The 56,237-nt window shown below is 66.4% G+C and carries 53 protein-coding genes and 1 pseudogene (1 of these 54 running past the window's edge); 26 read left to right on the top strand and 28 right to left on the bottom strand.

Translation table 11 applies throughout. The features are described 5' to 3' along the window. The 21 genes from GVL12_RS11815 to surE all read right to left on the bottom strand — a co-directional run. Positions 1–335: the 5' end (the start) of an adenylosuccinate synthase gene (locus tag GVL12_RS11815; RefSeq protein ID WP_159914117.1), read on the bottom strand. It extends 1,042 nt beyond the left edge of the window; 335 of the gene's 1,377 nt are visible here — the first part of the coding sequence; its start codon is at positions 333–335; its stop codon lies off the left edge, out of view. Positions 336–354: 19 nt separating this feature from the next. Then, positions 355–1,512: an ATP phosphoribosyltransferase regulatory subunit gene (locus GVL12_RS11810; RefSeq protein ID WP_159914115.1), complete on the bottom strand. Its 1,158-nt coding sequence runs from the start codon at positions 1,510–1,512 to the stop codon at positions 355–357. 240 nt (positions 1,513–1,752) lie between these two features. After that, positions 1,753–2,640, bottom strand: coding sequence for a protease modulator HflC (gene hflC / locus GVL12_RS11805; protein ID WP_159914113.1), 888 nt, complete (start codon positions 2,638–2,640; stop codon positions 1,753–1,755). 9 nt (positions 2,641–2,649) lie between these two features. Then, on the bottom strand, positions 2,650–4,029 hold the full coding sequence (gene hflK, locus GVL12_RS11800; protein WP_159914111.1) for an FtsH protease activity modulator HflK: 1,380 nt from the start codon (positions 4,027–4,029) through the stop codon (positions 2,650–2,652). Between the two features lie 72 nt (positions 4,030–4,101). Continuing rightward, positions 4,102–5,265 carry a GTPase HflX gene (gene hflX / locus GVL12_RS11795; protein WP_159914109.1) on the bottom strand — a complete coding sequence of 388 codons (1,164 nt, stop codon included), beginning with the start codon at positions 5,263–5,265 and terminating at the stop codon, positions 4,102–4,104. Positions 5,266–5,325: 60 nt separating this feature from the next. Continuing rightward, positions 5,326–5,583 carry an RNA chaperone Hfq gene (gene hfq / locus GVL12_RS11790; protein WP_159914107.1) on the bottom strand — a complete coding sequence of 86 codons (258 nt, stop codon included), beginning with the start codon at positions 5,581–5,583 and terminating at the stop codon, positions 5,326–5,328. A gap of 195 nt (positions 5,584–5,778) precedes the next feature. Beyond that, on the bottom strand, positions 5,779–7,122 hold the full coding sequence (der, locus tag GVL12_RS11785; RefSeq protein ID WP_159914105.1) for a ribosome biogenesis GTPase Der: 1,344 nt from the start codon (positions 7,120–7,122) through the stop codon (positions 5,779–5,781). 13 nt (positions 7,123–7,135) lie between these two features. After that, entirely contained in the window at positions 7,136–8,278 is a 1,143-nt protein-coding gene (bamB, locus tag GVL12_RS11780) for an outer membrane protein assembly factor BamB (RefSeq protein ID WP_159914103.1), read from the bottom strand. Beyond that, positions 8,275–8,949: a tetratricopeptide repeat protein gene (locus tag GVL12_RS11775; RefSeq protein WP_159914094.1), complete on the bottom strand. Its 675-nt coding sequence runs from the start codon at positions 8,947–8,949 to the stop codon at positions 8,275–8,277. The genes bamB and GVL12_RS11775 overlap by 4 nt, the downstream gene beginning before the upstream one ends. A 17-nt stretch (positions 8,950–8,966) precedes the next feature. Further along, positions 8,967–10,232 (bottom strand): histidine--tRNA ligase, encoded by a 1,266-nt coding sequence (gene hisS / locus GVL12_RS11770; RefSeq protein WP_159914092.1) that lies wholly within the window; start codon positions 10,230–10,232, stop codon positions 8,967–8,969. A gap of 125 nt (positions 10,233–10,357) precedes the next feature. After that, on the bottom strand, positions 10,358–11,626 hold the full coding sequence (ispG, locus tag GVL12_RS11765; RefSeq protein WP_200843696.1) for a flavodoxin-dependent (E)-4-hydroxy-3-methylbut-2-enyl-diphosphate synthase: 1,269 nt from the start codon (positions 11,624–11,626) through the stop codon (positions 10,358–10,360). Next, a complete protein-coding gene (locus tag GVL12_RS11760) occupies positions 11,623–12,576 on the bottom strand; it encodes a helix-turn-helix domain-containing protein (RefSeq protein ID WP_159914090.1) in 954 nt (317 codons plus the stop codon). The genes ispG and GVL12_RS11760 overlap by 4 nt, the downstream gene beginning before the upstream one ends. A gap of 13 nt (positions 12,577–12,589) precedes the next feature. Next, positions 12,590–13,420, bottom strand: coding sequence for a type IV pilus biogenesis/stability protein PilW (pilW, locus tag GVL12_RS11755; RefSeq protein WP_159914088.1), 831 nt, complete (start codon positions 13,418–13,420; stop codon positions 12,590–12,592). Positions 13,421–13,441: 21 nt separating this feature from the next. After that, positions 13,442–14,563 carry a 23S rRNA (adenine(2503)-C(2))-methyltransferase RlmN gene (rlmN, locus tag GVL12_RS11750; RefSeq protein WP_159914086.1) on the bottom strand — a complete coding sequence of 374 codons (1,122 nt, stop codon included), beginning with the start codon at positions 14,561–14,563 and terminating at the stop codon, positions 13,442–13,444. A gap of 81 nt (positions 14,564–14,644) precedes the next feature. Further along, positions 14,645–15,070: a nucleoside-diphosphate kinase gene (gene ndk, locus GVL12_RS11745; protein ID WP_159914084.1), complete on the bottom strand. Its 426-nt coding sequence runs from the start codon at positions 15,068–15,070 to the stop codon at positions 14,645–14,647. Between the two features lie 111 nt (positions 15,071–15,181). Next, complete coding sequence (locus tag GVL12_RS11740) at positions 15,182–16,528, bottom strand: pseudouridine synthase (RefSeq protein ID WP_159914082.1); 1,347 nt, start codon at positions 16,526–16,528, stop codon at positions 15,182–15,184. Positions 16,529–16,568: 40 nt separating this feature from the next. Further along, positions 16,569–17,285: an SMC-Scp complex subunit ScpB gene (gene scpB, locus GVL12_RS11735; RefSeq protein ID WP_159914080.1), complete on the bottom strand. Its 717-nt coding sequence runs from the start codon at positions 17,283–17,285 to the stop codon at positions 16,569–16,571. Positions 17,286–17,431: 146 nt separating this feature from the next. Further along, the gene (locus tag GVL12_RS11730; protein ID WP_159914078.1) at positions 17,432–18,430 is read right to left on the bottom strand and encodes an RluA family pseudouridine synthase; all 999 of its coding nucleotides are present in this window, start codon (positions 18,428–18,430) and stop codon (positions 17,432–17,434) included. Positions 18,431–18,490: 60 nt separating this feature from the next. Beyond that, positions 18,491–19,228, bottom strand: a complete 738-nt coding sequence (locus tag GVL12_RS11725; RefSeq protein ID WP_200843695.1) for a peptidoglycan DD-metalloendopeptidase family protein — start codon at positions 19,226–19,228, stop codon at positions 18,491–18,493. A 144-nt stretch (positions 19,229–19,372) separates the two neighbouring features. Then, positions 19,373–20,176: a protein-L-isoaspartate(D-aspartate) O-methyltransferase gene (locus tag GVL12_RS11720; protein ID WP_159914074.1), complete on the bottom strand. Its 804-nt coding sequence runs from the start codon at positions 20,174–20,176 to the stop codon at positions 19,373–19,375. Further along, complete coding sequence (surE, locus tag GVL12_RS11715) at positions 20,173–20,955, bottom strand: 5'/3'-nucleotidase SurE (RefSeq protein ID WP_159914072.1); 783 nt, start codon at positions 20,953–20,955, stop codon at positions 20,173–20,175. The genes GVL12_RS11720 and surE overlap by 4 nt, the downstream gene beginning before the upstream one ends. Positions 20,956–21,070: 115 nt before the next feature. Between surE and GVL12_RS11710 the strand changes: the two genes are divergently transcribed. The 9 genes from GVL12_RS11710 to rpoD all read left to right on the top strand — a co-directional run bounded on the left by GVL12_RS11710 (position 21,071) and on the right by rpoD (position 33,800). Further along, positions 21,071–22,045: an NADPH:quinone oxidoreductase family protein gene (locus tag GVL12_RS11710; protein ID WP_159914070.1), complete on the top strand. Its 975-nt coding sequence runs from the start codon at positions 21,071–21,073 to the stop codon at positions 22,043–22,045. Positions 22,046–22,259: 214 nt separating this feature from the next. Further along, positions 22,260–23,468 (top strand): sodium/glutamate symporter, encoded by a 1,209-nt coding sequence (gltS, locus tag GVL12_RS11705; RefSeq protein ID WP_159914068.1) that lies wholly within the window; start codon positions 22,260–22,262, stop codon positions 23,466–23,468. A gap of 9 nt (positions 23,469–23,477) precedes the next feature. Next, entirely contained in the window at positions 23,478–25,361 is a 1,884-nt protein-coding gene (locus tag GVL12_RS11700; protein WP_159914066.1) for a gamma-glutamyltransferase family protein, read from the top strand. A gap of 3 nt (positions 25,362–25,364) precedes the next feature. Then, the gene (locus GVL12_RS11695; protein WP_159914064.1) at positions 25,365–26,930 is read left to right on the top strand and encodes a phospholipase D family protein; all 1,566 of its coding nucleotides are present in this window, start codon (positions 25,365–25,367) and stop codon (positions 26,928–26,930) included. Positions 26,931–26,979: 49 nt separating this feature from the next. Further along, positions 26,980–27,231 carry a ParD-like family protein gene (locus tag GVL12_RS11690; protein ID WP_159914062.1) on the top strand — a complete coding sequence of 84 codons (252 nt, stop codon included), beginning with the start codon at positions 26,980–26,982 and terminating at the stop codon, positions 27,229–27,231. Continuing rightward, positions 27,228–28,025: a type I methionyl aminopeptidase gene (gene map, locus GVL12_RS11685; protein ID WP_159914060.1), complete on the top strand. Its 798-nt coding sequence runs from the start codon at positions 27,228–27,230 to the stop codon at positions 28,023–28,025. The genes GVL12_RS11690 and map overlap by 4 nt, the downstream gene beginning before the upstream one ends. A gap of 152 nt (positions 28,026–28,177) precedes the next feature. Further along, positions 28,178–28,507: an SMR family transporter gene (locus GVL12_RS11680; protein WP_306770598.1), complete on the top strand. Its 330-nt coding sequence runs from the start codon at positions 28,178–28,180 to the stop codon at positions 28,505–28,507. 590 nt (positions 28,508–29,097) lie between these two features. Next, entirely contained in the window at positions 29,098–31,116 is a 2,019-nt protein-coding gene (dnaG, locus tag GVL12_RS11675; protein ID WP_159914056.1) for a DNA primase, read from the top strand. A gap of 449 nt (positions 31,117–31,565) precedes the next feature. Continuing rightward, positions 31,566–33,800, top strand: a complete 2,235-nt coding sequence (gene rpoD / locus GVL12_RS11670; RefSeq protein WP_306770596.1) for an RNA polymerase sigma factor RpoD — start codon at positions 31,566–31,568, stop codon at positions 33,798–33,800. Between the two features lie 138 nt (positions 33,801–33,938). Here rpoD and GVL12_RS11665 read toward each other — a convergent pair whose 3' ends face one another. Continuing rightward, positions 33,939–34,409, bottom strand: a complete 471-nt coding sequence (locus tag GVL12_RS11665) for a MaoC family dehydratase (protein WP_159914052.1) — start codon at positions 34,407–34,409, stop codon at positions 33,939–33,941. After that, on the bottom strand, positions 34,396–34,959 hold the full coding sequence (locus tag GVL12_RS11660; protein WP_200843694.1) for a PaaI family thioesterase: 564 nt from the start codon (positions 34,957–34,959) through the stop codon (positions 34,396–34,398). The genes GVL12_RS11665 and GVL12_RS11660 overlap by 14 nt, the downstream gene beginning before the upstream one ends. 56 nt (positions 34,960–35,015) lie before the next feature. Here GVL12_RS11660 and GVL12_RS11655 point away from each other — a divergent pair, with 56 nt between their 5' ends. Both GVL12_RS11655 and GVL12_RS11650 read left to right on the top strand, forming a co-directional pair. Continuing rightward, positions 35,016–35,453 carry a MarR family winged helix-turn-helix transcriptional regulator gene (locus tag GVL12_RS11655; protein WP_159914050.1) on the top strand — a complete coding sequence of 146 codons (438 nt, stop codon included), beginning with the start codon at positions 35,016–35,018 and terminating at the stop codon, positions 35,451–35,453. Between the two features lie 73 nt (positions 35,454–35,526). Continuing rightward, positions 35,527–36,621 (top strand): alkene reductase, encoded by a 1,095-nt coding sequence (locus GVL12_RS11650; RefSeq protein ID WP_159914048.1) that lies wholly within the window; start codon positions 35,527–35,529, stop codon positions 36,619–36,621. Positions 36,622–36,651: 30 nt separating this feature from the next. Here the strand turns inward: GVL12_RS11650 and GVL12_RS11645 are convergent, their stop codons facing one another. After that, entirely contained in the window at positions 36,652–37,644 is a 993-nt protein-coding gene (locus GVL12_RS11645) for an isopenicillin N synthase family oxygenase (RefSeq protein ID WP_159914046.1), read from the bottom strand. 290 nt (positions 37,645–37,934) lie between these two features. Here GVL12_RS11645 and GVL12_RS11640 point away from each other — a divergent pair, with 290 nt between their 5' ends. From GVL12_RS11640 to GVL12_RS11590, 11 genes and pseudogenes are all read left to right on the top strand, one after another. Then, entirely contained in the window at positions 37,935–38,462 is a 528-nt protein-coding gene (locus tag GVL12_RS11640) for a nucleoside deaminase (protein ID WP_159914044.1), read from the top strand. A 41-nt stretch (positions 38,463–38,503) separates the two neighbouring features. After that, positions 38,504–39,160, top strand: a complete 657-nt coding sequence (locus tag GVL12_RS11635; protein ID WP_159914042.1) for a TetR/AcrR family transcriptional regulator — start codon at positions 38,504–38,506, stop codon at positions 39,158–39,160. Positions 39,161–39,277: 117 nt separating this feature from the next. Next, positions 39,278–39,580, top strand: a complete 303-nt coding sequence (locus GVL12_RS11630; protein WP_159914040.1) for a 2Fe-2S iron-sulfur cluster binding domain-containing protein — start codon at positions 39,278–39,280, stop codon at positions 39,578–39,580. Positions 39,581–39,589: 9 nt separating this feature from the next. Further along, complete coding sequence (locus GVL12_RS11625; protein WP_159914029.1) at positions 39,590–40,177, top strand: NAD(P)H-dependent oxidoreductase; 588 nt, start codon at positions 39,590–39,592, stop codon at positions 40,175–40,177. Positions 40,178–40,195: 18 nt separating this feature from the next. After that, positions 40,196–41,509: an amidohydrolase family protein gene (locus GVL12_RS11620; RefSeq protein WP_159914027.1), complete on the top strand. Its 1,314-nt coding sequence runs from the start codon at positions 40,196–40,198 to the stop codon at positions 41,507–41,509. Further along, positions 41,506–41,967, top strand: coding sequence for a RidA family protein (locus GVL12_RS11615; RefSeq protein WP_159914025.1), 462 nt, complete (start codon positions 41,506–41,508; stop codon positions 41,965–41,967). The genes GVL12_RS11620 and GVL12_RS11615 overlap by 4 nt, the downstream gene beginning before the upstream one ends. Before the next feature lie 29 nt (positions 41,968–41,996). After that, positions 41,997–42,860, top strand: a complete 864-nt coding sequence (locus GVL12_RS11610) for a creatininase family protein (RefSeq protein ID WP_159914023.1) — start codon at positions 41,997–41,999, stop codon at positions 42,858–42,860. A 56-nt stretch (positions 42,861–42,916) separates the two neighbouring features. Then, positions 42,917–43,909: an ABC transporter substrate-binding protein gene (locus tag GVL12_RS11605; RefSeq protein ID WP_159914021.1), complete on the top strand. Its 993-nt coding sequence runs from the start codon at positions 42,917–42,919 to the stop codon at positions 43,907–43,909. A gap of 95 nt (positions 43,910–44,004) precedes the next feature. After that, positions 44,005–44,784: pseudogene (locus tag GVL12_RS11600) on the top strand (ABC transporter ATP-binding protein); the annotation flags it as partial. Then, positions 44,781–45,668 (top strand): ABC transporter permease, encoded by an 888-nt coding sequence (locus GVL12_RS11595; RefSeq protein ID WP_200843693.1) that lies wholly within the window; start codon positions 44,781–44,783, stop codon positions 45,666–45,668. The pseudogene GVL12_RS11600 and the gene GVL12_RS11595, both read left to right, overlap by 4 nt. Positions 45,669–45,802: 134 nt before the next feature. Then, complete coding sequence (locus GVL12_RS11590; protein ID WP_200843692.1) at positions 45,803–47,170, top strand: FAD-binding oxidoreductase; 1,368 nt, start codon at positions 45,803–45,805, stop codon at positions 47,168–47,170. Positions 47,171–47,184: 14 nt separating this feature from the next. On the opposite strand, the gene GVL12_RS11585 is transcribed toward GVL12_RS11590, so the two are convergent. Genes GVL12_RS11585 through GVL12_RS11575 form a run of 3 tightly spaced genes read right to left on the bottom strand, consistent with a single transcriptional unit; the run spans position 47,185 to position 50,441 of the window. Beyond that, the gene (locus GVL12_RS11585; protein ID WP_159914017.1) at positions 47,185–48,159 is read right to left on the bottom strand and encodes a tripartite tricarboxylate transporter substrate binding protein; all 975 of its coding nucleotides are present in this window, start codon (positions 48,157–48,159) and stop codon (positions 47,185–47,187) included. Positions 48,160–48,219: 60 nt separating this feature from the next. Beyond that, a complete protein-coding gene (locus GVL12_RS11580; RefSeq protein WP_159914015.1) occupies positions 48,220–49,431 on the bottom strand; it encodes a CaiB/BaiF CoA-transferase family protein in 1,212 nt (403 codons plus the stop codon). Beyond that, positions 49,428–50,441, bottom strand: a complete 1,014-nt coding sequence (locus GVL12_RS11575; protein ID WP_200843691.1) for a hydroxymethylglutaryl-CoA lyase — start codon at positions 50,439–50,441, stop codon at positions 49,428–49,430. Before GVL12_RS11575 ends, GVL12_RS11580 begins: the two co-directional genes overlap by 4 nt. Positions 50,442–50,563: 122 nt before the next feature. On the opposite strand from GVL12_RS11575, the gene GVL12_RS11570 reads away from it, so the two are divergent. The 3 genes from GVL12_RS11570 (at position 50,564) to GVL12_RS11560 (ending at position 52,434) form a co-directional block, all read left to right on the top strand. Next, positions 50,564–51,490, top strand: a complete 927-nt coding sequence (locus tag GVL12_RS11570) for a LysR family transcriptional regulator (protein ID WP_159914013.1) — start codon at positions 50,564–50,566, stop codon at positions 51,488–51,490. Positions 51,491–51,683: 193 nt separating this feature from the next. Beyond that, a complete protein-coding gene (locus GVL12_RS11565) occupies positions 51,684–51,989 on the top strand; it encodes a helix-turn-helix domain-containing protein (RefSeq protein ID WP_159914011.1) in 306 nt (101 codons plus the stop codon). A gap of 91 nt (positions 51,990–52,080) precedes the next feature. Continuing rightward, complete coding sequence (locus tag GVL12_RS11560; protein ID WP_159914009.1) at positions 52,081–52,434, top strand: FKBP-type peptidyl-prolyl cis-trans isomerase; 354 nt, start codon at positions 52,081–52,083, stop codon at positions 52,432–52,434. Between the two features lie 135 nt (positions 52,435–52,569). Here GVL12_RS11560 and ppsA read toward each other — a convergent pair whose 3' ends face one another. Continuing rightward, positions 52,570–54,963 carry a phosphoenolpyruvate synthase gene (ppsA, locus tag GVL12_RS11555; protein ID WP_159914007.1) on the bottom strand — a complete coding sequence of 798 codons (2,394 nt, stop codon included), beginning with the start codon at positions 54,961–54,963 and terminating at the stop codon, positions 52,570–52,572. 211 nt (positions 54,964–55,174) lie between these two features. Here ppsA and GVL12_RS11550 point away from each other — a divergent pair, with 211 nt between their 5' ends. Continuing rightward, positions 55,175–55,996, top strand: a complete 822-nt coding sequence (locus tag GVL12_RS11550) for a pyruvate, water dikinase regulatory protein (RefSeq protein WP_159914005.1) — start codon at positions 55,175–55,177, stop codon at positions 55,994–55,996. The last annotated feature ends 241 nt before the right edge of the window (positions 55,997–56,237 follow it).

Genomic DNA, 56,237 nt, shown 5'->3' with positions numbered 1-56,237 from the left:
AGGATCAGCGGGCAGGCTTCGCTCACGCGCAGGCGGTCACGCACCTGCACGCCGGCCTTTTCCAGGCCTTCGATTTCCTCGAACAGCTTGGCCGCGGACAGCACCACACCGTTGCCGATGTAGCACTTCACGCCAGGGCGCATGATGCCGCTGGGAATCAGGTGCAGCGCGGTCTTGACGCCGTTGATGACCAAGGTGTGACCCGCATTGTGGCCGCCCTGGAAGCGCACCACGCCTTGCGCGCTTTCCGTGAGCCAATCCACCAGCTTGCCCTTGCCTTCGTCACCCCACTGGGTGCCGACCACGACCACATTGCGACCTTTGGTTGCTTTCATATTCAAATCCGATGAATTGTCAAATGCCTGGAATGGCTTGTACGACCCATTGACCGGCGACTTGCACCAGTTCTCGGTCGCAGTGAAATTCGTCCACTTCGCTTTCGTGGCCCGGCAGCACGCAGACCACCGTTTCGCCCTGCTGTCGCAAAGTGGCAATGGCGGCGCTCACGTCCTGCGCATCGCCCCAGGGCGCGCGGATCGCGGCCTTGAGGGCGCGCGTGGGCACCACGCTCACCAGTTGCTTGATGTCCAGGCTGAAGCCGGCCGCGGGCCGGTTGCGGCCGAACACCGCACCGACTTCGTCATAACGGCCGCCGCGCACCAGCGCGTCGCTGGCGCCGGGCACATACATCGCAAAGCGCGTGCCGCTGTAGTAGCCGTAGCCGCTCAGGTCGGCCAGGTCGAAGGTCACGTTCACGCCCTCGAGCCGCGCGGCCAGCCAGTTCAGATGCGCCAGCACCTCGGACACGCCGGGCACGCCGGCCAGGGCCTTCTCGGCTTCACCCAGCACCTGCACGTCGCCGTACAGCTGCAGCAAGGCCATCAGGCCATTGCGTGAAGCTGCGGGAAAGCTTCGGGTCAGACGCGCGAGTTCGCTGGCATCCTTGGTCGCCAAGGCGCCGTGCACGGCATGCAGCACCTGGGCATCCAGGTCGACGCCGGCGAGCAGGCTGCGCACCACGCGCACATCGGCCATGTCGACGCTGACGCCGCTGACCTGGGCGCTGCGCAGGCAGGCCAGCGCGAGCAGCAAGGCCTCGAGGTCGGCCTCCAGGCCTGCGTGACCATAGATTTCCGCGCCGAACTGCAACGGCTCGCGCGTGGCGCGCGGACGGTCAGGTCGGGTATGGAGCACCGGGCCGCAATAGCACAGGCGTGTGACGCCCCGGCGATTGAGCAGATGGGCGTCGATACGGGCCACCTGCTGGGTGGTATCGGCGCGCAGGCCCAGCGAACGCCCGGAAAGCTGGTCAACCAGCTTGAACGTTTGCAGGTCCAGGGCTTCACCGGTACCCGTCAGCAGGGACTCCAGATGCTCCAGAAGGGGAGGCATGACCAGCTCATACCCGTAGCTACGCGCCGTATCGAGCAATCCTCGACGCAATTCTTCGATGTGCCGTGCCTCGGAAGGCAATACATCGGCGATGTGATCCGGCAGGACCCAAGCAGACATGGAAAAAAGGGGAGGCTGTTAAAAACGCGATTCTACGGGATAGCCGTGCCATCCCACCCTTTCTTGCCCCATGGCCTAGCCCTGGCACACAGTATTGCTTGCGCAATCACCGGTATTGGCATGCGAAACCAGGCTGCGCCCTGCCTCGGTCATCAAAGGCATGCACCAATGCAAAGAGGGGCCTGGGCCCCTCTTGGTGATGCGCGCGCCCGGCACAGGCCGGGCGCTGGTCGGCCGTGCCTACCTGGCCGGCGCGCCGCCGCGCATGGCCTTGAAGAATTCCGACGACGACGGGTCGAGCACCATCACGTCGCTCTTCTTGCTGAAGCTCGTCTTGTAGGCTTCGAGGCTGCGATAGAACTGCGCGAACTGCGCATCGCGGCCAAACGCTTCGGCGTAGATACGTGCGGCTTCGGCATCGCCTTCACCCTTGATCTTCTGTGCTTCGCGGTAGGCGTTGGCCACGGTGATTTCACGTTGGCGATCGGCATCGGCACGAATCTTCTCGCCTTCGGCCGCACCGGTCGAGCGCTGCTCGTTGGCCACGCGCTTGCGCTCGGCTTCCATGCGGCGGTAGACCGACTCGGTGATCGCTTCAGCGTAGTCGACGCGCGTGATGCGCACATCGACCACATCCATGCCCCAGGGCTTGGCGCCGCGCACCGATTCAAGCACTTCGCGCTTGACGTCGGCCATCAGCGCTTCGCGCTTGTCGGCCAGCAGGTCCTTGACGGTGCGCTTGTTGATTTCCTCCTGGAAAGCATTGCGCACCACGCGGTTGAGCTGCTGCGTGCCCGCGTTTTCGTCCAGGCCGACATTGCGGATGTACTCCGACGGCTCGGAAATGCGCCAGCGCACATACCAGTCGATCACCACGCGCTGCTTTTCAGCCGTCAGCATGGGCTCGGTATCGGTGCTGTCGAGCGTCAGCAGACGCTTGTCGAGGTAGCGCACGTTCTGGAACGGCGGGGGCATCTTGACATGCAGGCCCGGCTCGGTGATCACTTCCTTGATCTGGCCGAGCGCATAGACCACGCCGAACTGCCGCTGGTCGACGACAAACAGCATGGAACTGAGCAAGGCCAGCACAACCAGCAGGGTGGAGACAATAAATCCGACTCTGTTCACAAGAATCTCCTAGCGGACATCGCGCTCGCGGGCGCGATTGAGGTCGCGCGCACGGGCATCATTCGAGGTGGAGGAAGGCACGGTCAACGTGCCTGCGGCCGGGGCGCCAGCGGCACCCGCTGCGGAGGCATCGGTCGAAGCCCCTTGGCCCGTGGCCTGCATGATCTTGTCCAGCGGCAGGTACAGCAGGTTCGAGCCCTTGCTCGAATCAATCAGCACCTTGGTCACGTTGCCGTAGATCTGCTGCATGCTCTCGAGATACAGCCGGTCACGCGTGACCTGGGGCGCCTTCTGGTACTCGGCCAGCAGCGAGTTGAAGCGCTGACCGTCACCCTGGGCCTGGGCCACGATGCGTTCCTTGTAACCCGCAGCTTCCTCCTGCATGCGCGAGGCGACACCGACCGCGCGCGGCACGACGTCGTTCGCATAGGCCTGGGCTTCGTTCTTCGCGCGCTCGCGCTCCTGCACGGCCTTGAGCACATCATCGAACGATGCCTGCACCTGCTCGGGCGGACGCACACCGCTTTGCTGCAGATTGATGCCGACGACTTCAACGCCCACCTTGTAGCGGTCGAGAATGATCTGCATCAGATCGCGCACGCGCGGCGCGATCTGGTCGCGCTCATCCTGCATCGCTGCATCCATGGACATCTTGCCGACCACTTCACGCACCGAGGTTTCGGCCGCCTGGACCACGGCCTCGGCCGGGTTCTTGCTCTCGAACAGCCAGGCACGCGCATCGTTGAGGCGGTACTGCACGGCGAACTTGATCTCGACGATGTTCTCGTCGCGGGTCAGCATCGCCGACTCACGCAGTCCCGTGCTCTTGATCACGTTGTCGCGGCCGACATCGGCCGAGCGGATCTGCGTCACGGTCACCAGTTCATGGCGCTGGACAGGATAGGGCAGGCGCCAGTTGAAACCCGCGTTGACCGTACTTTGGTACTTGCCGAACTGGGTGATCACGGCCTGCTGGCCTTCCTGCACGATGAAGAAGCCCGTGCCCAGCCAGATCAGCACGGCCACGCCGGCGATCACGCCTATGCCCGCGCCCGCATTCTTCATCTCGGGCAGGCCTGGGCCATTGCCACCGGGCGGCTGTCCATTGCCACCGTTCTTGCCGCGGAACAGTCCCGCCAGCTTGCGGTTGAGCTCACCCCAGAGTTCATCCAGATCGGGGGGAGTACCCTGCCCCTGACCTTGCGGTCTGCGGTCACGTCCATTCGCCGGCGGCGGAATCGGCCGGTCGCCGTCGGGCCGGGGGCCTTGCCCCGCGCCTTCCGTGTCCTTGTCATCGCCCCGCCCCCAGCGAGGATCGTTCAGGTTGAACATCCCCCGGAGGCGCGTGGGCAGCAGCGCCCAACGGGACGCTCGGTGTGAAAAATTCATGCGAAAAGTCTCAAGTATTTTGCAAAAAGACAGGGATCCCTTCGGCATTTTGCCCAAACAGGGCTTGGCGCCTCATAAATCAGCGGGTATTTCGGGGATCTTATCCGCCCCCTTCGCTGCCAGAACGCTCTCGGTGAGCGACTGGCGCAATGCAGTCAAGCCTTCAGCCGAGCGTGCGCTGACGAACAGCCGCGGCACGGGTTGACCGTCCCACTCGTACGTGTCCTGCAGCAGCGCCGGGCGCTGCCCGGCGGGCACGGCATCGAGCTTGTTGAAAATCAGCAACTGGGGAATTGCGTCGGCACCGATTTCGGCAAGCACTTTCTGCACTTCGGCGATCTGCTCGGGAAACGCGGGATTCGAGGCATCGACCACATGCAGCAGCAGATCGGCATCGACGGCCTCCTGCAGCGTGGCCTGGAACGCATCGACCAGGCCGTGTGGCAGATCACGGATGAAGCCCACCGTATCCGACAAGGATACAGATTGGCGCGCATCGCTCAAATACAACTGGCGCGTTGTCGTGTCGAGCGTCGCGAACAGCTGATCGGCCGCATAGGCGCCGGCCTTGACCAGCGCATTGAACAGCGTCGACTTGCCGGCATTGGTGTAGCCGACCAGCGACACGTTGAACACGTCCCGGCGCTCGCGCTGGCGGCGCTGCGTGGCGCGCTGCTTCTTGACCTTGGCAAGCCGCTCGCGCGTGCTCTTGATCGACTTGTCGATCATTCGGCGGTCGAGCTCGATCTGGGTTTCACCCGGGCCGCCGCGCCCGCCGATACCGCCGCGCTGGCGCTCCAGATGGGACCAGCGGCGCACGAGGCGTGTGCTCAGGTATTGCAGGCGCGCAAGCTCCACCTGGAGCTTGCCTTCATGGCTGCGCGCGCGCTGGCCAAAAATCTCGAGAATCAGCAAGGTGCGGTCAGTGACCGGCATGTCCAGATGGCGCTCGAGGTTGCGCTGCTGGGCCGGGCTCAGGGCCTGGTCGAACAGCACTTCCTGCGCGCCATGCATCTGCGCGAGCATGCGGATCTCGTCGGCCTTGCCGCTGCCGACAAACAGCGCCGCATCGGGCACCTTGCGCTTGCAGGACAGGCGCGCCACAGGCTTGAGGCCTGCGGTTTCGGCGAGCAGGCCGAGCTCTTCGAGTTCGGCATCAAAATGGGGAAGCCCGAAATCCACACCGACCAGAAGGACCGGCGTGGCGGGGCCGTTGGGAGTATCAGGAGAGCCCATGCAGGCTCCCCGTCGGCGTGCGACTCCCGGACGCAAGGAAAAAGACTGGGTGGTGCAATCTCAAGTGCCAGCGGCTTCGTTGTCCACAGCGGTTTCGGCCGTGGAGAAGTTCACGGCACGGCCGGGAACAATGGTGGAAATGGCGTGCTTGTACACCATTTGGGTGACGGTATTGCGCAAGAGCACAACGTACTGGTCAAAAGACTCAATCTGGCCTTGAAGCTTGATGCCGTTGACCAAATAAATGGACACCGGAACATGCTCGCGACGCAGCGCATTGAGAAACGGGTCTTGGAGGAGTTGGCCTTTATTGCTCACGATATTCTCCGTGTTCAAGGAGTGTTGTTGTAAACCGACACCTTACCACAGTGCCTTGAGTGTTACGGATCACCGGGGTGCACCGGGGTCTTTTGCCGCCGGGCCGCCCCAAGGCAAAAGAGGCCCCCTCGGGGGGCAGTGAGCCACACGCAGTGGGCGAACGTGGGGGCCACATTCGTCAAGGCCTTGCGGGGATTATTTGTCCTTATCGGAATAAGGATTGTGCGAGGTTTTCATCTCGATGCGCAGCGGCGTGCCCACGAGGTTGAACTCCTTGCGGAAGCGCCCTTCGAGGAAGCGCTTGTACACATCCGTCACATGCTCGAGCGAATTGCCGTGCACGATGATCACCGGCGGGTTCATGCCGCCCTGGTGGGCGTAACGCATCTTCGGCCGGAACATGCCCGCGCGCTTGGGCGCCTGGAACTGCACGGCCTCGAGCAGCAGGCGCGTGAGCACGGGCGTGGACATCTTGCAGGTCGCGGCCTTGTGCGCCTGGGCAATCGACGCCCAGACCGGGCCCAGGCCCTGGCGCTTGCGCGCCGAGATGAAGTGCATGGACGCGAACTTGAGGAACGACAGGCGCGACTCGATCGAGCGCTGCAGCAGCTCGCGCTGGTACTCGTCGACCGCATCCCATTTGTTCACGGCCAGCACCACGGCGCGGCCGCTCTCCAGGATGAAGCCCGCGATGTGCGAGTCCTGCTCGGTCACGCCCTGCGTGGCGTCGATCAGCAGCAGCACGACATTGGCCGATTCGATGGCCTGCAGCGTCTTGACCACGGAGAACTTCTCGATGGCTTCGAACACCTTGCCCTTGCGGCGCAGGCCGGCGGTGTCGATCAGCTCGAACTTCTGGCCATTGCGCTCGAACGGCACGGAAATCGCGTCGCGCGTGGTGCCCGGCATGTCGAACGCGACAAGGCGCTCTTCACCCAGCCAGGTGTTGATCAGCGTCGACTTGCCCGCATTGGGCCGGCCGGCGACGGCCAGCTTGATCGGGCCGAGCTCGCCGTCTTCCAGCGCGTCCTCTTCGGGATCGGGCAGTTGCAGCGGCTCGAGCGCGAGCTCGACCAGGCCGCGCATGCCCTGGCCGTGGGCCGCCGACACCGGGTGCACCGTGCCCAGGCCGAGTTCGTAGAACTCGGTGAGCTGCACGCCTTCGAGCATGCCTTCAGCCTTGTTGGCGATCAGCAGGCAGGGCTTGCCCAGCCGGCGCAGGTACTTGGCGATGTCATGGTCCTGCGCCGACACGCCGGCCCGCGCGTCGACCACGAAAATGACCACGTCGGCTTCGGCCACGGCCTGCTGCGTCTGCTTGGCCATCTCCTTGAAAATGCCGCTGGATGCATCGGGTTCGAAGCCGCCGGTGTCAATCACGATGTACTCGTACTTGCCCTGCTTGCCCTGGCCGTAATGACGGTCCCGCGTCAACCCGGCAAAGTCGGCGACGATCGCATCTCTCGACTTTGTAAGCCGATTGAACAGCGTCGATTTGCCCACATTCGGGCGCCCTACAAGGGCAATAACTGGCTTCATCCCAGAATACCTATCAATCCGGCCGGAAGCCGTACACGCCACCATTGCGCGTCACGACCACCAGCGTATCCGCTGCCACCACCGGTGCTGCAGCAATCCCGGAGTCATCGGTTGTCAGGCGGTTCAGCGGGGAACCGTCCTCTTTGGACAACAAATGAACCAGACCATCGTCATCGCCCACCACCACCGAGCGCCCCAACAGCAAAGGAGCTGTCAGCTTGCGCAGTTGCAGGCGATCCGTTGACCACAGGCGGCTGCCATCGGCACGCCGCCATGCGATCACTGTTCCATTGCCTTCGGAGCCGACAATGCGCTCGGCGTCACCGCCCACGCCTTGCGCGCCCCGGGCCGGCTGGGCCCATTGCAGGCGGGCACTGCCCGCGTCCACGCAGGCCACCGAGGCCTGGAAGGTGCGCGCGCACAGCTGCCCCCCTTCGCGGCTCATCGGGCCCACCAGATCGACCAGGCGCTCGACATCGTTGGTGCCGCGCGGGCTGGCCAGCGCGGCCTCCCAGAGCACCGCGCCGTTGTCGGGGTTCAGGCCCACGAGCCGGCCCGACAGGCCCGCCAGCAGCGTGTCGCCCACGGCTGTGAGCACCCCCGCCTGGCGCAGCACCAGCGATTCGCCGGTGCGCTGCTGGACCCACAGCTGGCGTCCGTCCTCGGCGTCGAAGGCCGTGAGCGCACGGTCGGCAGACAGCACGAACACGCGGCCACCGGCGACCAGCGGCGGCGTGTAGGACGCCGCGGGCAGGCGCTTGCGCCAGACTTCGCGGCCCTGCTCGAGCACCACCACTTCATTGGCGCGCGTGACCACGGCCTGCAGGCGTTCGTTGCCGCCCACGCCGGCCGTCAGCGGCTGGCCCACCTTGGCCTGCCACAGCGAGGCGCCCGAGCTGGCGTCCAGCGCCTGCAGGCTGCCGTCGATGCTTGCCAGGACCACGGTCGCGCCGTGCACATGCGGCACCAGCGGCAACTGACCAAGGGGCGCGATTTTAGCCGTCCAGGCTTTCTGCACCGGCAGCAGGGCCACGTTGGGGCCCAGATCCGCGGGTTTGACCTTGCTGGAGTTCCAGAAGGCGCAGCCACCCAGGCTCACGATCAGGCCCAGGGTACAGAGGCTGCGCACCAGGCGCGTTGGCAGGCTGCGGGTCATAGTTTGGCTTCCGTTGGGCTGGCCTGGGCCTGGACTTGCACGCCCAGCGCATTGAGCTTGAATTCGACCAGACGGCGGTAGTCGACCTGGCTGTCGAACGCCTTGTAGGCTTTTTCGTATTCGGCCACGGCTTCGGCCTTCTTGTCCTGCAGCGCATAGGCGTCGCCACGGCGGTCAGCGGCCACGGCCGTGAACTCTGCGGGGAACGCGGCCGACAGCTGCTGCAGCGCGGCATCGGGCTGCTTTTGCTCGAGCAGCACCGCGGCCAGGCGCAGGCGCGCGAGCGACTGCAGGCCGTTGTCGCTGCCCTTGTCGGCCACCCAGGCCAGCGCGTCCCTGGCCTGGTCCCACTGGCCCGCATCGGCATATGCCTTCGCGGCCAGCAGGCCCGACTGCGCGGCCTGATGGGTGCTGGCGTAGCCGCTCTTCAGATCGGTCAGGGCCTGGCCGATGCGGTCGAGCTGCTGGCCTTCGACGGCCTGCGTCACCGCGTCGGCGAGCGCCGCCGCCTGCGTGGCCTGGCGGGCCTGCCAGTATTGGTAGCCATTCCAGGCTGCGAAGCTGCCGAACACGACAATCAGGGCACCCGTGATCGGGGTGCCCCATTTGTTCCAGAAATGCTTGAGCTGGTCAAGTTGCTCTTGTTCTTCAAGATCGAAATGTTGGGCCATGGCTATGCTGGGTGTTTTTAGTCTGTCGATTGTAGAAGGGTCGCCCACTGCGCCACGGCGCTGAGGGATTGCGTGGTCTGGGCGCCGCTGCCGTCGCGCAGCGATTTGACCGTAACCACGCCCTGCGCGAGCTCGTCCGCGCCGAACACCAGCGCAAAGCGCGCGCCGCTCGCATCGGCTTTCTTGAACTGCGACTTCATGCTGCCCATGCCTTCGGCAGCGCCCGACGGGCTGTGCAGCTGCACGCTGACACCGGCGCCGCGCAGCGCCTGGAGCACCTGGCTGACCTGGGGCAGCGAGGCCGCATCGGGCACCACCGCATAGGCATCGGGCACGGGCGTGGCGGTTGCCAGGCCGGCTTCCTTGATCAGCTCGAGCACGCGTTCCACGCCCAGCGCCCAGCCCACGGCCGGCGCGGCCTTGCCGCCGATCTGCGCGATCAGGTCGTCATAGCGGCCGCCCGCGCAGATCGTGCCCTGCGAGCCGAGCTGGTCGGTGATGAACTCGAACACCGTGAGGTTGTAGTAGTCCATGCCGCGCACCAGGCGCGGGTTGATGCTCCAGACCACGCCGTTGGCGTCGAGGATGGCAGTGACCGCGTTCAGGTGGGCCAGCGAGGCTTCGCCCAGGAAATCCAGCAGCCGCGGCGCGGCCTGGACCATGGCCTGCATGGCCGGGTTCTTGGTGTCGAGAATGCGCAGCGGATTGCTGTAGAGGCGCCGCCTGGCGTCTTCGTCCAGCAGGTCCTGGTGCTGCTCCAGGTAGGCGATCAGCGCCGCGCGGTGCGCGCGGCGCTCCTCGGGCTGGCCCAGGCTGTTGAGTTCCAGGCGCACCTGCTGCAGGCCCAGTTCCTTCCAGAGCGCGTCGGCCAGCAGGATCAGTTCGGCGTCGAGTTCGGGGCCGTGAAAACCCAGGGCCTCGGCGCCGATCTGGTGGAACTGGCGGTAGCGGCCGCGCTGCGGGCGCTCGTGGCGGAACATCGGGCCCATGTAGTACAGGCGCTTGCCGCCGTCATACAGCAGATTGCTTTCGACGACCGCGCGCACCACGCCGGCCGTGGCTTCGGGGCGCAGCGTGAGCTGCTCGCCGTTGAGCCGGTCCTCGAAGGAATACATTTCCTTCTCGACGATGTCGGTGACTTCGCCCAGGCCGCGCACGAACAGCGGCGTGGGCTCGACGATGGGCGTGCGGATGTTGCGGTAGGCATAGCGCTGCATCAGGCTGCGCACCTTGTCCTCCAGCCATTCCCAGCGCGCGGAATCGGGGGGCAGGATATCGTTCATGCCTTTGACGGCAACAATCTTTCCCGGCTTGGGAGAGTTTTTGGTTTCAGTGGTCACGGCAAAAATGGGTGAGATCAAGATTCAGGCGCTGCGCAAACCACGCAGCGTGTCGGGCGCCGGCCTGGCTACGGCGATGGGGCGCCGTAGCGGCGGCGTACGTAGTTGTCGACCAGCGCGTGGAATTCCTCGGCGATGTTGTCACCGCGCAGTGTCAAGGCCTTTTCGCCATCGATGAACACCGGCGCGGCCGGTGCCTCGCCGTTGCCCGGCAGGCTGATGCCGATGTCGGCGTGCTTGCTTTCGCCCGGACCGTTGACGATGCAACCCATGACGGCCACGCGCATGGCTTCGACGCCCGGATAGCTCAGGCGCCAGACCGGCATCTGCGCGCGCAGATGGTCATCGATGCGCTTGGCCAGTTCCTGGAACGTGGTGCTGGTGGTGCGCCCGCACCCCGGGCAGGCCGTGACGCTGGGCACGAACATGCGCAGCCCCAAGGACTGCAGGATTTCCGCGGCGACCACCACTTCCTGGGTGCGCGCTTCGCCCGGCTGGGGCGTGAGCGACACGCGAATGGTATCGCCAATGCCTTCTTGCAGCAGTACCGACAGCGCGGCCGCCGAGGCCACCGTGCCCTTGGTGCCCATGCCGGCTTCGGTCAGGCCCAGGTGCAGCGCGTAGTTGCAGCGCTGCGAGAGTTCGCGGTAGACCGAGATCAGGTCCTGCACACCGCTGACCTTGCACGACAGAATCACCTGGTCGCCGGCGAGGCCCATGCTTTCGGCCAGGCGCGCCGAGTCGATGGCCGAGGTGATCAGCGCTTCGTACATCACCTGGCGCGGGTCCCAGGGCTGGGCGCGGCGGCTGTTCTCGTCCATCAGGCTGGCGAGCAGCTCCTGGTCGAGGCTGCCCCAGTTGACGCCTATGCGCACCGCCTTGTCATAGCGCGCCGCGGCCTCGATCATCTGACCGAACTGCTTGTCGCGCTTGTCGCCCTTGCCGACGTTGCCGGGGTTGATGCGGTACTTGGACAGCGCCTTCGCGCATTCCGGGTAGTCGGTCAGCAGGCGGTGGCCGTTGTAGTGGAAGTCGCCGACCAGCGGCACGTTCTCGCCCATGCGGTCGAGCTGCTCGCGGATATAGGGCACGGCCGCGGCCGCCTCGGGCGTGTTCACGGTGATGCGCACCATCTCCGAGCCGGCCTGGGCCAGTTCACGGACCTGGATCGCGGTTTCGATCGCGTCGACCGTGTCGGTATTGGTCATCGACTGGATGCGCACCGGCGCATCGCCACCGACCGTCACGACGCGGTCCCCCCAGACCACGCGGGCCTGGCGCGAGCGCCGCGCGGCGGGCGCGGACATCAGGATCGCCACCTGTTCTTTGCTGTTCACTGTTTCACCTCAAACCGTGCTACGTTGTCGCGGGACACCGCCGCGAGGTCGAAGGCCTGGCCCTGCACCTGCAGCGTGGTCACGTCGACACGGCCGACGACCACCTGCACCGGCAGGGCCGCGGCGACCTGCGCCGACTCGCCGGCAGTCAGATTCTTCTGCAGCACCACCGTGCCGCGCGTGTCCTTGACCTGGATCCAGGAGGGCGCCGTGGCGCCGAACACCAGCATCGCCTGCCCCGGCGACGCGACCGGCGCCGATGGCGCGGACGCGACTGCCGCAGGCGTGCCCGCGGCCTCGGCTGCGGGCGCTGGCGTTTCGGCCGCGGGAGCAGCCGCAGCAGCCGGCATGTCTGCGGGTTCGGCCGGCAGCGCTGCTGCGGCAGGCGTATCGGGCGCGGGCATGCCGACAGCGGCGGCAGCGGCTGCCGCGGCATCGGTCGCCCCCATATCCGCCGGCTGGCTCAGCATGGCCGGCGTGCTTTCGCCGCTGTCGTCGCGGTCGAGAAAGCCGCTGGGCAGGAAATAGACGGCCGCGGCACCGATCAGCAGCACGACCACCGCGCCTATGGCCTTGCGCGACACCCCGCTGTTGCTGGCCGCCATGCCGCCACCGCTCTTGCCCGCGCGCTCCTTGATCGGTGCGTTCAAATGCGTGCGCTGCGCGTCGAAGCCCTTGGGCGCGCTGCGGGGCAACTGGTCGAGCACCGGCTGCGCATCCAGGCCCAGGCTGCGGCAGATGCTCGAAGCCAGGGCCCGCATGAACACGGTATCGGGGAAGGCCGCGTAATCGTCGGCCTCGAGGGCCTCGAGCTTGTGCACGGGCACCTTGAGCGCGCCCGCGAGCGCCGCCACATGCAGCCCCGCGGCTTCGCGCGCGCGGCGCAGCTGCTGGCCCGCGCTCACCCGCGCTGCCGCCTCGCCCTGTTGCGTCTCCAAAACACCGGACATCTGCAACTCTCTCTCACTCATTGAATGCACCCCGTTGATAGGCCAACCACTCGCGCGATTCCGGATAACGCCTGCCCAGCGGGCCGGCCAGCTGCGCCATCGCCAGCTGGTCCCCCTGCGCACGCTCCACCTTGATGCCCAGCCACAGCGACTCGGCATTGGCCTGCTCGCTGTTGTTCAGCCGGCGGATATAGAACCGGGCACGCGTCACATCTCCCTGAACATACAGCACGTTGGCCAGGTTGTAGGCGACAACCGGATTGCCCGCGTCCATTTCATAGGCCTTGAACAGAGCCTCCTCGGACGCCTTGAGCTGGCCCGCGCTGTGCAGGCACAGCCCCTTGGCCATCCAGGTCTTGGCCTTGGCCTGGTAGCGCGGTTGCTCGAGCGCATCGTCGAACAGCCGGTCGGCTTCGGCATAGCGCTTTTGCTGGCACAGCAGCCAGCCATAGTTGTGCAGCACGTTCGCATCGCGCGGCGCAAGCGTCAGCGCCCGGCGAAAGCCGTCCTCGGCCAGCACGGCATCGCCGAGCTGCATGTAGATCAGGCCGCGCAGCTGGTGGGCTTCGGCATAGCTGGGATCGGTTGCCAGCGACTGCTTGATTTCGTCCAGCGCGACTTCGGTCCTGCCGAGCTGGAAATAACTCGCCGCCAGCTCCATGCGTATGCGTGCACGGCGGCGGGTTTCGGATTCATCGGAAGGCGTGACGAAGTCGGCATGCGCGCCGCCTTGGCCGCCGCGCGGGCCGCCCGCACAGCCGGTGAGCAGCACCAGGCCCAGACAGGCTGCGAGCCCCCAGCCCCAGTATGAACTTCCTTGCCGTCCGATTTTTCCAGGATTCATGCAGTACGCCTTGTGGCTCCTTCAGGGCGAAGGAGTAATCGTGATTGTGCGACGTTTTGCCATGCGCTCCGCGGCGCGCGTGCGGTCCTTGACGTCGCCGGCGAGTTGGCCACAGGCCGCGTCGATGTCGTCACCGCGCGTCTTGCGCACGGTGGTCACTATGCCCGCCTGGCTCAGGATGCGCGCGAACTCGGTCACCTGGGCCGAGGGCGAGCGCAGCAGGCCCGAGGCAGGGAAAGGGTTGAACGGAATCAGGTTGAGCTTGCACCATGGGCGTCCGTTGCCATGGCTGCGCACCAGGTCGACAAGCTGCTGGGCATGCTGGGGCTGGTCGTTGACGCCGTCGAGCATGCAGTATTCGAAGGTGATGAAGTCGCGCGGCGCGTGCTCGAGGTAGCGCTGGCAGGCCTGCATCAGTTCGCTGATCGGGTATTTGCGGTTCAGCGGCACGAGATCGTCGCGCAGCACGTCGATGGGCGCGTGCAGCGAGACGGCCAGGGCCACGGGGCAGTCGAGCCCCAGGCGGTCCATCATAGGCACGACGCCCGAAGTCGAGACGGTCACGCGCCGACGCGACATGCCGTAGCCATGGTCGTCGAGCATCACGCGCAGCGCGGGCACGAGGGCCGAATAGTTTTGCAGCGGCTCGCCCATGCCCATCATCACCACGTTGGAGATCACGCGCTCGCTCACACCCAGGCGCTTGCGCAGCGCATGCTCGGCGAACCACAGCTGGGCGAGGATCTCGCCCGTGGTCAGGTTGCGGCTGAAGCCCTGGTGGCCCGTGGAGCAGAAACGGCAGCCCACGGCGCAACCGGCCTGGGACGAGATGCACAGCGTGCCACGGTCGTCCTCGGGGATGAACACGGCTTCGACCGCATTGCCATCGCCCACGTCAAACAGCCATTTGACGGTGCCGTCCTGGGACACATGCTCGGTGATGACCGGCAGCGCCGTGACATGGGCACGCGCCTTGAGCTTCTCGCGCAGGGACTTGGCGAGATCGCTCATTTGTTCAAAGTCGCTCGCACCGCGCTGGTGTATCCAGCGAAACAGCTGCGTCGCCCTGAAACGCTTCTCCCCGAGCTGTTCGCAATAGGCGCACAGTCCGTCGAGATCAAATTCAAGTAGGTTGGTAGTCATATCGGCATGCGGGTCCACGCCGGCCGCAAGGCGCTGGCAACAAAAGACCCGAAGGCCTTTCGCTGCGCAGCGTCCACGCGATCAACGCGAGTAGATGTTCAGGCCGGGGAAGAAGAAAGCAACTTCCACTGCCGCGGTTTCGGCAGCATCCGAGCCGTGCACTGCGTTGGCATCGATGCTGTCGGCGAAGTCGGCGCGGATCGTGCCGGCTTCCGCCTTTTTCGGGTCCGTAGCGCCCATCAGTTCGCGGTTCGTCAGAATCGCGTTTTCGCCTTCCAGGGCCGTGACCATCACGGGGCCGGAGATCATGAAGTCGACCAGGTCCTTGAAGAAAGGACGTGCGGCGTGCACAGCGTAGAACTGTTCAGCTTCCAGGCGCGACAGGTGCATCATGCGGGCGGCCACGACCTTCAGGCCAGCGGCTTCGAAGCGGGCGTAGATTTGGCCGATCACGTTCTTGGCAACGGCGTCGGGCTTGATGATGGAGAGAGTGCGTTCGATAGTCATTTGGTTTTCCTTGAAGGTTTTAAAGATTTTTGTCGATTACAACAAAACCTCTTATTCTAGCGATCTCGGACATACACCTGACTCTCCACCGGAGACTGTCGGCGCTCCCGCTCAGCGGCGACCGCGCCGCTGGGCCGTGGCGCGCTTGGCTTCCTTGCGGGCGCGCGACAGGCTGTCCTGGCCGATGAAGCCGGGTTCCGTCTTCAGCGGATCGGCCTGCACCTCGCTCGCCTGCGTGGGCTTGCGGCCCGGGCGAGGCGCCGCGGTGCGGGCGGCAAAAATGCCACCGCCCTTGCGCGCCGGAGCCGGCGCACGGCCGCCCCCCCCCGTACCCCGGGGGTTGGCCGGACGCCCCGCGCCGCGCGGCGCGCGCTCTGCGTCTTCGCCTTCCGGCGTCTCGGCCGGAATGCGGGCCGCCTGGCGCAGCGCCTGGATGTCCTTCTCGTCGAGTTCCATGAACGCGCCGCGCTTGAGACCGCGCGGCAGCAGCATCGCGCCGTAGCGGATGCGGATCAGGCGGCTCACGGCATGGCCCACGGCCTCGAACATACGCCGCACTTCGCGGTTGCGGCCTTCGGAAATCGTCACGCGGTACCAGCAGTTCGCGCCTTCGCCGCCGCCGTCTTCGATGGAGCCGAACGAGGCTTCGCCGTCCTCGAGCTTGACGCCGTCGAGCAGCCGCTGCTTTTCTTCCTTGTTGAGCGCGCCGAGCACGCGCACCGCGTACTCGCGCTCCAGGCCGAAGCGCGGGTGCATCAGGTTGTTGGCCAGGTCACCCGAATTGGTGAACAGCAGCAGGCCTTCGGTGTTCAGGTCGAGACGACCGATGGACTGCCACTTTCCCTGGTGCAGGCGCGGCAGGCGGCGAAACACCGTCGGGCGGTTCTGCGGGTCGTCGTGGCTCACGACTTCGCCCGCGGGCTTGTGGTAGGCGAGCACGCGCGCTTCAGGCGCTTCGATGCGAAAGCGGATCGGCTTGCCGTTGACCGTGATCTGGTCGCCGTACTGCACGCGCTGGCCCACGTGGGCCAGTTCCTTGTTGACCGAAATCTTGCCTTCGAGGATCAGCTTTTCCATTTCGAGGCGCGAACCCATGCCGGCCTGGGCCAGCACCTTGTGCAGCTTGGGCGACTCGGCCTGGGGCGTGAGCACGCGCTTGGGCAGCGCGGCGTCCTCGATCTGCTCCTGGGCGTCGAGTTCGCCGGCAACCACGTCGGCAAAGTCAAAACCGTCCAGCGGCGCGGCCGCGGGTGCGGCTGGCGCGACAGGCGCAACCGCGGTCGCGCGGCGCGGGCCCTTGCCGAACGCGCCCTTGACCTGCTGGGGCCGTGGGCGTGGCTGGGGCCGTGGGCGTGGCTGGGGGCGCTGGCGTGCTGCAGGGCGCGCTGGCTCGTCTGCATCGGGCACTGCAGGCACCGGGTTGGGGTTGCCGTCTTTATCCGCCGTCGAATCATTCATCATTTTTTCCTGTGTCGCATCACTGCGAGACCCTGTTCATTCAAACCTGGGGCAAAAGCGAAGCCTGCCCATCGAGGCCCGTGGTGTCCTGCACCGCGGCCGTCTGCGGCGCGCCACCGCCGTCCAATTCCTCTGCCGTCACCACCGCCGTTTCGGGCCCGGCTGCGGGCGCTGTGCCCTCTTCGCCCGCCGCTGCATCGTTGCTGGCCGGCTCATCCAGCGCCTTGAAAAGGTCTGGCTGCGGCACACCTGCCTGCATCGCGGGCAACTGGTCCAGGGACTGCAATCCCAGGTCGTCCAGAAACTGCCGCGTGGTCGCCAGCAGCGCGGGCCGACCTACGGTCTCGCGATGGCCTATGACCTCGACCCAGCCGCGGTCCTCGAACTGCTTGATCAGCAGGCTGTTCACGGTGACGCCGCGGATATCCTCGATGTCGCCGCGCGTGACCGGCTGCTTGTAGGCAATGATCGCCAGCGTCTCGAGGGCCGCACGCGTATAGCGTGGCGGTTTCTCCGGATGCAGGCGATCGAGATAGACACGCATCTCCGGACGGCTTTGGAAACGCCATCCAGAGGCGACCTGCACCAGCTCCACGCCCCGCAGCGCCCAGTCGTCCCGCAGCTCCAGCAGCAGGCCTTTGACAGTGTCGGTTCCAAGTGCATCGTCAAACAGCGCCCGCAGGTCTCGCACGGAGACCGGTAAAGGCGCGCATATCAGAGCAGTTTCCAGAACCCGTTTGGCATCGACCGTATTCATCGTGCAGCGACTCGGGGTAACGCGCCCCGGTGGCGGGGCTTCGGGGATAGGCGAAAACGCAGTTGCGTCAGCGTGATCCGGGCGTGGCGCTCTCGCGGCGCACACCGGAACCTGGGGCGGATTGTAGCCCAGGCCGCGCCAAACGCTCAGTCGCCGTGCGCTAAGCCCCAGGAATCGCAGGCCGCCCGCATGTCGGCCGGCAGCGGCGCGCGGAACTCCAGCGGCTCGCCGGTCATGGGGTGGACGAAGGCCAGGCGGAACGCATGCAGTGCCTGGCGCTGCATGCCCGCGGCCGCATGGCCGCCATAGGTGCTATCGGCGACCAGCGGGTGGCCGATGGATGCCATGTGCACGCGGATCTGGTGGGTGCGGCCGGTGTGCAGCGTGCAGTGCACCAGCGCGCCTTCGGTGCAGCCCGCGCGCAGCGCGAAATCGGTCTGCGCGGTCTTGCCCGCGTGCAGCCCCAGATCGACCACGGCCATTTTCAGGCGGTTGCGCGGATCGCGGCCTATGGCGCGGTTCACCGTGCAGGTCTTCGCGCCCAGCCAGGGCTTGTGCGCCAGCGCGAGATACTGGCGGCTCACGTTGCGCTCGGCGATCAACGCCACCAGCGCATCCATGGTCAGGCGGTCGCGCGCGACCACCATCAGGCCGCTGGTGTCCTTGTCCAGCCGGTGGACGATGCCCGCGCGCGGCACGACGGCGGCACGCGGATCGCGCGCCAGCAGCGCATTGAGCAGGGTGCCGCTCCAGTTGCCGGGTGCCGGATGCACGACCATGCCCGGGGCCTTGTTGACGACCAGCAGATGCGCGTCCTCATAGACGACGTCGATGGGCAGATCTTCGGGCTGGAAGGCCTGGCTTTGCAGCGTGGGGCGCATTTCGACCAGCAACTGGTCGCCGGCCTTGACCTTGAGCGCGGCCTTCTCGGCCACGCGCTGGTTGACCTGGACCGCGCCCAGCGCCAGCAGTTGCTGCAGGTAGCTGCGGGAAAATTCGGGGACCAGCGCGCACAGCGCCTTGTCCAGGCGTATGCCGTGCTGGGCCAGGCTGACCGGGGCCTGGCGCGTCTCGAGAACTTCTTCCTCCAGCGCGCCAGACTCCTCACCGAGAGACGGATCCGGCTCGAGAGATGGAGAGTTCATGATGTAAGGGACAGCGCGGCACAGCGCCGCCCGCGGAGGGCGGCCGCTGCGCGCAGCGCATTAACGGGCAGGCAGGTAGCGCGACGGATCGACAGGCTTGCCCTGGCGACGCACTTCGAAGTGCAGCTTCACGCGATCGGCATCGGTGCTGCCCATTTCGGCGATCTTCTGGCCCTTGCGCACGCTCTGGTCTTCCTTGACGAGCAAGGTCTGGTTGTGCGCGTAGGCCGTCAGGTAGGTGTTGTTGTGCTTGAGAATGACCAGATTGCCGTAGCCGCGCAGGCCTGCGCCCGCATAGACCACGCGACCGTCGGCCGCGGCGAGCACCGGATCACCGGCCTTGCCGGCGATGTCGTAGCCCTTGTTGCGCACTTCGTCGAAGCCCGCGATCAGGCTGCCCGATGCGGGCCAGATGAAGCCCAGATCATCATCGGAGCCGGTTTGCGCCGAAGCCGCAGGCCGGGTCGGCGTGGCGGGAGCGGGCGTGGCCGTCGCCGGGGCAGCGGTGTCGCCACCGGCAACCACGACAGGCGCGACCGAACGGCCGCTGCCGGAGTCGCTCTGGGCCGACTGGGTCATGCCCGTCGACGACGAAGCAGGTGGCACCACGCGCAGCACCTGCCCGACCTCGATCAGGTTGGGGTTTTCAAGATTGCTCCAGCGGGAAATGTCCTTCCAGCTCTGGCCGGTTTCCAATCCGATGCGGATCAGCGTGTCCCCGGGACGGACGGTGTAATACCCGGGCTTGCCCGCATTCTCTGCGCCCGGCAAGGGCTTGGGCGCAGCTGACGACGACATCGAGCCCCCTGACGAGGCAGCCGTGCCCCGATCTTCCACTGGAGCCCTGTTCACTTGCGAACCACAGCCGGCGAGCACAAACCCCGCCAGCAGCACAGATCCCCAAGCCCCAAGACTTCGCGATACCAACATAAGCAATCCCTTTTAGGCAATACCAGATTTTAAAGGGACAAAGTTCACTGCCTCGAGAACCGTCCTTTTGAGCCCATAGGGCGTCTTGTCAATGACCAGCAAACTCTGCCCGCCGGCGCCGTTGCCCATGGGCGCGACCAGCCGGCCGCCAACGGCCAGTTGCTCGCACCAGGCATCGGGAATGGCGTCGCCACCCGCGGCCGCGAGAATTCCCGCATAGGGCGCACCCTGGGCATAGCCAAGCATACCGTCGCCAAACAGCAGATGCACATGCGCGAGCCGCAGCGGGCGCAGGTTTGTACGGGCTTTCTCGTGCAGGCCGCGCAGGCGCTCGATGGAATAGACCTCCTGTGCGACGCGACCGAGCACCGCCGCCTGGTAGCCGCAGCCGGTGCCGATCTCGAGCACCCGGCCCAGGCCGGCGCGCGCGCATTCGGCGCCCAGCAGCAGCGCGGTCATGCGCGCCACGACGCTGGGCTTGGAAATCGTCTGGCCCAGGCCGATAGGCAGGCTCGTGTCCTCATAGGCCTGGTTGACCAGCGCGCTGTCGACGAAATGGTGGCGCTCGACGCTGGACATGGCCTGCAGCACCGGCTGCGAGCTCACGCCGCCCTGCGCCAGGCGCTGCACCATGCGGCTGCGCACCGCGATCGAATCGAGGCCCACGCCCAGCGGCGTGGGCATGGGCTGGGGTGCGCGCGCGACCGGCCCGACACCGGGCTTGGCGCCGGTTTTGCTGCCGGGCTTGGCGGCACTGGCCGAAGGACTGGCCGACGAGGCAATCCAGTTGGGGAAACCGGGGCGACGCTGCGTCACGGCGCCGGCGCCTTCTCGACCGGCTCGCGCATGCGCGCCGCGGTCTGTGCCCAGTAGCGCAGATTGTCATGGTCGGTCAGATCGACCTTGAGCGGCGTCATGGCCACATGGCCCTGCGCCGTCGCATGGAAATCCGTGCCGTCGGCGTCGTCCTTTGCCGCGCCTGCGCTGCCAATCCAGTACATGACTTCTCCTCGAGGACTTTCCTGGGTGATGACCCGCTCGGCCGCGTGCCTGCGCCCGAGCCGGCACAGCTTGAGCGAGCGCATTGCCGCCAGCGGCATGTTGGGGATGTTGACATTGAGCAGCCAGGGCGCCTCGCCCACGAGCTGCTGTGCCTGCATCTGCTGCACGATTTCGCGCGCCTTGCTGGCAGCAGCTTCGATCTCGGTCCAGCCTTTGTCAACCTGTGAAAACGCGATGGCGGGCACGCCGAACAGATAGCCTTCCATGGCCGCGCCCACGGTGCCCGAATAAATCGTGTCGTCGCCCATGTTGGCGCCGTTGTTGATTCCCGACACCACCAGGTCCGGGCGGTAGCCGAGCAGGCCGGTCAGCGCGATGTGCACGCAGTCAGCCGGCGTGCCATTGACATAGCGAAAGCCGTTGGGGGCCTGGTGCACGTACAAAGGCGAGTGCAGCGTCAGGGCATTGGATTTGGCACTGTTGTTGTGCTCAGGAGCGACCACCTCCACATCGGCAATGGTCTTCAGCGATTCATAAAGCGCCACCAGACCGGGCGCTTGATAACCGTCATCGTTGGAAATGAGGATTTTCATGGGTTCTCGACACAATGAAGCGGATTGTAGGCGCCCGCCGACCCGTCGCCACAGGGACAAGCCACGGCAGGCACTCGCTTCTATCATTCACGCAACAAAACGACAGGAGACCTGCATGCATGCTTGGCTGTGTACCACGCCCACGGGCGTCGATTCCCTGCAATGGACGGAGCTGCCGACGCCGGCGCCCCAGGCCGGTGAAGTGCTGATAGAAATCAAGGCCGCGAGCCTGAACTTCCCCGACATCCTGATCGTGCAGAACAAATACCAGATCAAGCCGCCGCTGCCCTTCGTGCCCGGCTCGGAGTACGCGGGCGTGGTGCGCGCCGTGGGTGCGGGCGTCGAGCACCTGGCCGTGGGGCAGAGCGTTGCCTGCCTCACGGGCACGGGCGGCTTCGGCAGCCATGTGATTGCGCCGGCCGCTGCCTGCCTGCCGCTGCCCGGCGATTTCCCGCTGGTCGACGCGGCGGCCTTCATCATGACCTACGCCACCTCCCACCATGCGCTGATCGACCGCGCGCAGCTGCGCGCCGGCGAGACCGTGCTGGTGCTGGGCGCGGCCGGCGGCGTGGGCACGGCCGCGATACAGATCGCCAAGGCCGCGGGCGCGCGCGTCATCGCCGCGGCCTCGAGCGACGAGAAATGCGCGCTGTGCACCACGCTGGGCGCCGACGCGACCATCAACTACAGCACGACCGACCTGCGCGAGGCGCTCAAGGCCGCGACCGGCGGCAAGGGCCCGGACGTGGTCTACGACCCGGTGGGCGGCGACCTGGCCGAGCCCGCGTTCCGCTCCATCGCCTGGCGCGGCCGCTATCTCGTCGTCGGCTTCGCGGCCGGACCCATCCCGGCCCTGCCCTGGAATCTCGCGCTGCTCAAGGGCGCATCGCTGGTCGGCGTCTTCTGGGGCGAATTCCAGCGGCGCGAACCCCAGGCCAATGCCGCGATGATGGCCGAGCTGCTCGACTGGTACCGCGAAGGCAGGATCAAGCCGGTGATCGACACCACCATGCCGCTGTCCGAACTGCACGCAGCCTACGCGCGCATGGGCTCGCGCGCCGTGATGGGCAAGCTCGTGCTCACCCGATAAGCCCCCGGAGAGGCTTTCGACCCTGGCCGCGCCGGGGTCGGATTTGGAATGGGGCGCAAAAGCAGTGCTAGACTGCGCGCCCTTCGCGCTTGCACGCCTTGCCACGCAAGGCCGTCGCCCCTCATACCTTGGCGCCCGAGGGCGCACGCTCCGGCGTGCCGCCAGCGGCCCCCTGTTGCGCATTCCCTTTCCCTGTCCCCTCCCCCGAACGCGCATGCAACTGAATTTCAGTACCTACTACACCCTCATCTGCGCAGCCATGGTGCTGCTGGCCGGCAAATACCTGGTCCACAGAATCCGTTTCCTGCGCGACTTCAATATTCCCGAGCCCGTGGCCGGCGGCCTGCTCGCGGCGGCGGTGATTTTCACCCTCCACCAGTTCACCGGCTATTCCTTCGCTTTCAGCAGCGACCTGCAGACCGGCTTCATGCTGCTGTTCTTCGCCTCTATCGGCCTGAGCGCCAACTTCGCCAAGCTGCGCGAAGGCGGCTCGGCCCTGGTGCTGTTCCTGGTCATCATCAGCGTCTTCATCGTGGTGCAGAACGCCGTGGGCGTCGGCCTGGCGACGGCCATGGGGCTGGACCCGCTGATCGGCCTGATCGCGGGTTCGATCACGCTGGTCGGCGGCCACGGCACGGCCGGCGCCTGGGGCGTGGTGCTCGAAAGCGAGCACGGCGTGCAAGGCGCGGTCACGCTGGGCATTGCCTGCGCGACTTTCGGCCTGGTCATCGGCGGACTGATCGGCGGACCGCTGGCCAAGGGCCTGGTCACGCGCTACCGCTTCACCAGCGTTGACCAGCACGCCGCGCCGTCCACGGCCAGCGACGCGAACTTCGAGAACCCGGAAAAGATCCGGCTGATCACCACCGGCGCCGCGATCGAGACGCTGGCGCTGTTCGCCGCCTGCCTGGGCTTCGCGGAGTTCATGACGGGCTTTTCCCAGGGCACGTTCTTCCAGTTGCCGACCTTTGTCTGGGCGCTGGGCGGCGGCGTCATCCTGCGCAACGGGCTCGACTACCTGTTCAACTTCCAGGTCTTCGACCGGGCCATCGACCTGTTCGGCAATGTCGCGCTGTCGATCTATCTGGCCATCGCGCTGCTGTCGCTCAAGCTCTGGGAGCTCAGCGGCCTGGCCGCTCCCTTGATGGTCATCCTGCTGGCACAGACGCTGACCATGGCGCTGTACGCGGTATTCGTGACCTTCCGCGTGATGGGAAAAAACTACGACGCCGCCGTGCTGGCCGCGGGCCATTGCGGCTTCGGCATGGGCGCGACGCCCACGGCCATCGCCAATATGCAGGCCATCACCAACCGGTACGGCCCCTCGCACAAGTCATTCTTGATCGTGCCGATGGTAGGGGCGTTTTTCATCGACATCGTGAATGCTGCGATGATTCAGATGTTCATCAAAATCCTTCCATGAGGTGAATCCATGCTGCCGCACGCGCCCAAATCCCCCCGATTGATTTTCTGGCAGCGCGCGGCATTGGCGAGCAGCCTGGCCGCTGCCGCGCTGCTGTCGGCCTGCGGCCACCTGCCCGCGCACGACAGCGCCGCCGCACCCGAGGCCGCCTCGGGCTGGAGCGACAAACCCGGCTGGGCGACGCAGGACTTCGCCGTCGCCTCGGGCCACCCGCTGGCCACCCAGGCCGGCTACGACATGCTGCGCGCGGGCGGTTCGGCGCTCGATGCGGCGATTGCGGTGCAGATGGTGCTGACCTTGGTCGAGCCGCAATCGAGCGGCATAGGCGGCGGCGCTTTCCTGCTGCATGCCAACGGCGCCAATGTGCAGGCCTATGACGGCCGCGAAACGGCACCGGCCGCGGTCGATGAGACGCTTTTCCTGCAGGCCGACGGCAAGCCGCTGGCCTTCAACGACGCCATGGCCAGCGGGCGCTCGGTCGGCGTGCCGGGTGCGGTGCGCATGCTCGAGCTGGCCCACCGCGCGCACGGCAAGCTGCCCTGGGCCCGATTGTTCCAGCCCGCGATCGACCTGGCCGAGAACGGCTTCCCCGTAAGCCACCGCCTGCATACGCTGCTGGGCAACGACAAGCTGCTGGCGCGCGACCCCGTGGCACGCGCCTACTTCTACGACGCCGCGGGCAAGCCCTGGCCCATCGACCACCTGCTCAAGAACCCCGAGCTCGCCGAGGTGCTGCGCGGCATCGCCGCCCAGGGTTCGCGCGGCCTGCACGAAGGCCCCACGGCCCAGGCCATCGTCGACGCCGTGCGCACCCATCCGGGCGCGCCGGGCCGCCTGAGCCTGGCCGATCTTGCCGGCTACCAGCCGCGCGAGCGCCAGGCGCTGTGCCATGACTACCGGGTGCAGATTCCCGCCAGCCAGCACAGCTACCGCCTTTGCGGCTTTCCGCCACCGAGCTCCGGAGCGATCGCCATAGGCCAGATCCTGGGCATGCTCGGGCAGACACCCGCCAACGGCCTGCCCCTGGGCGAGGACGGCCTGCCCAGCGCCGAATGGCTGCATTACTACAGCGAAGCCGCGCGCCTGGCCTATGCCGACCGCGCGCTCTATCTCGCCGACCCGGATTTCGTCCAGCCCCCGGCCGGCAGCTGGCGCAGCCTGCTGGCGCCCGACTACCTCGCCCGGCGCGCGCAGCTGATAGGCCCGCGCCACATGCCCACGGCCACCGCCGGCACGCCCGCGCCGCAGCCCGAACGCGTGTCGTTCGCGCCCATGGCGCACCAGCCCGAATACGGCACCAGCCACATCAGCATCGTCGACGCCAACGGCAATGCGCTGGCGCTCACCACCACCATAGAAGCCCAGTTCGGCGCCCGCCGCATGGTCAACACCAGCGCGCGCAGCGCCCAGCCACGCAACGGCGGCTTCCTGCTCAACAACCAGTTGACCGATTTCAGCTTCAGCCCACGCGGCGCGAACGGCGAGCCCATCGCCAACCGCGTGCAGGCCGGCAAGCGCCCACGCTCGTCGATGTCGCCCACACTGGTGTTCGACAAGGCCACGGGCCAGCTGCTGGCCAGCGCCGGCAGCCCGGGCGGCGCGCAAATCATCCACTACACGGCCAAGGCGCTCTACGCCACGCTGCACTGGGGGCTGATGCCCCAGCAGGCCATAGACCTGCCGAACTTCGGCAATACCAGCGGACCGACCCAGCTCGAGCAGCAGCGTTTCCCGGCCGCCACTGTGCAGGCGCTGCAGGCGCGCGGCGGCCCCGTCCAGCAGATCGAGATGACCAGCGGCCTGCAGGTGATCGTGCGCGGCAGCGCGCACGGCCAGCCGCTGTGGTTCAGCGGCTCCGACGCGCGCCGCGAAGGCGTCGTCATGGGCGACTGACGCATGCCGCTGCGCCTTGCACGCAAAGGCTGGCGCCTGCGCTGGCGCTTGCTGCTGCTGGCCGCATGCGGCTGGCTGAGCGCCTGTGGCCTGCCGCCGCTCGATGACCGCACGACCAGCACCGCGCTGGCGGCCAGTGACGCCCTGCAGACCCGGCTGGGCCAGGCGCTCGCGCCCCAGACAGCCGCCCACCCCGGGCTCACCGGCATTTACGCGCTGTCCGATCCCCTCGAAGCGTTTACCACGCGCGCGCTGCTGATGCGCGCCGCGCAGCGCACGCTCGACGTGCAGTACTACATCTGGCACGACGACACCACCAGCGCGCTGCTGGTCCAGGAACTGCTGGCCGCGGCCGGGCGCGGCGTGCGTGTGCGCCTGCTGCTCGACGACGTCGGCACTTCGGGGCTGGACGCGCAGTGGAGCGCGCTCGACCAGCACCCCCGCATCGAAGTGCGCCTGTTCAACCCCATGGCGGTGCGCCGCCCCAAGGCCCTGGGCTACCTCACCGATTTCGCGCGTGCCAACCGGCGCATGCACAACAAGTCGCTGACCGCCGACAACCAGGCGACGGTGATCGGCGGGCGCAACATAGGCGACGAATATTTCGGCGCAACCGAAGGCGTGCTGTTCGCCGACCTCGACGTGCTGGCCGTGGGCGCCATCGTGCCCGAGGTCTCGCACGACTTCGACCGCTACTGGGCCAGCGACTCGTCCCATCCGGTCGCGCCCTTGCTTTCACCCCACCCTGCGCAGCGCCAGCGCCTGGATGCCAAGCTCGCGCAAGCGGCGGCATCACCGGCCACCCAGCAGTACCAGCGCGCCGTGGTCCAGGCGCCGTTTCTGCAGCAACTGCTGCAAGGCGTGCTGCCGCTCGAATGGGCACAGGTGCGCATGGTCAGCGACGACCCGGCCAAGGGCCTGGGCCGCGCCCTGCCCGCCGGGCTGCTGCTGACGCAGCTCGCCCCCATCATCGGCGAGCCGCAACGCACGCTGGACCTGGTCTCGCCCTATTTCGTGCCCACGCAGGCCGGTGTCGCGGCATTCGCGCAACTGCGCCAGCGCGGCATCGCCGTGCGCGTGCTGACCAACTCGCTGCAGGCCACCGACGTGGCCGTGGTGCACGCCGGCTATGCGCGCTGGCGCCGCGCGCTGCTGGCCGAAGGCGTGGAGCTCTATGAAATGCGCCCCGGCCCCGACACCGCCAGCGGGGAGCACGGACCGGGCCCGTTCGGCAGCTCCGGCGCAAGCCTGCACGCCAAGACGTTCGCGATCGACGCCCGGCGCGTCTTCGTCGGCTCGTTCAACTTCGACCCGCGCTCGGCCCACCTCAATACCGAGCTGGGCTTCGTGATCGACAGCCCGCGGCTTGCCAGCCAGGTGTCCCAAGCCTTTGCGCAGCAGATCCCGCAGCGCAGCTACCGCGTGCGGCTCGACGCGCAAGGGCAGATCGAATGGCATGCGGGCGCCGGCAACCCGCCACCGGTCTACCGCACGGAGCCCGGCAGCCACTGGTTAGAACGCGTCTGGCTGCGCCTGCTGACCTGGCTGCCCATCGAATGGCTGCTGTGATTTTCGCAGCGCAGTATACGAAACGTAATGGAACGTATAATCGCGCCGCATGGGAATTGTCAAAATATCAGACGCACTGCATGACAGCGTGCGCACCGCCAGCACGGCCCTGAGCCGTTCCATCAACGCACAGGCCGAACATTGGCTGCGGGTCGGCATGATGGCCGAGCTGCATCCGCAGCTGACCTACTCCGATATCTGCCAGCTGCTGATCCAGCACGCCACGCCCGCATCGTTTGCGCTGCCCGTGCCGCCGCGCGCCAAGGCCAGGCCGCAGCAGACACCCGGAGCCGCGCAATGAGGCGCTCCAGCTCCACCCCGATCCACACCGTTTCCGACATCGCGCAATCGCGCCAGGCCGGCCATCTCGCCGCCGATGTGCTGCGCATGCTCGTGCCGCATGTGCGCGCCGGCGTGAGCACCAACGATCTCGACAAGCTGTGCCACGACTACATCGTCGGCACGCTGGGCTGCATTCCGGCCAACATCGGCTACCACGGCTATACCAAGACCGTCTGCGCGTCGGTCAACCATGTGGTGTGCCACGGCATTCCTTCGGACCGCGACATCCTCAAGGACGGCGACATCGTCAACATCGACGTGGCGCTGATCAAGGACGGCTGGTTCGGCGACACCAGCCGCATGTACATCGTCGGCGAGCCGCGGGCCCAGGCCAGGCGCCTGGTGCGCACGGCCTATGAGGCGATGCGCGCAGGCGTGCAGGCCGTGCGCCCCGGCGCGACGCTGGGCGACGTCGGCCATGCGATCGAAAGCGTCGCCAGGCGCGAGCGCTTCACCGTGGTGCAGGAGTATTGCGGCCACGGCATAGGCCAGATCTACCACGACACACCCGACGTGCTCAACTACGGCGTGCCCGGCCAGGGCCTCAGGCTCGAGCCCGGCATGATCTTCACCATCGAGCCCATGCTCAACGCCGGCAAGGCCGCGACGCGCGAACTCAGCGATGGCTGGACCGTGATCACCAACGACAAATCGCTGTCGGCCCAATGGGAGCACATGGTCTGCGTGACCGAGACCGGCTACGAAGTGCTCACGCCCTGGCCCGAAGGCACGGGCGACTACGCGGAACTGTGATCCCCCCTGAGCGGCTTCCGCCGCTTCCCCCCAGGGGGACGACGCCGTCGGTGCGGGGCGGCCCTTCCTCGGCGTCCCTGACCTGGGGCATGCCAATTCATGGACTGCGTGAGCGCCATGGATAACTAAAACTGACGCCATTACCTATGTCCTTGAGCTATCTGTATCTGGCGCTGGCCATCGTCTGCGAAGTCATCGCGACTTCCTTTCTCAAGAGCGCCGAAGGCTTCACGCGGCTGTGGCCTTCGCTGATCACGGCCGTGGGCTATGCGCTGGCCTTTTTCTTCCTGTCGCTGACGCTGCGCACCGTGCCCACGGGCGTGGCCTACGCAATCTGGTCGGGCGCGGGCATCGTGCTGGTCTCGGCCATCGCCTGGTTCTGGCAGGGCCAGACGCTGGACGCCGCGGCGCTGATCGGCATGGGCTTGATTGTCGCGGGGGTGCTGGTGATCCAGCTGTTTTCCACCTCCGCGGGGCATTGAGGTCTGCGCCGCAGGGGCGCGCACGGCATTCGACGGATGCAAGGGCCGCGCCCGGGCCCATGCCTCGATTACCCCTTTTTCACACATATTGCCCTCTTGAGTTTCTCAGGAATTCAGAGAAATTCATTTAGTTCAAGCATTTCTGCATTTTCTGAAAATAGGAAATCACCTGATAAAACAAGCACTTGAACGGATGAATAAATAAGACGTCCGCAACCCAAGACCATGCAAGTCTCATGTCTTATATAAAACATCATTTATTAAAATAAAAGGCTGGCAGCGTTGCCGCGGGCTTCCTACAATGGCATCCGTTCCTGCATGACGCCCTGCCGCAGCCGCTTTTCGCCGGCCCTGGCCACGGCGAGACCATCTGCACGGAATCAACAGACAACAGAGGACCACCCCGGCATGTACCGGGGCGGAGGAGACCGGCCCGCATCGCAAGGTGCGGGCCATTTTTATTTCGCCCGCCATCAAGCCATGCGCCGTCTGCCGGCCATCCATGGCGCAGGCGCCTGGAACCCGGAAATGAATGCCGCGCCTTGCCCCTGAACAGCCAGGCCGGCGCCGGATAGTTCAAAATACGCCCGGTGTCCATCCCCCAATCGTTTATCCAAGAGCTGCTGTCCCGCGTGGACGTGGTCGACATCGTCGGCCGCTATGTGCAGCTGCGCAAAGGCGGCGCGAACTTCATGGGGCTGTGCCCCTTCCATGGCGAGAAGTCGCCGTCGTTCAGCGTCAGCCCCTCCAAACAGTTCTATCACTGCTTCGGCTGCGGCAAGAACGGCAACGCCATCGGCTTTCTGATGGAGCATGCCGGCATGGGCTTTGTCGAAGCCGTGCAGGACCTGGCCGGCCAGGTCGGCCTGGTCGTTCCGCAGGACGACATCAGTCCCCAGGAACGCCAGCGCCAGGCCGCGCAGAAGGAAAGGCAGGCCACGCTCAGCGACGTGCTGGAAAAAGCCGGCGAAGCCTACCGCCGCCACCTCAAGGACTCGCCGCACGCCATCGCCTACCTCAAGGGCCGCGGCGTCTCGGGCGCCACGGCCGCCCGCTTCGGCCTGGGCTACGCGCCCGAAGGCTGGCGCAGCCTGGCCAGCGTGTTTGCCCAATATGACGACCCCCTGCTGCACGAAAGCGGCCTGGTGATCGTCAACGAGGAAGACAACAAGCGCTACGACCGCTTCCGCGACCGGCTGATGTTCCCCATCCGCAACGTCAAGGGCGAGTGCATAGGCTTTGGCGGGCGGGTGTTCGGCGACGAAAAGCCCAAGTACCTGAACTCGCCCGAAACCCCGGTATTCCACAAGGGGCGCGAGCTCTACGGCCTGTTCGAGGCGCGCAACGCGCTGCGCGAAATGGGCTATGCGCTGGTGACCGAAGGCTATATGGACGTGGTCGCGCTGGCCCAGCTGGGCTTTGCAAACGCCGTCGCCACGCTGGGCACGGCCTGCACGCCCGACCATGTGCAAAAGCTGTTCCGTTTCACCGACGCCGTGGTGTTCAGCTTCGATGGCGACAGCGCGGGCCGGCGCGCCGCGCACAAGGCGCTCGAAGCCGCCCTGCCCTATGCGACCGATACGCGCAGCCTCAAATTCCTGTTCCTGCCGGCCGAGCACGACCCCGACAGCTTCATCCGCGAATTCGGCACCGATGCATTTGCGCGCCAGGTCGGCGATGCCAAGCCGCTGAGCCGTTTCCTGATCGACGCCGCCAGCGAAGGCTGCGACCTGGGTCTGGCCGAAGGCCGGGCGCACATGGCCAGCAATGCCCGGCCGCTGTGGACGCTGCTGCCCGATGGCGTGCTCAAGCGCCAGCTGATCGCCGAAATCGCCGAGCTCGCCCAGCTGCAGTTGCAGGATTTGAGCGAGCTGTGGAGCAAGGAACCGGCGCGTCCGGGCATGCGCAGCGCTGCCGCGCCCGGCCATGACGCCGGCGGCCGCGGCGCGGGCGCCCCGCCCGACATGGACTGGGGCCACGACATGCCGCCGGGCGCGGGCAGCTACAGCGGCGGCCAGGCCGGCGGCTACGACGCCGCCAGCCAGAGCGGCGCCTGGAGCCCCCCGCAGGGCAAAGGCAAGAAATGGGAAAAAGGCAGCTGGGGGCGCGACCGCCAGCCCGCGAACCGCTTCGACGCCGGTTCACGCGGGCCGCGCAGCGCACCAGCGACCAAGACCGACCAGGCCGCGCGGCTGCTGATGGCCCACATGGAGTTCATGGAAGAACTCACGCACGAGGATTTCGACGCGCTCGCGCGCTGCGGCGCGCCGCATGGCGGCTTGTTTTCGTGGCTCGAGGCCCAATTTCAGGAGTATGGCGCCCAACCCTGGGCCGTGCTGCGCGAGCGCTTGCAGGAATGCATGGATGCGGGTGTGGCGCCATTGGCCGAACGCCTGATGACGGGGCCGCATGCGCAGCCCGAAGGCGAGCTGCCCGAACTGCGCCGCGAGTTGCGCGGTGTACTCAACCGCGTGTTGATCGACCACCTCAAGCAGCAGACCCACACGGTCGCCATGGCGATCTCCACCGACCCGCACGCTGCGCAGCAACTGCGAGATATATACACTCGCTTACAATTTTTAGAAAATGAAACGCGCAACCCCTCTTGAAATCGCTGGACAAAGATATAATTAAAGGCTAGCGGCAAGAGCGACAGCAGCACCTCCGGGCCGGGTCAACGTGAAAAACACGTAAGTAGCAGCAACTGCACGGACCCAAATCACCGCAAGGACTGCACCCCAAATGTTCGCCCAGACATCTTGCCCGGGAGATCTTTCTCCGGATGCCGAACCTGCCTATGGCGGGATTGCATCTATTGCGCCGGAATCTTAGGCGCTTGTGTTTTCTTTGTGTGTTCGATTTTGCATCAGAGGTGTTCATGCCCGCTTCAAAGTCCCCGAAGTTGCCCAAGTCTGCCGTTGGCCCCGCTGCAAAAACCGAAAAATCCGTGTCTGCAACCGCAGCTGCCAAGCCCGTGCCCCAAGCACTGGGCAAGACCGTAACATCTGCGACCCCAACAGCGACTGAGCCCCCAGCCGCTGCCAAGAAAGTCAAATCCGTGGCCACCAAGACCTCTGCTGAACTCATCGCCGCCGCTGACGCCCTGCTCGCGGCCGCCGCCCCCGCCAAGCGCGGCCGCAAGCCCAAGGCTGCAGCCGAAGACGGCGCCGAACCCGCCGTGAAGAAAGCCCCTGCGGCCAAGAAGGCGGCTGCGGCAGACAAGACGCCCGCCAAGCGTGGCCGCAAGCCCAAGTCCAAGGAAGACGGCGACGACATGGACGATACCGACCTGTCGGACATCGAGTCGGACCTCGAAGGCGAAGTCGAGACCGTCGAAACGACGACCACGGCCACGGCCACGACCGAAAAGGTCAAGCCGCTGCGCATGAAGATCAGCAAGGCCAAGGAACGCGCCTTGATGAAGGAATTCGGCCTGGACGAAACCGTGCTGACCGAAGAGGAAATGCTGACCCGCCGCCAGCGCCTGAAGGCGCTGATCAAGCTGGGCAAGACCCGCGGCTACCTCACGCACGGCGAAATCAACGATCACCTGCCCGACAAGCTGGTCGATGCCGAAACGCTGGAAGTCGTGATCTCCATGCTCAACGACATGGGTGTGGCCGTCTATGAACAGACGCCCGACGCCGAGACGCTGCTGCTGAACAACACCGGCCAGTCGGCAACGACCGAAGAGGAAGCCGAGGAAGAAGCCGAAGCCGCGCTGTCGACGGTCGACTCCGAGTTCGGCCGCACGACCGACCCGGTGCGCATGTACATGCGTGAAATGGGCACCGTGGAGCTGCTGACGCGCGAAGGCGAAATCGAAATCGCCAAGCGCATCGAAGGCGGCCTGCAGGACATGATGCAGGCGATCAGCGCATCGCCCGCGACCATTGCCGAAATCCTCAACATGTCCGAGGAAATCCGCAACGGCAAGGTTGTCATTTCAACCATCGTCGACGGCTTCTCCAACCCCAACGAAGCCGACGATTACGTGGCCGAGGAAGACTTCGACGAATTCGACGAGGAAGACGACGACGACGGCAAGGGCGGCTCCAAGGCGCTGACCAAGAAGCTCGAAGAACTCAAGAACGACGCACTGTCGCGCTTCGACAAGATGCGCGAGCTGTTCGAGCGCATGCACAAGATCTACGACAAGGAAGGCTACGGCACGCCTGCGTACATGAAGGTGCAGGCCGCGCTGACCGAAGAGCTGATGACCATCCGCTTCACGGCCAAGACCATCGAGAAGCTCTGCGACCTGGTGCGTGCCCAGGTGGATGACGTGCGCAAGAAGGAGCGCGAGCTGCGCCGCATCATCGTCGACAAGTGCGGCATGCCCCAGGAAACCTTCATCAAGGAATTCCCGGCCAACCTGCTGAACCTCGAATGGGTGGTCAAGCAGGCCCATTCGAACAAGTCGTGGAGCACCATCCTCGAGCGCAACATTCCGCCCGTGCAGGAACTGCAGCAGAACCTGATCGACCTGCAGACCCGCGTTGTCGTGCCCCTGCCAGGCCTCAAGGACATCAACAAGCGCATGAACGACGGTGAACGTGCGTCGCGCGATGCCAAGAAGGAAATGATCGAGGCCAACCTGCGCCTGGTGATTTCGATCGCGAAGAAGTACACCAACCGCGGCCTGCAGTTCCTCGACCTGATCCAGGAAGGCAACATCGGCCTGATGAAGGCGGTGGACAAGTTCGAATACCGTCGCGGCTACAAGTTCTCGACCTATGCCACGTGGTGGATCCGCCAGGCCATCACGCGCTCGATCGCCGACCAGGCGCGCACCATCCGGATTCCGGTGCACATGATCGAGACCATCAACAAGATGAACCGCATCAGCCGCCAGCATCTGCAGGAGTTCGGCTTCGAGCCCGATGCGTCCATCCTGGCCGCGAAGATGGAAATCCCCGAGGACAAGATCCGCAAGATCATGAAGATCGCCAAGGAGCCGATCTCCATGGAAACGCCGATCGGCGACGACGACGACAGCCACCTGGGCGACTTCATCGAGGACGGTGCCAACACCGCCCCCATCGATGCCGCGATGCAGGCCGGTCTGCGCGACGTGGTCAAGGACATCCTCGACGGCCTGACGCCGCGCGAAGCCAAGGTGCTGCGCATGCGCTTCGGCATCGAAATGTCCACCGACCACACGCTGGAAGAAGTGGGCAAGCAGTTCGACGTGACGCGTGAACGCATACGCCAGATCGAAGCCAAGGCCTTGCGCAAGCTCAAGCACCCTTCGCGTTCGGACAAGCTGCGCAGCTTTATCGACTCGCTGTAAGCCTCGCGCTTTTACGGCACAAAGCCATCCTTCGGGATGGCTTTTTTTATGGGGGCGCGAGCACTCGCATGCCGATTGCCCTGAAACGCCCTTCGACAAGCTCAGGGCGAACGGAAGTGCGGAGTTTGCCTTTCCTGCTCAGGGCCCGCGCCGCGGCACCACCAGATTGCCCACGGAAATCTGCACCGCCTGGTCGTGCTGGTTGAACGTCGTGGTGCGCAGCTTGACCAGGCCCTGCCCGGGCCGCGACTTCGAAGGCCGCACTTCGAGCACTTCGCATTCCACGCGCAGCGTGTCGCCAGGGCGCACGGGCAGCGGCCAGCGCAGATCGTCAAAGCCTGCGCCTATGATGCCGCCCGCGAGCTGGAACTCGTTGTCCACGAGCAGCCGCATGGTCACGGCAGCCGTATGCCAGCCGCTTGCGGCCAGGCCCCGAAACAGCGTCGCGCGCGCGGCGTCGTCGTCCAGATGAAAGGGCTGGGGATCGAACTCGGCGGCAAAGGATTGGATGCGCTCGGCGTCCACGCGCAAGCGCGTGCTGCCGACAAAGCGCTGGCCGGGCACGAGGTCATCAAGGTAGGAAAGCGAGAGGGCGTCAGTGGCGGACATGGGAAGACTCCTGGGCGCTGGGTGGAAGATCGAAGATCAGGCAGGTCGTGGTCGCATGCGCGTAGAGCTTGCCGTCGGGGCCGACGATGCGCCCTTCGGCCGTCGCGACCTGGCGGCCCTGGTGTATCACCTTGCCTTCGGCGCGCACCAGGGGCACGCGGTCGTTCAGGGCGCGCACCATGTTGACCTTGAGCTCCAGCGTGGTGAAACCCTTGCCCGCGGGCAGCAGCGTGTGCACGGCGCAGCCCACGGCCGAGTCGAGCAGCGTGGCGAACCAGCCGCCATGCACGCTGCCCAGCGGGTTGTAGTGCCTGCGCTGCGGCCGGCCCTGGAAGACCGCGGCGCCCGGCTCCATGTGAATCGGCACGAAGTCCAGCGTGAGACCTATCGGCGCGGGCGGAATTTCGCCTGCAAAGATCGCCTCGAACAGCTCCATGCCCGTGAGGCCGGCGAGCGACACGGGCGGCGCGGCGTCGACGTTCAGGCGGGAACGCACTTCGGCTTCCTGCGCGCTCCAGCGGGCCACAACGGGGTCCATTTCCATCTCCATCAGTTGCTCCTTGTCAGATAATTGTATATACAAGTATTGCAAGTACAATATAGCAGATGAACACACCCCAAGGCTGTACCAATCTGAAGCTGCGCCAGTTGACCCGGCTGGTGACACGCCACTACGACCACTACACCGCAGCGGCCGGGCTCAAGACCACGCAGTACTCGCTGCTGTCCCATGTGGAAAAGTTCGGCCCCATACGCCCCAGCGATCTCGCCAAGCGCATGCAGATGGACGCGTCCACACTCACGCGCAACATGCAGCCGCTGGTCGCCCAGGGCTGGCTCAGGATAGGTGCGGGCGAGGATGCGCGCAGCCGCCTGGTGGAGATCACCGAAGACGGACGCGCCAAGCGCGTCGAAGGCCAGCGCGCCTGGAAGCTCGCGCAGCTGGCGCTCAATGAACGCCTGGGCGTGGACCGCGTTGCCGCGCTGCATGAGCTGCTCGACGACGCCATCGCGTGCTTCGACGACGACGCCGCCACCGAATAAAGACTGCCTGCCCCCTGCGGCGCGCGGCCCGGACCGCGCGCCACTGCCTGTTACCCACCCCAAGGAAAATGCCATGACCGACAGCCGTTTGTTCCAGCCCTATTCCCTCGGAGCCCTGACGCTCGCCAACCGCATCGTGCTCGCGCCGCTGACGCGCAACCGCGCGGAAGCAGGCTTTGTGCCCGGTGACCTGGCGGCCACCTATTACAGCCAGCGCGCATCCGCCGGCCTGCAGATTTCCGAGGCCGCGCAGATTTCGCAGCAGGGCCAGGGCTACCAGGACACGCCCGGCATCTACACGCCCGCGCAGATCGCGGGCTGGCGCAAGGTGACCGATGCCGTGCACGCCAAGGGCGGCCATATCTTCCTGCAGCTGTGGCATGTGGGGCGCATCTCGCATGTCGATCTGCAGGCCGATGGCGCCGCGCCCGTGGCGCCGTCGGCGATCCGCGCCAAGTCCAAGACCTTCGTCAACAATCGCTTCGAGGAAGTCTCGGAACCGCGCGCGCTCGAGCTGCGTGAACTGCCGGGCATCGTCAACGATTTTCGCAATGCCGCGGCCAATGCGATTGCCGCGGGCTTCGACGGCGTCGAGATCCACGCGGCCAACGGCTACCTGCTCGACCAGTTCGCCAAGGACGGCGCCAACCAGCGCACCGATGAATACGGCGGCTCGATAGAGAACCGCGCGCGCCTGATGCTCGAAGTCGCGACGGCCGTGGTCGGCGAGATCGGCGCCAAGCGCACGGGCATACGCATCTCGCCGGTCTCGCCCGCCAACGGCATCACCGGCAGCGATGCCCAGGCCCAGTTCGAGTACATCGTCGACGGGCTGGACGCGCTGGACCTGGTCTACCTGCATGTGGTCGAAGGCGCGACCGGCGGGCCGCGCGATACCGCGCCGTTCGACTACGACAGCCTGCGCAAGCGCTTTCGCAACACCTATATCGCCAACAACGGCTATGACCGGGAGCTGGCATCGGCGCGGCTCGCGCAGGACAAGGCCGACCTGTTCGCGTTTGGCCGGCCGTTCATTGCCAATCCCGACCTGGTCGAACGGCTGAAGATCGGCGCGCCGCTCGCGGCGCTCGAGCCCAAGACGCTTTACGGCGGCGGTGCGGCAGGCTACATCGACTACCCGACGCTGGCCGAGACCAGCGCGGCGTAGGCGGCTGCGCTCCGGCCGTACGGCCGGCGTTCAATAGGCCTTGAAGTTCGCGGCCACGCGCTGGTTCAGGTAGTCCCCGGCGGCAATCGCCGGGTACTTGCGGCCCGGGCCTTCGATGATGGCGTCGCGGTTGGCCTGGGCGAAGAAGGCCATGCTGTAGCGCGGCCCCATGTATTCGCCGGGCAGCGGGTTCTTCACGCGGTGGAAGTTCGACGGCAGCTGGTCGTCGCTCCAGCGCATCAGCATGTCGCCGATATTGCAGGTGATCGCCTTTTCATCGGGCTCGACCGAGGTCCACTCCTGGCTCTCCATCTCCTTGCCCGGGCAGACCTGCAGCCCGCCCTGGCCCTGGCGCTGGAACAACAGGCTCAGGCAGTCGAAGTCGGTGTGCGCGCCCGCACGCCACAGACCCAGGCTGGCCTGCTGCTCTGGCGGCGTCGCGAAGTAATGCAGCAGGCGCAAGGTGCTCTGGTAGCTGCCTTGCGCCGGATCGTGGGCGCGCAGGAAGAAGCCGTCGTCGAAGCCCAGCTTCCAGGCAAAGCACGACAGCACCTGCATCGCCACCTGCCAGCATTGGCCTTCAAAGGCCAGCATGGTTGCCTGGAAACCCGCGAGCTCTTGCTCGCTGGGCCACAGGCCCAGCATGTGCGGGCGCGTGATCTGATAGGACTCCTTCTGGTCGGGCGTTCCCGTTGACGGCCGCACCTGGGCGCGACTTTCCCAGCCGACGTTGAGCGCCTTCTTCAACGGGTAGCGGGCCTTGACGGCATCGGGCAGCGCGAAGAAGCGCTCGGTCATGGCAAACGCGTGGTGGACATCATCGAGGGCAATGCCATGGTTGACGACCTGGAAGAAGCCGACATCGACGGCCGCGTCCCAGAGTTGCTCGGCGATTTCGGTTTTGCGCAACGCGAAGTCGCAAAGGTCGATGCGGCGGATTTCGCGGTGGCTGATTTCCGAGCCCATCGCGCCCATGCGCGTTTCTTTCTGCAGTTCGGTCAGGTCGTAGGTGGCGGCAGTCATGCGGTTCTCCAGAAGATGGAAGTGAAACAAAGGTCTTCCCACTCCAGGCTTCAGCAATCCGGGCGTTCTCGGGCACGGCCCGGTGGTTCCTGAAGCCATGGTGCGCACAGGCGCACCGTGTGGTGAGGCTTCAGGAGCAATTTCCGGCTGGCCAGGTCCCGTGGACTGCACAGTGAACGCTTCTACTCCTGCCACAGGCCAAGCAAGAAGAGTGCCCGCCTGGCATGCAAAGTGCATGGCGCAGACATCCGCAGCGACAGCCTGCGATCCCCCAACCGACGGAAACCGCCATGCCCGCCCTGATGTTTGCGACCCCTGCCCCGCTCGAAGAACCCATGCCCGTCGGCGACACCGATGGCCGCTATCTGCGCCAGGCCATAGGCCTGTCCAACACGGCGCGTGCGCGCGGCAACCGCCCATTTGGCGCGGTGGTGGTCGACGCCGACGGCACGCTGCTGGCCGAGGCCTATTGCAATACCACCGAGACCGGCGACTGCACGGGCCACGCCGAAACCAATGCCGTGCGCCAGCTGAGCCCGCGCGTTGCGCGCGAGGTGCTGGCCCAGGCCACGCTGTACTCGTCGGCCGAGCCCTGCGTGATGTGCGCGGGCGCGATCTTCTGGTCGGGCATAGGGCGCGTGGTGTTCGGCATCGATGCCCAGCGCCTGCGCGTCTTTCGCGGCGAGCGGCCCGAGCAGCGCGATGCCGAGCTGTCCTGCCGCGATGTGTTCGCGGCCTCGCCGCATGAGATCGAGTGCATTGGCCCGACCATGATCGAGGAAGCCAGCCTTCCCCATATCGGCTTCTGGAAAGCCTGATGCAGGCAGAATCGGCGGCGTCGCTCTCCATTGCTCCGCCCATGACCGAACCCGAAGACAGTGCGCCCGCCGGTGCACTCACCAGCCGCACCAAACAAGGCCGTGAACGCATCCTGGGCGCGATCCGCGAGGCCGCGATCGCCGAGTTCAGCCGCCATGGCTTCAAGGGCGCATCGACCAAGGCGATCGCCGAGCGCGCGGGGCTGACCAAGCCCCATCTGCACTACTACATCAGCAGCAAGGAAGAGCTCTACGAGGAGCTGCTGTACTCGGTGCTGGGCGGCTGGTCCAGCGCCTTTGTCTTCGACAGCGACAGCGACGACCCGAAGACGGTGCTCAGCGGCTACGTGCGCAAGAAGCTCGACTACGCGCTCGACAACCCTGGCCTGTCGCGCATCTTCACCACCGAAGTGCTGGGCGGCGGGCGCAACCTGGGCAGGTACTGGCCGGTGGCGATGAAGTCCACGCAGCAGAAGGTCGATCTGATCAAGCGCTGGATCGCCGAAGGCCGCATGCGCGCCCTCGACCCCACGGTGCTGCTGATGCAGATCTGGGGAATGACCCAGCACTACGCCGACTACGGCGTGCAGGTGCACATCATGCTGGGCGTCGCGCCCGACGCCGCCATAGACCGCGAACCCATCATGCGCGAGCTCACCACTTTTGTGCTGCTGGGCTGCGGGCTCGCACCAGAATAAAGACGGCCTGCACGTTCGCGGGCACCAGGGCGACAGCGCCGAGCCGCTGCCAGAGGGGAGCAGGCTGGCACAGCATTTGCAATGATTTGACCAATCGATCAAATCAAATGGTCAAACATGCAAATCACCGCCCCTGCTCCTTCGTCCCCCGTCATCGAACACGCTTTTGAACTGGTGCTGGCGCGCAGCCAGCTGCGCCTGGCCGTCGAGCCCGGCGAAAGCATGGCCGACGTGCTGCAGCTCGCCGGCATCGCGCTCGACACGCTGTGCGAGCAAGGCGTGTGCGGCACCTGCGTCACGCGCTGGCTAGCTGGCGCGCCCGAGCACCGCGACAGCTGCCTGAGCGCAGAAGAGCAGCGCACCCATGTCGCGGTCTGCTGCGCGCGCAGCCTCGGCCCCACCCTCACGCTCGATCTCTGAGGGCCGACCATGCGCGTTCTTGTCATCTATTGCCACCCGGTCGAGACCAGCTACCACGCGGCGCTGCATACCGAGGTGGTGCTCAACCTGCGCAGCGCCGGACATGAAGTCGACGACTGCGATCTGTATGCCGAGGACTTCAATCCGGTCCTCAGCCGCGCAGAGCGCCTGGGCTACCACGAAGTGCCCGGCAACCGCCTGCCGGTGCAGGGCTATGTGGACCGGCTGCTCAACGCCGAAGCCGTGGTGTTCTGCTTTCCCACCTGGTGCTTCGGCATGCCGGCCATGCTCAAGGGCTTCTTCGACCGCGTGCTGATGCCCGGCGTGGCTTTCGACATCAGCGACCCGCACAACGTCAAGCCCGCGCTGACCCACCTCAAGCGCATTTCGGCCGTGGTGACCTATGGCCGCCCGCGCTGGACCGCGCTGCTGATGGGCGACCCGCCGCGCAAGTCCGTGACGCGCTACCTGCGCCTGCTCACGGGCGGCAAGGCGCGCGTCGACTACCACGCGTACTACCACATGAACGTGGCCACGCCGCAGCGCCTCACGGCCTTCAAGGCGCGCGTGGGCGAGGCCATGGCGCGTTTTTCCTGATCGCCTGAAGGATTCGACATGCACGCTCCCGACCATCTTCTCGCCGCCCGCCTGCCGCGCTGGCTGCTGCCCGATCCGTGGCCGCTGCATGGCGGCCAGCCCGCGCTCGCCGACCTGCACCTGGCCAATGGCCGTGTGCTGGGCATGGCGCCGCACGACAGCGCGTTCACGCCGCCCGCGGGCAGCGCCTGGAACCTGGCCGGCGCGCTGGTGCTGCCCGGCCTGGTCGACGCCCACACGCATCTGGACAAGGCCTTCACACTGGCGCGCATGGGCGCCGTGAAGCCTGGCCTGCTGGGCGCGATAGCCGCGATGATGGTCGACCGCCAGGGCTGGACCGAGGCCGATGTACGAGAACGCGCCAGCCGCGCGCTGCAATGGGCTTATGCGGCCGGCACGGTGCACCTGCGCACCCACTGCGACTGGTGGGAGCCCGAGGCCCAGCCGCTGGCCTGGAACGTGCTGCGCGAACTCGCGCAGGAATGGGCCGGGCGGCTCACGCTCGAGCGCGTGGCGCTGGTTCCTCTGCATCTGTATGCCGAGCGCCGCAGCGCGCTGCGCCTGGCGCGCATCGTGGCCGCAAGCGGCCCGGGCGCGCTGCTAGGCGGCTTCGTGCATACGACCAACTGGAACCCGCAGGCGCTGCGCCACCTGTTCGAGGCCGCGCAGCTGCATGGCCTGAACGTCGATCTGCATGTCGATGAAGAACTGCACCCCGGCGCCCAGGGCCTGGCGACGACGGCCGCGCTGCTGCAGGAGCTGCGCTTCGACGGCCATGTGGTCTGCGGCCACAGCTGCGCGCTGGCCGCGCAGGACGAAGCCACGGCGCTGGCGACGCTGGACGCCGTGGCGCAAAGCCCGATCACGCTGGTCACGCTGCCCATCACCAACTTGCTGCTGCAGGACGCCGTCACCGGCCGCACGCCGCGCCAGCGCGGGCTCACCCTGGTCAAGGAAGCGCATGCGCGCGGCATTCCGGTGCTCATTGCCAGCGACAACGTGCAGGACCCGTTCTGCCCCGTGGGCAGTTTCGACCCGCTCGAAGCCCTGGCCACGGGCGTGCTCGCCGCGCAGCTCGATGCGCCGTTCGACCGCTGGTCGCAAGCGCTGTGCCGCGCCGACTGGCTCAGCCGCGGACCGCAGGCGCTGCCGCTTGCGCCGGGCAGCAGCGCCGATCTGATCGTCTTCCACCAGGCCGACGGCTGGGGCTTTCCCTCGCGCACGCAGCCGCGCCTGGTGCTGCGCCAGGGCCGGGTCGCGAGCGGCCAGGCAAATGCCGGCTGGTTCACCCCCGCCTCGTCCATTCCCCCCCTCGCAAGGAGCCTCGCATGAGCGCCACCCCACCCGGCATTGCCCAACCCCTGGCCCGCTACGCGGCCTGGCGCCGCGCGGGCGACATGGTGTTTCTCTCGGGAATCATCGCCGTCGATCCCGCGGCCGGCCGCATCGTGCAGGGCTACGCCGACATTCCCGACGACGCCGCGACGCTGATAGGCCGCACGGGCGAGTTCAGCAGCGACGTCAAGGAGGGCCCGATCCTCGCGCAAAGCTGGTATGTGCTCGACCGCATACGCCTGACCATCGAAGCCGCGGGCGGACAGATGTCCGACGTGGTCAAGCTGGTGCAGTACTTCCGCAACCTCGACCACTTTCCCCAGTACAGCCGGGTGCGCAAGCTGTTCTTCCCGGGCGAGCCACCGGCCTCCACGGTGGTTGAAGTCAGCGCCATGCTGCCCACGCCCGAAATCCTCATCGAAGTCGAAGCCACGGCCTGGCTGCCCCGGCGCTGAACCCCTCCTGCCCACGAAAGACCTTCCCCATGCTGCATGGCTACACCCCGCCCCACCGCTACCTGCCCTACCTGAGCTGGACCGAAATCGTCGACCTGCCCGACAAGGAAAACACCGTGATCGTGCTGGCCACGGGCGCGACCGAACAGCACGGCCCGCACCTGCCCTGCGCGGTGGACACGGTGATCAGCGCCGGCGTGGTGGGCCATGCGCTCGCGCGCCTGCCCGCCGACGTGCCGGCGTTCGCGATGGCGCCCATCACCTACGGCAAGTCGGAAGAGCACCTGCACTTTCCGGGCACCGTGACGCTCAGCGGCGAGACGCTGCTGGCAACGATGAACGAGATCGGCGAGTCGGTCTACCGCGCGGGCTTTCGCAAGCTGCTGTTCGTCAACGGCCATGGCGGCCAGCCCCAGGTGATGGAGATGTGCGCGCGCGAGCTGCGCCTGCGCCATGGCGATTTCATCGTCGTGCCCAGCTTCACCTGGCGCGTGCCGCATGTGGCCGGCAAGTACCTGTCGGACACCGAAAAGAAGCTTGCCATGCACGCCGGCCATGCCGAGACCGCGCTGATGCTGGCGCTCGCGCCCGACACCGTGCACATGGAGCGCGCCGTGAGCAACTACCCGCCGGTGTTCGATTCGCCGCTGCTGTCGCCCGACGGCCGGCCCGCCTGCGCCTGGAGCGCGCGCGACTTCGGGCCCAGCGGAATCATCGGCGACCCGCTGCCCGCGACGGCCGAGCAGGGCCAGGCGATTCTCGATTCGCTGGCCGTGAGCTGGGCCGCGGCAATCACCGAACTGCACCACCTGCAATGGGCCGCGCGCCCCGAGCCCACCTGGGGCCGCGCCCACCACACCGGCCATGTGGAGCATTCCACGGCCCTGGCCTGAAACCTGCGAATCCTTTCCCTATCCCCCTCTGTCCTGCCCCCTTCCGGAGTACCGCCATGATGAAGACCGCTTCCCGCCTTTCCCGACTTGGTGCCGCCGCCCTGCTTGCTCTTGGTGCCCTCGGCACCGCGCAGGCGCAGGAGAAGTTCACCTATATGACCAACTGGTACGCGCAGGCCGAGCACGGCGGCTTCTACCAGGCGCTGGCCACGGGCCTGTACAAGAAACACGGCCTGGACGCGACCATCAAGATGGGTGGCCCGCAGGTCAATATCGTGCAGATGATGGCCGCCGGCCAGGCCGACTGCGTGATGGGGTCCAGCGACCTGCAGATGATCCAGATGCGCGAAGGCGGCGTGCCCGTGACCAATGTCGCCGCGGTGTTCCAGAAGGACCTGCAGGTGCTGATCGCGCATGACGACGTCAAGAAGTTCGAGGACCTCAAGGGCAAGACCATTCTGATCGGCTCCTCGGCGCAGCGCGGCTACTGGCCCTGGCTCAAGGCCAGGTACGGCTTCACCGATGCGCAGACCCGCCCCTACACCTTCAACATCCAGCCTTTCGTCGCCGACAGGAACACCGCCCAGCAGGGCTATCTGACCTCCGAGCCGTTTGCGATTGCCAAGGCCGGCGTCAAGACCACCACGCTGATGTTCAGCGACCAGGGCTACCCCGCGTACGCCACGACGGTGTCGTGCATGGACAAGACGCTCAAGACGCGCAGCGCCGCCGTGAGCGCCTTCGTCAAGGCCTCGATGGAAGGCTGGAAGAGCTACCTCGCCGACCCCGCGCCCGGCAACGCGCTGATCAAGAAGGACAACCCCAACATGAGCGACGAACAGCTGGCCTACAGCGTCGCCAAGCTCAAGGAGCTGGGCATGGTCACGGGCGGCGACGCGGCCAGCATGGGCATAGGCGTGCTGACCGACGCGCGCGCCAAGGCCAGCTACGACTTCCTCGTCGAGACCAAGCTTCTCGACCCCGCCAAGGTCAAGCTCGCCGACACCTACACCACCCGCTTCGTCAAGGACCTCAAGGTTCTGCCCTGATTCCCCGACAGCCCTGAAACAGAGGTCCAGACCTCATTTATCGAAAGGCGACCATGGCCCCCGCTGAAACCCCGCCCCTGGCTCAGCCTTCCGCGCCCGCCGTGGAAGTGCTGTCCGCAGAGAAGACCTACCCCAACGGCACGCAGGCGCTGCTGCCCGTGGACCTGTGCATAGAGGAAGGCGAATTCGTCACCTTGCTCGGGCCCTCGGGCTGCGGCAAGAGCACGCTGCTCAAGATGGTGGCCGGCCTGCTCGAGCCCACCGACGGCCGCCTGCACCTGTGGCGCAAGCCCGTGGCTCAGCTGGGCGAGAGCGGCAAGAAGATGGCCTTTGTGTTCCAGTCGCCCACGCTCATGCCCTGGGCCAGCGTGCAGACCAATGTGCGCCTGCCGCTGGACCTTGCGGGCGTTGCGCGCGGCGAGGCCGATGCGCGCGTGAGCGAAGCGCTGGCCCTGGTGGGCCTGGCCAAGTTCGCGTCCGCGCTGCCGCGCGCGCTGTCGGGTGGCATGCAGATGCGCGTCTCGATCGCGCGCGGCCTGGTGACCCGGCCCGACCTGCTGCTGATGGACGAGCCTTTTGGCGCGCTCGATGAAATCACGCGCCACAAGCTCGACGCCGACCTGCTCGACCTGTGGCGCAAGAAGAAGCTCACCGTGATCTTCGTCACCCACTCCATCCACGAAGCGGTGTTTCTCTCCAGCCGCGTGGTCATGATGGCCGCGCGCCCGGGCCGCGTCGTCGAAGCGTTCCATATCGACGCGCCCTATCCGCGCACGGCCGACTTCATGGTCTCGCCCGAATTCAGCCGCTACGCCAAGCTGCTGCAGGACAGCCTGTTGCGCGCCAGCGCAGACTCCACGGAGGCCTTCGCATGAGCACCCCTTTTCCATCCGTTGCGGCCGTGCCACGTAGCGCGCCCGCAGTGCCAGCCGCCAAGAAGGCCGCAAGCCCGCCAAAGCCCGCGCGCGCGCCGCTGCTGGCGCGGCCGCGCGTGCAGCGCATCTTCTATCCGCTGCTGGTCGGCATGGTGTTGATCGCGCTGTGGCAGGGCCTGGTCACGGGGCTGGAGCTGCCGCCCTACCTCGTGCCTTCGCCGCTGCTGATGATGGAGACGCTGATCACCGACTGGGCCGCACTGGGCGCCTCGCTGTGGGTCACGGTGAAGATCACGGTGCTGGCGTTTCTCGCCGCCACCGTGGCCGGCGTGCTGATCTCGTTCCTGTTCGTGCAGAGCAAACTGATCGAGATGGCGCTGTTTCCCTATGCGGTGCTGCTGCAGGTCACGCCCATCGTCGCGGTCGCGCCGCTGATCATCATCTGGGTCAAGGACCCTACGGCCTCGATGGTGATCTGCGCGGCGCTGGTGGCGCTGTTTCCCATCATCAGCAACACCACGCTGGGCCTGCGCAGCGTGGAGCCCGACCTGCAAAGCTACTTCCAGCTCAACCGCGCCACGCGGCTGCAGACCCTGGTGCGGCTGCGCATTCCCAGCGCCCTGCCCTACTTCTTCGGCGGGCTGCGCATCTCCAGCGGCCTGGCGCTGATAGGCGCCGTGGTGGCCGAGTTTGTCGCGGGCACGGGCGGCTCGGGCGCGGGCCTGGCCTACCAGATCCTGCAGGCGGGCTTCCAGCTCAATATCCCGCGCATGTTCGCCGCGCTGCTGCTGATCTCGCTGACCGGCGTGGGCATGTTTGTCGCCATGGCCTGGCTTAGCCGGCTGGCATTGGGCAGCTGGCATTCATCAGAAATCACCCCCTGAGCCGCTTCGCCGGATGGCCGGCCCCGTCTTCCCCCTCTCAACCTTCGGTGGAGGGGGACGGCGCCGTCGCTGCGGGGCGGCCCTTGCTCGGCGCCCCCCGCTGTCCCGTTTTTGCACGCGCACCTACATAAATCATGACATCCATCGCCGCCCACCAACTTCCCGAACAACTGCCCGATCTCGACTGGATCGCCGACCCGCTGCGCGTGGGCCGGCTGTCGCAGGACTTCGCCTGGTTCAGTCCGGTGCTCAAGCGCGAGCTCGCGGGCAAGCGCGCCGACATCGCCGTGCGCCCACGCAGCGAAGAGGAAATCCGCCAGGTCGTCGCGGCCTGCGCCAGCGCGGGCATTCCGCTCACCGTGCGCGGCAGCGGCACGGGCAACTACGGCCAGTGCACGCCGCTGCATGGCGGCGTGATCCTCGACCTGTCGGGCTACAACGCCTTTGGCTGGGTGCGCGACGGCGTGGGCCGGGCGCAGGCCGGCATACGCCTGGCCGACTTCGACGCCCAGGCCAAGCCGCTGGGTCAGGAGCTGCGCTGGCTACCCTCGACCTACCGCAGCGCGACACTGGGCGGCCTGTTCGGCGGCGGCTTTGGCGGCGCGGGCTCGATCAACCATGGCCCGCTCGCCGCCCCGGGCAATGTGCTGGCCGTGCGCGCCATGACGGTGGAAGCCGAGCCCCAGATCATAGAGCTGCGCGGCGCCGAGGCCATGCTGCTGCACCACACCTATGGCACGAACGGCATCGTGCTCGAACTCGAAGTCGCGCTCACGCCCGCTGTACCCTGGACCGAGTGCATCGCGGCCTTCGATGCATTCGATGCGGCGCTGGAATTCGCCGACCGCTTCGGCAGCGCGCCCGGCCTGGAGAAAAAGGAAGTCTGCTTTCTGGCCGCGCCGATTCCCGACTACTTCACTGGTCTCGCCGAACACCTGCCCCAGGGCTGCCACGCGGTGCTGCTGCTGGTCGCGCCGCACTCCGAAGCCGGCATGCGCGACATGGTGGCCAAACATGGCGGCCGGGTCACCTACCGCAAGACGGCCGACGAAGTAAAGGCCGGCAACAAGACACTGATCGAATACACCTGGAACCACACCACGCTGCATGCGCTGAAAGTCGACAAGGGCCTGACCTATATCCAGAGCGGCTTCAACCCCGCGCGCCGCATCGAGCAGGTCAAGGCCCTCGAAGCCGCGCTGGGCGGCGAAGTGATGATGCACCTCGAGTTCCTGCGCACCAAGGAAGGCGCGTTCAACTGCAGCGGCCTGCAGATCATCCGCTACACCACCGAGCAGCGGCTCAACCAGATCATGCAGATCCACCGCGACCATGGCGTGCAGATCAACAACCCGCATGTCTATATCGTCGAGGACGGCAAGCAGAACAATCTCGACCCGGCCGTGGTGAGCACCAAGCAGCGCTTCGATCCGCTGGGCCTGCTCAATCCGGGCAAGCTGCGCAGCTGGGAAGCCGTGCAGCCGCTGCGCCAGACGGCGTAGACACGCCCGGCTCTTCAGTCCACCTTTACTTTGGCGTTCTTGACGATCTGGCCCATGCGTTGCAGCTCGGAGCGCATGAATTCCGCCGTGGCTTCGGGTGGGGTCAGCTTGATTTCATAGCCCTGGGCGATCAGCGCATTGCGCGCTTCGGGCTGGGCCAGCGCCTGCTGGAAAGCCTGGTGCAGGCGGTTGCGCTCGGTCATGGGCAGGTCCTTGGGGCCTATGGCCGCGATCCAGCCTTCGAGCGCATAGTCGGGCAGGCCTTGCTCGGCAATGGTCGGCAGATCGGGCATGGCCGGCACGCGCTGGGCCGTGGTAACGCCCAGGGCGCGCAGCGTGCCGCTCCTGATGTGCGGCGCCGCGGGCGCAAGCGCCACCACGCCCCACTGGACCTGACCGCTGAGCAGGTCGTTCATCAGCATGCCCATGCCCTTGTAGGGAATGTGCTTGATGTCGATCCCGGCCTGGTCGACGAACATTGCCGCGCCCAGGTGCAAGATGGTGCCGTTGCCTGACGAGCCGTAGTTGAGCGCGCCGGGCCTGGCCTTGGCCAGCGCCACGAGTTCCTGGATAGTGCGCGCCGGCAAGCCAGGGTTGGCGACCAGCACGAACGGCGTCGCGCCGATGATGGTGATGGGCGCGATGTCCTGGAGTGCGTCGAACGGGATCGAGGGATAGACGCTGGGATTGACCACATGGTTGTTGGACACCACGCCTATCGTCGAGCCGTCCCTGGGCCCGCGCACGATCTGCGCCGTGCCCGTGATGCCCCCCGCGCCGGGCAGGTTCTCGATGACCACGGGGTGGCCCACGGCCCTGGCGAGCTGGGTGCTGATCGCGCGGATCGCGCCGTCGGCGCCCGAGCCTGCCGACAGCGGCAGGATCACGCGCAGCGGCCTGTCGGCCTGGGCCATGGCGCTCAAGGGCGCGACCAGGCTGGCGGCGGCCAGCGCAAGAATGCTGCGGCGGGAAGTCGTGGGGAAATGCATTTTTTGTCTCCGGCTCTTTTCATTTCGAAAAGCCTGCGCATCACGCGCAGGCTCGGTAGGCTAGGCGACGGCGCCGTTGGCCTCCATCGCCGTGACTTCATCGGGGCCGTAGCCCAGCGACTCCAGCAATTGCCGGGTGTGCTCGCCCAGCGTCGGCGGGTTGTGGCGAATGCCCGGACGCTGGCCGTCCATGCGTATGGGCAGCAGCGCGGTGCGCGCCGTCTGGCCCGCGCGCTCGCCGTCGGTGAGCGTGATCTCGGCCAGTCCGCCCGTGGCGTTGAGGTGCGGGTCGTCGAACAATTGCTCGGGCCGCACGATGGGCGCATAGGGCAGGCCATTGCGCTCGAAGATTTCCGACAGCTCCTGCGTGCCGTAGGCGGCCAGGCGCCGGCGCAGCTCGGGCATCAGCGTGGGGCGCGCGCGCACCCGGTCGTTGTTGCTTGCAAACGCCGGGTCGGCCTGCAGATCGGCAAAGCCCATGGCCGTGCACAGCGTGTTCCACTGCGCATCGCTCACGGCCGCGAGAAAGATCTGGCCCTCGTCCTTGACGCTGAACACGTCGTAGACCGCCCAGGCCGAAATGCGCTCGGGCATGGGCGCGGCCGGCTCGCCCGTGACGGCGTACTGCATCATGTGCTGGCCAACGAGAAACACGTTGTTCTCGAACAGCGCCGAATCGACTTCCTGGCCCTTGCCGGTGATGCCGCGCTGCATCAGCGCCGCCATCGCGCCGATCGCGCCGAACATGCCGCCCATGATGTCGTTGACGCTGGCACCCGCGCGCAGCGGGTCGCCGGGGCGGCCGGTCATATAGGCCAGCCCGCCCATCATCTGCACCACTTCGTCAAGCGCCGTGCGCTTGTCGTAGGGGCCGGGCAGGAAGCCCGTGTGGTTCACATAGATCAGGCGCTCGTTGAGGCGCGACAGCGCGCTGTAGTCGAGGCCGTACTTGGTCATCACGCCGGGCTTGAAGTTCTGCACCACCACGTCGGCCGACGAGGCCAGGCGTATCGCCGCCTGCAGGCCCTCGGGGTGGCGCAGGTCGAGCGCAATGCTCTTCTTGTTGCGGTTGAACATCGGGAAGAAGCCCGCGCCCGCGCCCAGCAGGTGGCGCGTGCGGTCGCCATCGACGGGCTCGACCTTGATGACCTCGGCGCCAAGATCGGCCAGCACCATGCCGCAGGTCGGCCCCATGACCATATGGGAAAACTCCACCACCCGCAGTCCCGCAAGCGGCAGCGCGGCGGCCCCCGTCTTCAAATTCTCAGTCATCGCATTCCATCCAAAACCGGCTCAGGCAGCAGGGCCGCCGCGCCATTGAGCACCTGCGGCAGACCTGCCTGCCACAGCACGCCATGCAGGGTTTCCCCCGGCAACCAGGCCCCGAGTCGCTGGCGCAATGCCAGCAGGGCCTGGACATCCAATCCCGTGACCACGCCCATGCGCTCGAGCATGAACGCCAGGTCTTCGGTCGCCACATTGCCGCTCGCGCCGGGCGCGTGCGGGCAGCCGCCAATGCCGGCCAGGCAGGCATCGAAGCGGTCTATGCCGGTCTGCCAGGCCGCGTAGGCATTGGCCAGGCCCATGCCGCGCGTATCGTGGAAATGCGCGCAGGCCAGCTTGTCGCCCACCTCGCGGCGCGCGCTTTCAAACAGCCGGCGCACGCTTTCGGGGTCGGCAAAGCCCACGGTGTCGGCCAGGCTCACGCGGTCCGCGCCTGCGTCCAGCAGCGCCACCATCAGCCGCAGCACTTCGCCGGGCGCCACCTCGCCTTGCAGCGTACAGCCAAACGCCGTGCCCACGCCGCCTTCGATCAGCGTCGCATGGCCGCCGGCGTCGCGCTCGGCGCGTATGCGCGCCACTTCGGCGACCACTTCGTCGGGGGTCTTGCGCAGGTTCGCGAGGCTGTGCGCATGGCTGGCCGACAGCGGCACGACCAGCAGGTCGGCGCCGCATTCGAGCGCACGCTGCGCGCCCTTGAGGTTGGGTACCAGCACCGAGGCGACCAGGCCAGGCAGCGTCTTCGCATGGGCCAGCACTTCAGCGGTGTCGGCCAGTTGCGGCAGCAGGCGCGCAGGCACGAAGGAGCCGACTTCGATCTCGCGCTGGCCCGCGGCATAGGCGGCAGCTATCCATTCGATCTTGCGCGCCGTCGGCAGCAGGCTGGCCAGGCTTTGCAGGCCGTCGCGCAGACCGACTTCGCGAATCACGGCGCGGTGCATACCGGCGCGGTGCATACCGGCGCGGCGCGGGCCGGGAGCAAGGGAGGCAGTGAACGGCATGCAGTCTCCAAATCGTTGTAATAAGGGAATGCGATGATTCTAGGAATTCCCAAGGGGAACGGATAATCAATTTTGGAACCCCTATCCTTCCCAAATGGAATACCTCAATCCCCTGCCCGCCCATGCGTGATCTGGACCTGACGACCCTGCGGCTGTTCATCGCCGTCTGCGAGCAGCGCAGCATCGCCGCCGTGGGGCTGCAACAGGCCATGGTCGGCTCGGCCATCAGCAAGCGGCTGGCCCAGCTCGAGTACCAGGTCGGCACGCAACTGCTGGTGCGCAAGCGCCGCGGCGTGGCGCCCACGCCCGCAGGCGAGACCCTGCTCGAGCATGCGCGCGCGCTGCTCGCGCGCAGCGAACTGATCGCGCGCGACATGGCCGGCTATGCCCAGGGCACGCGCGGCCATGTGCGGCTGCTGGTCACGGCGTCCGTGATGGCCGAGTCGCTGGCCGACGACGTGGCCGCGTTCCTGCAGGCCCCGGGCCATGGCCAGATCCAGGTCAGCCTCGAGGAACGCGTAAGCCCCGACGTCGCGCGCGGCGTGCGCGACGGCAGCGCCTCGGTAGGCATCTGCTGGGATGCGGCCGACCTCGCAGGCCTGCAGACCCAGTCCTACCGCGGCGACCACCTGGCGATCTGCGCGCATGCCAGCCACCCCGTCGCCGCGCGTGCGCAAGTGCATTTTGCCGAAGTGCTCGACTACGAATACGTGAGCATGCCCGCGCTCAGCGCCGTGCAGCAACTGCTCACGCGCACCGCGGCCGTGGAGGGCAAGATGCTGCAGCACCGCATGCAGGTCTCGCACTTCGACGCCGCGCTGCGCGTGGTGCGCGCCAACCTCGCCATCAGCGTGATACCCGCAGAGATCGCCCAGCCGTTCGCCCAGGCCTATGGCCTGCGGCTGGTGCCGCTGGCCGACGCCTGGGCCCGGCGGCGCTTCGCGATCTGCTACCGCAGCCAGGACCAGTTGAGCCCGGCTGCGCGCTTGCTGGTCGCGCATCTGCATGCCTGCGGGCCGGCGCCGAGCAACGCAGACGGCGCTGCATAGGCACCCGCAGGCCATCGTGGCTTGACAGCAACAATTGCCCGGATTTTGCACATTTTGGAACGCCTGCGCCGGATGGGCGTGGCTTAGAAGCTATTAAACTTGTAGCAAGATAGTTTCCACGCTATAGTCAATCACGACTTGGCGAAGCTGGCCAACGCACCGCTCAACCCCCATCGCGCAAGGAGAAGCGTCCATGAGCCCCAAGGAAAATGTCGCCATCAACCAGCTGTTCGAGCGGCTCGAATGCCGTTATGCGCTGCGGGTGCTGTGGGCGCTCCGGGATGGCCATCCCCAGACGTTTCGCCTGCTGCAGGACAGCGTGGGAGGCATCACGCCCAACACGCTCAACACCCGCATCAAGGAGTTGCGCGAGTGCGGCTTGCTCGAGCACGGCAGCGATGGCTACATCGTCACGCTGTCGGGCCAGGACCTGCTCAAACGGCTCAGCGATGTACAGGCTTTTGCCAATCGCTGGGTCGCGGCGCGCGCCAAGAAGTAAAGTACGGTATGGCGACGCGCGGACTTCACCGGTCCGCGGTCATGTGCCCGCTCCGGGCACTTTTCACAGACGCATATTTCAAGGATTTCTCATGGCTTTCACCACCACCGCATCCGGCCTGCAATACGAAGACACCGTTGTGGGCGACGGCGCTGAAGCCAAGCGCGGCGGCAATGTCACGGTGCACTACACCGGCTGGCTTTACAACGAGGGCGTGCAAGGCGCCAAGTTCGATTCGAGCAAGGACCGCAAGGACCCCTTCGTCTTCGCCCTGGGCGCCGGCATGGTGATCAAGGGATGGGACGAAGGCGTGCAGGGCATGAAGGTCGGCGGTGCACGCACGCTGATCATCCCCGCAGCCCTGGGCTATGGCGCACGCGGCGCCGGCGGCGTGATTCCTCCGAACGCCACGCTCAAGTTCGACGTCGAGTTGCTGGCGGTCTAAGACCTCCCGGCAAATAAAAAAAGCGGCCCAGGCCGCTTTTTTTATTTCCGCGCCTGAACGCAGCGCCAGATACTGGCGTGCCCCAGCAAGGGGGCAGCGAGGAAGGGCCGCGCAGCGGCTCAGGGGGGCCTAATTTCAGCGGGCTGCGAGTTGCTGCCAGGTGGCAACGACGCTGTCGGGGTTCAGCGAGATCGACGAGATCTTCAGGTCGGCAAGCCACAGCGCGAAGTCGGGGTGGTCCGAAGGGCCCTGGCCGCAGATGCCCACGTACTTGCCCTTGGCCAGGCAGGCGGCGATGACGCGCTCGAGCAGCTTCTTGACGGCCGGGTCGCGTTCGTCGAAGTCGGCGGCCAGCAGTTCCAGGCCGGAATCGCGGTCCAGGCCCAGCGTCAGCTGGGTCAGGTCGTTCGAGCCGATGGAGAAACCGTCGAAGTGTTCGAGGAACTCGTCGGCCAGGATGGCGTTCGAGGGCACTTCGCACATCATGATGAGCTTGAGGCCGTTGTCGCCGCGCTTGAGGCCGTTGTCGGCCAGCAGCTGGTTCACGCGCTCGGCCTGGCGCAAGGTGCGCACGAAGGGAATCATGATCTGCACGTTGGTCAGACCCATGTCCTCGCGCACGCGGTGCAGGGCTTCGCATTCCATCTTGAAGGCTTCGCCGAAGTCGGCGCTGATGTAGCGCGCCGCGCCGCGAAAGCCCAGCATCGGGTTCTCTTCCTCGGGCTCGTAGCGGCTGCCGCCGATGAGCTTGCGGTACTCGTTGGACTTGAAGTCCGACATGCGCACGATGACCGGCTTGGGGTAGAAAGCCGCGGCGATCGTCGCCACACCTTCGGCCACCTTGTCGACATAGAAGGCGCGCGGCGAGGCGTGGCCGCGGGCCACGGACTCGACGGCCTTCTTCAGGTCGGCATCGACCGCGGGGTAGTCGAGGATGGCCTTGGGGTGCACGCCGATGTTGTTGTTGATGATGAACTCGACGCGCGCCAGACCCACGCCGTCATTGGGCAGCTGTGCGAAGTCGAAGGCCAGCTGGGGGTTGCCGACGTTCATCATGATCTTGGTCGAGATCTCGGGCATCGTGCCGCGCTGCACTTCGGTGACTTCGGTTTCGATCAGGCCGTCGTAGATCTTGCCGGTGTCGCCTTCGGCGCAGGACACGGTCACCAGCGTGCCGGCCTTGAGCAGGTCGGTCGCATTGCCGCAGCCGACCACGGCCGGAATGCCCAGTTCACGCGCGATGATGGCCGCGTGGCAGGTGCGGCCGCCGCGGTTGGTGACGATGGCCGAGGCACGCTTCATCACCGGCTCCCAGTTGGGGTCGGTCATGTCGGTGACCAGCACGTCGCCGGCCTGGACCTGGTCCATCTGCGAGATGTCGCTGACCAGACGCACCGGGCCGGTACCGATCTTCTGGCCGATGGCGCGGCCTTCGGCCAGCACGGCGCCCGTGCCCATGAGCTTGTAGCGCAGTTCGGCCTGGCCCTTGGACTGGCTCTTCACGGTCTCGGGACGCGCCTGCAGGATGTAGATCTGGCCGTCGGTGCCGTCCTTGCCCCACTCGATGTCCATGGGACGACCGTAGTGCTCCTCGATCACCAGCGCGTAGCGGGCGAGCTGCTCGACGTCGGCGTCGGTCAGCGAGTAGCGGTTGCGCAGTTCGGGCGCCACATCGGTGGTCTTGACCAGCTTGCCGCTGGCGGCCTTTTCCTCGGCCGAGGCAAACACCATCTGCACCAGTTTGGAGCCGAGGTTGCGGCGGATCAGCGCCTTCTTGCCGGCCTTGAGCATGGGCTTGTGCACATAGAACTCGTCGGGGTTCACGGCGCCCTGCACCACGGTCTCGCCCAGGCCGTAGCTCGAGGTGATGAACACCACGTCTTCAAAGCCCGATTCGGTGTCTATGGTGAACATCACGCCGGCCGCGCCGGTGTCCGAGCGCACCATGCGCTGCACGCCGGCCGACAGGGCCACGACGTCGTGGGCGAAGCCCTTGTGCACGCGGTAGGAAATCGCGCGGTCGTTGTACAGCGAGGCGAAGACTTCCTTCATCTTGTGCAGCACATCGTCGATGCCGACCACGTTCAGGAAAGTCTCCTGCTGGCCCGCGAACGATGCGTCGGGCAGATCTTCGGCCGTGGCCGAGGAACGCACGGCAAACGACGCCTGGGCATTGCCCGCGCTCAGCGTGGCGAAGGCTTCGCCAATGGCTTTTTGCAGATCGGCGGGGAAAGGCTGGTTCTCGACCATGGCGCGGATTTCCGCACCGACCACCGCCAGCGCGCGCACGTCTTCGATGTCGAGCGTGGCGAGCTTGGCGTTGATGCGGTCGGCCAGGCCTTCGAAGGCCAGGAATTCGCGGAACGCATGGGCCGTGGTCGCGAAGCCCGTGGGCACCTTCACGCCCTCGGGCAGCTGGGAGATCATTTCGCCGAGCGAGGCGTTCTTGCCGCCGACGGACTCGACGTCGCTCATTCGCAGTTTCTCGAACGGAACGACCAGGGCGGTCGCTTCAAACAGTGCAGACATGGGAAAGCTCCAAAGTTAAAAACCGCTGTGCCCTGCGCCTCGCTATCGAGAGGCCGGGCCACAAATCCACGCTGCGTTGCACGCTGCTTTGCTGTTCTGGTTGGAGGCCGGCAACGAGCATGGACATGAAATTGGGAATAATGGGCGCCATTGTAGGCCCGCGCCCGTTTTCCGCGCGGCTGGCTCGTTAATCACTTTCATCCAGAGCACCATGCACACGCGCACCGTATTCCTGATCTCCGACGGCACCGGCATCACCGCCGAAACTTTCGGCAAAGCCCTGATGACCCAGTTCGATGTGAGTGCACGCTTCGTGCGCATTCCCTTCGTCGACACCGTGGACAAGGCGCACCAGACCGTGCGCCAGATCAACCACACGGGCGAAGTCGAAGGCAAGAAGCCGATTGTCTTCACCACGCTGGTCGACATGGAAGTGGTCAACGTCATCCGCGAGAACTGCAAGGGCATGCTGCTCGACATGTTCGGCACCTTCGTCAACCCGCTGGAGCAGGAGCTGGGCCTCAAATCCCACCACCGCGTGGGGCGTTTTTCCGACATCAGCCAGAGCAAGGAATACCTGGACCGGATGGAGGCCATCAACTTCAGCCTGGCCCATGACGACGGCCAGACCCACCACGACCTCGCGGGCGCCGACGTGATCCTGGTCGGCGTGAGCCGCAGCGGCAAGACGCCGACCAGCCTCTATCTGGCCATGCAGTTCGGCATGAAGGTCGGCAACTACCCGCTGATTCCCGAGGACTTCGAGCGGCGCCAGCTGCCTCCGGCGCTGTTGCCGCTGCGCAAGAAGCTGTTCGGCCTGTCGATCGATCCCCAGCGCCTGTCCGACATCCGCAACGAGCGCCGCCCCAACTCGCGCTACGCAAGCCTCGAGAACTGCCGCCACGAAGTCGCCGAAGCCGAAGCCATGATGCGCCGCACGGGCATACGCTGGCTGTCGAGCACCAAGAAGTCGATCGAGGAAATCGCAACGACCATCCTGCAGGACGTCAAGCCCGAGCGCCTGGGGTACTGAAGACTTGCCAGCACCACCGGCCCACGAAACGCGCGCACGCCAATTTCAGCCGCGCTTCGTGGATGTCCGGCCGCGTCTCGAAACGCGCCAGTCTCCCATGACGCCGGGCCTCACCCGCCGCCCATGAAACCGGCGTGCCCCAGGCGAGGGGCACCGGGCCAGGGCCACACCTCGGGGCCCCCTCTCCAGCGATAGCTGGCCCCCCCCACCTCTTGCGGGTGCCTATGCCCCGCCAGGCAAT

Origin of the sequence: Pantoea sp. 18069 (assembly GCF_902706035.1) — a bacterium.
GTDB lineage: Bacteria > Pseudomonadota > Gammaproteobacteria > Burkholderiales > Burkholderiaceae_C > Comamonas.
Note: the sequence above shows the minus strand (reverse complement) of the source record. Positions and strands in the feature narration are given on the sequence as shown.

Excerpts from the sequence above, each read along its gene's own strand:
- GVL12_RS11610 (WP_159914023.1), top strand. The coding sequence starts at position 41,997 with ATGCTGCATGGCTACACCCCGCCCCACCGCTACCTGCCCTACCTGAGC.
- gltS (WP_159914068.1), top strand. The coding sequence starts at position 22,260 with ATGCAACTGAATTTCAGTACCTACTACACCCTCATCTGCGCAGCCATG.
- ndk (WP_159914084.1), bottom strand. The coding sequence starts at position 15,070 with ATGACTATCGAACGCACTCTCTCCATCATCAAGCCCGACGCCGTTGCC.
- GVL12_RS11550 (WP_159914005.1), top strand. The coding sequence starts at position 55,175 with ATGCACACGCGCACCGTATTCCTGATCTCCGACGGCACCGGCATCACC.
- GVL12_RS11650 (WP_159914048.1), top strand. The coding sequence starts at position 35,527 with ATGACCGACAGCCGTTTGTTCCAGCCCTATTCCCTCGGAGCCCTGACG.
- GVL12_RS11565 (WP_159914011.1), top strand. The coding sequence starts at position 51,684 with ATGAGCCCCAAGGAAAATGTCGCCATCAACCAGCTGTTCGAGCGGCTC.
- hflX (WP_159914109.1), bottom strand. The coding sequence starts at position 5,265 with ATGGGCTCTCCTGATACTCCCAACGGCCCCGCCACGCCGGTCCTTCTG.
- GVL12_RS11620 (WP_159914027.1), top strand. The coding sequence starts at position 40,196 with ATGCACGCTCCCGACCATCTTCTCGCCGCCCGCCTGCCGCGCTGGCTG.
- GVL12_RS11595 (WP_200843693.1), top strand. The coding sequence starts at position 44,781 with ATGAGCACCCCTTTTCCATCCGTTGCGGCCGTGCCACGTAGCGCGCCC.
- scpB (WP_159914080.1), bottom strand. The coding sequence starts at position 17,285 with ATGAATACGGTCGATGCCAAACGGGTTCTGGAAACTGCTCTGATATGC.
- GVL12_RS11725 (WP_200843695.1), bottom strand. The coding sequence starts at position 19,228 with ATGTCGTCGTCAGCTGCGCCCAAGCCCTTGCCGGGCGCAGAGAATGCG.
- GVL12_RS11580 (WP_159914015.1), bottom strand. The coding sequence starts at position 49,431 with ATGACTGAGAATTTGAAGACGGGGGCCGCCGCGCTGCCGCTTGCGGGA.
- GVL12_RS11585 (WP_159914017.1), bottom strand. The coding sequence starts at position 48,159 with ATGCATTTCCCCACGACTTCCCGCCGCAGCATTCTTGCGCTGGCCGCC.
- GVL12_RS11695 (WP_159914064.1), top strand. The coding sequence starts at position 25,365 with ATGCCGCTGCGCCTTGCACGCAAAGGCTGGCGCCTGCGCTGGCGCTTG.
- GVL12_RS11760 (WP_159914090.1), bottom strand. The coding sequence starts at position 12,576 with ATGTCCGGTGTTTTGGAGACGCAACAGGGCGAGGCGGCAGCGCGGGTG.
- GVL12_RS11635 (WP_159914042.1), top strand. The coding sequence starts at position 38,504 with ATGACCGAACCCGAAGACAGTGCGCCCGCCGGTGCACTCACCAGCCGC.
- hisS (WP_159914092.1), bottom strand. The coding sequence starts at position 10,232 with ATGAACGATATCCTGCCCCCCGATTCCGCGCGCTGGGAATGGCTGGAG.
- GVL12_RS11590 (WP_200843692.1), top strand. The coding sequence starts at position 45,803 with ATGACATCCATCGCCGCCCACCAACTTCCCGAACAACTGCCCGATCTC.
- map (WP_159914060.1), top strand. The coding sequence starts at position 27,228 with ATGAGGCGCTCCAGCTCCACCCCGATCCACACCGTTTCCGACATCGCG.
- hflK (WP_159914111.1), bottom strand. The coding sequence starts at position 4,029 with ATGAATTTTTCACACCGAGCGTCCCGTTGGGCGCTGCTGCCCACGCGC.
- GVL12_RS11710 (WP_159914070.1), top strand. The coding sequence starts at position 21,071 with ATGCATGCTTGGCTGTGTACCACGCCCACGGGCGTCGATTCCCTGCAA.
- GVL12_RS11690 (WP_159914062.1), top strand. The coding sequence starts at position 26,980 with ATGGGAATTGTCAAAATATCAGACGCACTGCATGACAGCGTGCGCACC.
- GVL12_RS11730 (WP_159914078.1), bottom strand. The coding sequence starts at position 18,430 with ATGAACTCTCCATCTCTCGAGCCGGATCCGTCTCTCGGTGAGGAGTCT.
- GVL12_RS11655 (WP_159914050.1), top strand. The coding sequence starts at position 35,016 with ATGAACACACCCCAAGGCTGTACCAATCTGAAGCTGCGCCAGTTGACC.
- GVL12_RS11640 (WP_159914044.1), top strand. The coding sequence starts at position 37,935 with ATGCCCGCCCTGATGTTTGCGACCCCTGCCCCGCTCGAAGAACCCATG.
- GVL12_RS11645 (WP_159914046.1), bottom strand. The coding sequence starts at position 37,644 with ATGACTGCCGCCACCTACGACCTGACCGAACTGCAGAAAGAAACGCGC.
- GVL12_RS11570 (WP_159914013.1), top strand. The coding sequence starts at position 50,564 with ATGCGTGATCTGGACCTGACGACCCTGCGGCTGTTCATCGCCGTCTGC.
- der (WP_159914105.1), bottom strand. The coding sequence starts at position 7,122 with ATGAAGCCAGTTATTGCCCTTGTAGGGCGCCCGAATGTGGGCAAATCG.
- bamB (WP_159914103.1), bottom strand. The coding sequence starts at position 8,278 with ATGACCCGCAGCCTGCCAACGCGCCTGGTGCGCAGCCTCTGTACCCTG.
- ppsA (WP_159914007.1), bottom strand. The coding sequence starts at position 54,963 with ATGTCTGCACTGTTTGAAGCGACCGCCCTGGTCGTTCCGTTCGAGAAA.
- GVL12_RS11665 (WP_159914052.1), bottom strand. The coding sequence starts at position 34,409 with ATGTCCGCCACTGACGCCCTCTCGCTTTCCTACCTTGATGACCTCGTG.
- surE (WP_159914072.1), bottom strand. The coding sequence starts at position 20,955 with ATGAAAATCCTCATTTCCAACGATGACGGTTATCAAGCGCCCGGTCTG.
- GVL12_RS11700 (WP_159914066.1), top strand. The coding sequence starts at position 23,478 with ATGCTGCCGCACGCGCCCAAATCCCCCCGATTGATTTTCTGGCAGCGC.
- rlmN (WP_159914086.1), bottom strand. The coding sequence starts at position 14,563 with ATGACTACCAACCTACTTGAATTTGATCTCGACGGACTGTGCGCCTAT.
- GVL12_RS11810 (WP_159914115.1), bottom strand. The coding sequence starts at position 1,512 with ATGTCTGCTTGGGTCCTGCCGGATCACATCGCCGATGTATTGCCTTCC.
- GVL12_RS11630 (WP_159914040.1), top strand. The coding sequence starts at position 39,278 with ATGCAAATCACCGCCCCTGCTCCTTCGTCCCCCGTCATCGAACACGCT.
- GVL12_RS11740 (WP_159914082.1), bottom strand. The coding sequence starts at position 16,528 with ATGAATGATTCGACGGCGGATAAAGACGGCAACCCCAACCCGGTGCCT.
- GVL12_RS11575 (WP_200843691.1), bottom strand. The coding sequence starts at position 50,441 with ATGCCGTTCACTGCCTCCCTTGCTCCCGGCCCGCGCCGCGCCGGTATG.
- GVL12_RS11615 (WP_159914025.1), top strand. The coding sequence starts at position 41,506 with ATGAGCGCCACCCCACCCGGCATTGCCCAACCCCTGGCCCGCTACGCG.
- GVL12_RS11775 (WP_159914094.1), bottom strand. The coding sequence starts at position 8,949 with ATGGCCCAACATTTCGATCTTGAAGAACAAGAGCAACTTGACCAGCTC.
- pilW (WP_159914088.1), bottom strand. The coding sequence starts at position 13,420 with ATGAATCCTGGAAAAATCGGACGGCAAGGAAGTTCATACTGGGGCTGG.
- GVL12_RS11560 (WP_159914009.1), top strand. The coding sequence starts at position 52,081 with ATGGCTTTCACCACCACCGCATCCGGCCTGCAATACGAAGACACCGTT.
- GVL12_RS11660 (WP_200843694.1), bottom strand. The coding sequence starts at position 34,959 with ATGGAGATGGAAATGGACCCCGTTGTGGCCCGCTGGAGCGCGCAGGAA.
- GVL12_RS11605 (WP_159914021.1), top strand. The coding sequence starts at position 42,917 with ATGATGAAGACCGCTTCCCGCCTTTCCCGACTTGGTGCCGCCGCCCTG.
- GVL12_RS11625 (WP_159914029.1), top strand. The coding sequence starts at position 39,590 with ATGCGCGTTCTTGTCATCTATTGCCACCCGGTCGAGACCAGCTACCAC.